The sequence below is a fragment of the Flavobacterium sp. genome, assembly GCF_043780635.1.
Classification (GTDB): domain Bacteria; phylum Bacteroidota; class Bacteroidia; order Flavobacteriales; family Flavobacteriaceae; genus Flavobacterium.
The window spans coordinates 1-51,549 of record NZ_JAYWCK010000012.1 but is presented as its reverse complement, the minus strand read 5'-3'; the positions used below and the strand labels follow the sequence as shown (position 1 = coordinate 51,549).

Annotated in this window: 45 protein-coding genes and 1 pseudogene; 13 read left to right on the top strand and 33 right to left on the bottom strand. The window is 34.4% G+C overall.

Annotation, left to right across the window (positions count from 1 at the left end):
• Window positions 1-213: 213 nt before the first annotated feature.
• From ACH2BV_RS00890 to ACH2BV_RS00865, 6 genes are all read right to left on the bottom strand, one after another.
• Window positions 214-606 (bottom strand): hypothetical protein, encoded by a 393-nt coding sequence (locus ACH2BV_RS00890; RefSeq protein WP_395048589.1) that lies wholly within the window; start codon window positions 604-606, stop codon window positions 214-216.
• Between the two features lie 120 nt (window positions 607-726).
• Entirely contained in the window at window positions 727-1,197 is a 471-nt protein-coding gene (locus tag ACH2BV_RS00885) for a hypothetical protein (protein ID WP_395048587.1), read from the bottom strand.
• 129 nt (window positions 1,198-1,326) lie between these two features.
• Window positions 1,327-2,049, bottom strand: a complete 723-nt coding sequence (locus ACH2BV_RS00880; protein WP_395048585.1) for a hypothetical protein — start codon at window positions 2,047-2,049, stop codon at window positions 1,327-1,329.
• A gap of 288 nt (window positions 2,050-2,337) precedes the next feature.
• Window positions 2,338-3,567: a replication initiation factor domain-containing protein gene (locus ACH2BV_RS00875; protein ID WP_395048583.1), complete on the bottom strand. Its 1,230-nt coding sequence runs from the start codon at window positions 3,565-3,567 to the stop codon at window positions 2,338-2,340.
• A gap of 272 nt (window positions 3,568-3,839) precedes the next feature.
• Window positions 3,840-4,145, bottom strand: a complete 306-nt coding sequence (locus ACH2BV_RS00870; protein ID WP_395048582.1) for a hypothetical protein — start codon at window positions 4,143-4,145, stop codon at window positions 3,840-3,842.
• A gap of 513 nt (window positions 4,146-4,658) precedes the next feature.
• Window positions 4,659-5,165 (bottom strand): DUF2911 domain-containing protein, encoded by a 507-nt coding sequence (locus ACH2BV_RS00865; RefSeq protein WP_395048580.1) that lies wholly within the window; start codon window positions 5,163-5,165, stop codon window positions 4,659-4,661.
• A gap of 178 nt (window positions 5,166-5,343) precedes the next feature.
• On the opposite strand from ACH2BV_RS00865, the gene ACH2BV_RS00860 reads away from it, so the two are divergent.
• Together ACH2BV_RS00860 and ACH2BV_RS00855 are read left to right on the top strand one after the other, a co-directional pair.
• On the top strand, window positions 5,344-7,260 hold the full coding sequence (locus ACH2BV_RS00860) for a DUF294 nucleotidyltransferase-like domain-containing protein (RefSeq protein ID WP_395048579.1): 1,917 nt from the start codon (window positions 5,344-5,346) through the stop codon (window positions 7,258-7,260).
• A gap of 2 nt (window positions 7,261-7,262) precedes the next feature.
• A complete protein-coding gene (locus tag ACH2BV_RS00855) occupies window positions 7,263-7,859 on the top strand; it encodes a PolC-type DNA polymerase III (RefSeq protein WP_395048577.1) in 597 nt (198 codons plus the stop codon).
• Here ACH2BV_RS00855 and ACH2BV_RS00850 read toward each other — a convergent pair.
• The 12 genes from ACH2BV_RS00850 to ACH2BV_RS00795 all read right to left on the bottom strand — a co-directional run bounded on the left by ACH2BV_RS00850 (window position 7,856) and on the right by ACH2BV_RS00795 (window position 20,367).
• Window positions 7,856-8,353 (bottom strand): 4'-phosphopantetheinyl transferase superfamily protein, encoded by a 498-nt coding sequence (locus ACH2BV_RS00850; protein WP_395048576.1) that lies wholly within the window; start codon window positions 8,351-8,353, stop codon window positions 7,856-7,858. The genes ACH2BV_RS00855 and ACH2BV_RS00850 overlap by 4 nt on opposite strands.
• Complete coding sequence (locus ACH2BV_RS00845; protein WP_395048575.1) at window positions 8,350-8,604, bottom strand: acyl carrier protein; 255 nt, start codon at window positions 8,602-8,604, stop codon at window positions 8,350-8,352. The genes ACH2BV_RS00850 and ACH2BV_RS00845 overlap by 4 nt, the downstream gene beginning before the upstream one ends.
• Before the next feature lie 12 nt (window positions 8,605-8,616).
• Window positions 8,617-9,891, bottom strand: a complete 1,275-nt coding sequence (locus ACH2BV_RS00840) for a beta-ketoacyl-[acyl-carrier-protein] synthase family protein (protein WP_395048574.1) — start codon at window positions 9,889-9,891, stop codon at window positions 8,617-8,619.
• On the bottom strand, window positions 9,892-10,326 hold the full coding sequence (locus ACH2BV_RS00835; protein ID WP_395048572.1) for a 3-hydroxyacyl-ACP dehydratase FabZ family protein: 435 nt from the start codon (window positions 10,324-10,326) through the stop codon (window positions 9,892-9,894). It abuts the gene before it with no gap.
• A 33-nt stretch (window positions 10,327-10,359) separates the two neighbouring features.
• Entirely contained in the window at window positions 10,360-11,412 is a 1,053-nt protein-coding gene (locus ACH2BV_RS00830) for a type III polyketide synthase (protein ID WP_395048571.1), read from the bottom strand.
• Between the two features lie 49 nt (window positions 11,413-11,461).
• Complete coding sequence (locus tag ACH2BV_RS00825; RefSeq protein WP_395048569.1) at window positions 11,462-12,208, bottom strand: methyltransferase domain-containing protein; 747 nt, start codon at window positions 12,206-12,208, stop codon at window positions 11,462-11,464.
• Window positions 12,209-13,342, bottom strand: coding sequence for an NAD(P)/FAD-dependent oxidoreductase (locus ACH2BV_RS00820; protein WP_395048568.1), 1,134 nt, complete (start codon window positions 13,340-13,342; stop codon window positions 12,209-12,211).
• Window positions 13,343-13,628: 286 nt separating this feature from the next.
• A complete protein-coding gene (gene ilvC, locus ACH2BV_RS00815) occupies window positions 13,629-15,098 on the bottom strand; it encodes a ketol-acid reductoisomerase (RefSeq protein ID WP_395048567.1) in 1,470 nt (489 codons plus the stop codon).
• A gap of 106 nt (window positions 15,099-15,204) precedes the next feature.
• Window positions 15,205-15,726 carry an acetolactate synthase small subunit gene (gene ilvN / locus ACH2BV_RS00810; RefSeq protein WP_395048565.1) on the bottom strand — a complete coding sequence of 174 codons (522 nt, stop codon included), beginning with the start codon at window positions 15,724-15,726 and terminating at the stop codon, window positions 15,205-15,207.
• Window positions 15,727-15,730: 4 nt separating this feature from the next.
• Entirely contained in the window at window positions 15,731-17,428 is a 1,698-nt protein-coding gene (ilvB, locus tag ACH2BV_RS00805) for a biosynthetic-type acetolactate synthase large subunit (RefSeq protein ID WP_395048563.1), read from the bottom strand.
• Between the two features lie 53 nt (window positions 17,429-17,481).
• Window positions 17,482-19,155 (bottom strand): dihydroxy-acid dehydratase, encoded by a 1,674-nt coding sequence (gene ilvD / locus ACH2BV_RS00800; RefSeq protein ID WP_395048562.1) that lies wholly within the window; start codon window positions 19,153-19,155, stop codon window positions 17,482-17,484.
• A gap of 36 nt (window positions 19,156-19,191) precedes the next feature.
• Window positions 19,192-20,367, bottom strand: coding sequence for a 2-isopropylmalate synthase (locus ACH2BV_RS00795; protein WP_395048561.1), 1,176 nt, complete (start codon window positions 20,365-20,367; stop codon window positions 19,192-19,194).
• Between the two features lie 153 nt (window positions 20,368-20,520).
• Here ACH2BV_RS00795 and ACH2BV_RS00790 point away from each other — a divergent pair, with 153 nt between their 5' ends.
• Window positions 20,521-22,065: a hypothetical protein gene (locus ACH2BV_RS00790; RefSeq protein WP_395048559.1), complete on the top strand. Its 1,545-nt coding sequence runs from the start codon at window positions 20,521-20,523 to the stop codon at window positions 22,063-22,065.
• 119 nt (window positions 22,066-22,184) lie between these two features.
• Here ACH2BV_RS00790 and ACH2BV_RS00785 read toward each other — a convergent pair whose 3' ends face one another.
• Complete coding sequence (locus ACH2BV_RS00785; protein ID WP_395048558.1) at window positions 22,185-22,475, bottom strand: putative quinol monooxygenase; 291 nt, start codon at window positions 22,473-22,475, stop codon at window positions 22,185-22,187.
• Window positions 22,476-22,566: 91 nt separating this feature from the next.
• A pseudogene (locus ACH2BV_RS00780) lies at window positions 22,567-22,678 on the bottom strand (NADPH quinone reductase MdaB); the annotation flags it as partial.
• Window positions 22,679-22,981: 303 nt separating this feature from the next.
• Here ACH2BV_RS00780 and ACH2BV_RS00775 point away from each other — a divergent pair.
• Window positions 22,982-23,617: a nitroreductase family protein gene (locus ACH2BV_RS00775; protein ID WP_395048557.1), complete on the top strand. Its 636-nt coding sequence runs from the start codon at window positions 22,982-22,984 to the stop codon at window positions 23,615-23,617.
• A 217-nt stretch (window positions 23,618-23,834) separates the two neighbouring features.
• On the opposite strand, the gene ACH2BV_RS00770 is transcribed toward ACH2BV_RS00775, so the two are convergent.
• The 5 genes from ACH2BV_RS00770 to ACH2BV_RS00750 form a co-directional block, all read right to left on the bottom strand.
• Window positions 23,835-25,811 (bottom strand): thiamine pyrophosphate-dependent enzyme, encoded by a 1,977-nt coding sequence (locus tag ACH2BV_RS00770; protein ID WP_395048556.1) that lies wholly within the window; start codon window positions 25,809-25,811, stop codon window positions 23,835-23,837.
• A gap of 173 nt (window positions 25,812-25,984) precedes the next feature.
• Window positions 25,985-27,004, bottom strand: a complete 1,020-nt coding sequence (gene hypE, locus ACH2BV_RS00765; protein ID WP_395048555.1) for a hydrogenase expression/formation protein HypE — start codon at window positions 27,002-27,004, stop codon at window positions 25,985-25,987.
• A 100-nt stretch (window positions 27,005-27,104) separates the two neighbouring features.
• Window positions 27,105-27,341 (bottom strand): HypC/HybG/HupF family hydrogenase formation chaperone, encoded by a 237-nt coding sequence (locus ACH2BV_RS00760; RefSeq protein ID WP_395048553.1) that lies wholly within the window; start codon window positions 27,339-27,341, stop codon window positions 27,105-27,107.
• Window positions 27,342-27,344: 3 nt separating this feature from the next.
• Window positions 27,345-28,181 carry a hydrogenase nickel incorporation protein HypB gene (gene hypB, locus ACH2BV_RS00755; RefSeq protein WP_395048551.1) on the bottom strand — a complete coding sequence of 279 codons (837 nt, stop codon included), beginning with the start codon at window positions 28,179-28,181 and terminating at the stop codon, window positions 27,345-27,347.
• Window positions 28,182-28,193: 12 nt separating this feature from the next.
• Window positions 28,194-28,547, bottom strand: coding sequence for a hydrogenase maturation nickel metallochaperone HypA (locus ACH2BV_RS00750; RefSeq protein WP_395048550.1), 354 nt, complete (start codon window positions 28,545-28,547; stop codon window positions 28,194-28,196).
• A 149-nt stretch (window positions 28,548-28,696) separates the two neighbouring features.
• Here ACH2BV_RS00750 and ACH2BV_RS00745 point away from each other — a divergent pair, with 149 nt between their 5' ends.
• The 8 genes from ACH2BV_RS00745 (at window position 28,697) to ACH2BV_RS00710 (ending at window position 37,786) form a co-directional block, all read left to right on the top strand.
• Window positions 28,697-29,818 carry a hydrogenase small subunit gene (locus ACH2BV_RS00745; protein WP_395048549.1) on the top strand — a complete coding sequence of 374 codons (1,122 nt, stop codon included), beginning with the start codon at window positions 28,697-28,699 and terminating at the stop codon, window positions 29,816-29,818.
• A gap of 21 nt (window positions 29,819-29,839) precedes the next feature.
• On the top strand, window positions 29,840-31,576 hold the full coding sequence (locus ACH2BV_RS00740) for a nickel-dependent hydrogenase large subunit (RefSeq protein WP_395048547.1): 1,737 nt from the start codon (window positions 29,840-29,842) through the stop codon (window positions 31,574-31,576).
• Window positions 31,577-31,599: 23 nt separating this feature from the next.
• A complete protein-coding gene (gene cybH, locus ACH2BV_RS00735) occupies window positions 31,600-32,331 on the top strand; it encodes a Ni/Fe-hydrogenase, b-type cytochrome subunit (RefSeq protein ID WP_395048545.1) in 732 nt (243 codons plus the stop codon).
• Window positions 32,332-32,395: 64 nt separating this feature from the next.
• Window positions 32,396-32,926, top strand: coding sequence for a hydrogenase maturation protease (locus ACH2BV_RS00730; protein WP_395048544.1), 531 nt, complete (start codon window positions 32,396-32,398; stop codon window positions 32,924-32,926).
• On the top strand, window positions 32,916-35,198 hold the full coding sequence (hypF, locus tag ACH2BV_RS00725) for a carbamoyltransferase HypF (RefSeq protein ID WP_395048542.1): 2,283 nt from the start codon (window positions 32,916-32,918) through the stop codon (window positions 35,196-35,198). Before ACH2BV_RS00730 ends, hypF begins: the two co-directional genes overlap by 11 nt.
• Window positions 35,199-35,216: 18 nt before the next feature.
• On the top strand, window positions 35,217-35,843 hold the full coding sequence (locus tag ACH2BV_RS00720; RefSeq protein WP_395048540.1) for an FKBP-type peptidyl-prolyl cis-trans isomerase: 627 nt from the start codon (window positions 35,217-35,219) through the stop codon (window positions 35,841-35,843).
• Window positions 35,844-35,992: 149 nt separating this feature from the next.
• Window positions 35,993-37,072, top strand: coding sequence for a hydrogenase formation protein HypD (hypD, locus tag ACH2BV_RS00715; protein WP_395048538.1), 1,080 nt, complete (start codon window positions 35,993-35,995; stop codon window positions 37,070-37,072).
• 3 nt (window positions 37,073-37,075) lie between these two features.
• Entirely contained in the window at window positions 37,076-37,786 is a 711-nt protein-coding gene (locus ACH2BV_RS00710) for a hypothetical protein (RefSeq protein WP_395048536.1), read from the top strand.
• A 3-nt stretch (window positions 37,787-37,789) separates the two neighbouring features.
• On the opposite strand, the gene ACH2BV_RS00705 is transcribed toward ACH2BV_RS00710, so the two are convergent.
• From ACH2BV_RS00705 to ACH2BV_RS00680, 6 genes are all read right to left on the bottom strand, one after another.
• The gene (locus ACH2BV_RS00705; protein WP_395048535.1) at window positions 37,790-38,341 is read right to left on the bottom strand and encodes a DNA polymerase ligase N-terminal domain-containing protein; all 552 of its coding nucleotides are present in this window, start codon (window positions 38,339-38,341) and stop codon (window positions 37,790-37,792) included.
• A 143-nt stretch (window positions 38,342-38,484) separates the two neighbouring features.
• Window positions 38,485-38,670, bottom strand: coding sequence for a DUF2892 domain-containing protein (locus tag ACH2BV_RS00700; protein WP_395048534.1), 186 nt, complete (start codon window positions 38,668-38,670; stop codon window positions 38,485-38,487).
• 23 nt (window positions 38,671-38,693) lie between these two features.
• Window positions 38,694-38,999, bottom strand: a complete 306-nt coding sequence (locus ACH2BV_RS00695; protein WP_395048533.1) for a hypothetical protein — start codon at window positions 38,997-38,999, stop codon at window positions 38,694-38,696.
• Between the two features lie 2 nt (window positions 39,000-39,001).
• Window positions 39,002-42,244, bottom strand: a complete 3,243-nt coding sequence (locus ACH2BV_RS00690) for an efflux RND transporter permease subunit (RefSeq protein WP_395048531.1) — start codon at window positions 42,242-42,244, stop codon at window positions 39,002-39,004.
• Between the two features lie 89 nt (window positions 42,245-42,333).
• Window positions 42,334-43,413: an efflux RND transporter periplasmic adaptor subunit gene (locus ACH2BV_RS00685; protein ID WP_395048530.1), complete on the bottom strand. Its 1,080-nt coding sequence runs from the start codon at window positions 43,411-43,413 to the stop codon at window positions 42,334-42,336.
• 69 nt (window positions 43,414-43,482) lie between these two features.
• Window positions 43,483-44,796, bottom strand: a complete 1,314-nt coding sequence (locus tag ACH2BV_RS00680; protein WP_395048529.1) for a TolC family protein — start codon at window positions 44,794-44,796, stop codon at window positions 43,483-43,485.
• Window positions 44,797-44,960: 164 nt separating this feature from the next.
• On the opposite strand from ACH2BV_RS00680, the gene ACH2BV_RS00675 reads away from it, so the two are divergent.
• On the top strand, window positions 44,961-49,082 hold the full coding sequence (locus ACH2BV_RS00675) for a PAS domain S-box protein (RefSeq protein ID WP_395048527.1): 4,122 nt from the start codon (window positions 44,961-44,963) through the stop codon (window positions 49,080-49,082).
• Between the two features lie 191 nt (window positions 49,083-49,273).
• On the opposite strand, the gene ACH2BV_RS00670 is transcribed toward ACH2BV_RS00675, so the two are convergent.
• Both ACH2BV_RS00670 and ACH2BV_RS00665 read right to left on the bottom strand, forming a co-directional pair.
• Window positions 49,274-50,206: a YihY/virulence factor BrkB family protein gene (locus tag ACH2BV_RS00670; protein WP_395048525.1), complete on the bottom strand. Its 933-nt coding sequence runs from the start codon at window positions 50,204-50,206 to the stop codon at window positions 49,274-49,276.
• 262 nt (window positions 50,207-50,468) lie between these two features.
• Window positions 50,469-51,212, bottom strand: coding sequence for a TIGR00730 family Rossman fold protein (locus ACH2BV_RS00665; RefSeq protein WP_395048523.1), 744 nt, complete (start codon window positions 51,210-51,212; stop codon window positions 50,469-50,471).
• Window positions 51,213-51,549: the final 337 nt, after the last annotated feature.

The window sequence follows — 51,549 nt, the reverse complement described above, 5'->3', positions numbered from 1 at the left end:
CTTCGATACCTTTGATAATAGCCATCACAACGGCAGAATACTTAACAATGACACCGATAATACTAATAATGCCTTTTAATTTGTTCATTTTTACAGTTTTTTAGATTCTATTTCCTTTTGCTTTTCTGCCAAATGAGCAAACAACATATCGGCCAATTCGTGAACAATTAAGGGAAGAAATTTTAATACAAATTTTAACATCTTTTCTAAGTTTTAGTTATTAATGTAGGTACCAGCGTAACCGCCATTTTTTGCTTTTGGATTTACAACCATTGCCAAGGCATCAACTACAACTTTTCCCGTTTTGTGTTCCATTGTTCCCCAATGAAATGCACAAACACCAGTTTTCGTGTTGGTCAATGTTACAGCTATTGAACCCAACCATCCTTTATCTGATAATTTGCTTTTAGCTGTTGTTATACATCTTATAGCAATTAATTCTCCTTTTGACAATCTCCAACCTGATGTTAAAGTTTGTTCAACTCCCGCATTTGGACCTGTTTTGGGAAAATAACGGGTAGTTTTTGCACCTGAATGCTTAACAGTCTTTTGTTGACTATTATTATTGTTTTGGTAATCATTACCTTTTTGTTTTGAATATGACATTAGTGAAATAGATTTTTAATATTAATAATTAAATACGTGATTTTTTTTAAAATAAGTATCAAACTATCTACTAAGAATATTATTAAATAAATCCAATTTCGATAGTTTGAACCTTTGTTTTTATCGTCTTGCACGTCCTTTTGAGGTGGATTTTTTAGAGTACATTCTCCAACCAATAAAGCCAAGAATAGCAACACCGCCAATAATTATCCACGTTTTATATTTTATCCAACTTGCTTTCAACCAAACGGAAAAAACAAAATTGTTTAATGCTCCAACGTTGTCTTGAGCAAGTGGACTATTTGCGATTGCATTTGTAACTTTCGCCTTTTGCTTTGCTCCTGAAACAGCCAAATAATCGTTAACAGTGGCAGGCATTTCGAAAGTATCAAAAGCCTGTTCTGTACTAACATAAGGGGTTGCAGTTGGCAAAGCTTGTGCCTTTTGTGCTTTGCTTGGAGGTGCTTTTGTGGTTGCGATTCTTACCGCATCCTGTCCAATTCCTACATAATTTCCCGTAACTGCATTCATAACATTTTTAAGGCTAACTACACGTTTAACCTTAGAAGCTATAGTTTTAAAAATACTCATATTATTTCTTTTTTGTAAGTTCTTTCAAAATTTTTGCCTGTTCAAACGGGTTGCCCGTAGCCATAGCAATAACATTTTTTAAGGTAGTAAGCGACTTCACTTTTTTACCAATTTTGCTTAAAATGCCCATTACTCGACATTTTTAACCGTTCTTACAACGAAATTCACAATTACACCCTGAGACTTGTTTATTTCGATGAAGTTAACGTGTGCCAAAGGCAAAGCCAAACGACCAGTTAATACTTGTGCTACTGTTCCATCATTTTTCACGTATTGGATTGGGTCAACATCTACGCTTAACGCTCTAAGTTCGAACGGCAAGAATTTAACAACTTGTCCGTTTTCGAAAGAATAAGATATGTCGCTAACAGTGTCATCCATTGTCATAATGGCAAGGTCGAAACCTTTTACATCAACTTTTTTGGTAACCTCCTCGGCTGCAACACTTTTTTGCTCAAAATGAAATAAATCATTGGTAGAAACAGCGTGCTCCACTCCATAGACTTCATAAGCGTGTGGCGCTCTCAAGTCGTCTAATTGAATTTTAATACTTTCTTTTTCTGCAAGAAAAATAGACCCCTCCAAAGCTAATTCACATACGGCGATTGTTCCGAAATCTGCATTAGATTGTATTGCTTCGCCTCCATAAGTGGATGACAAAATCAAATCTTTTAAATTTACTTTGTTTGCAAGAATCACATTCGAACCGTTAGCACGCTCTATGTAAATTGATGCCTTTTCGTTAAGTAAATCCCCTAAATCGCCGTCAAAGCAAATTATTAAACTACCGATTGACTTTGTTACTGTCAATTCCTGACTTTTTAAAACACCTGTTAATGTAACAATTTTCATTTTTTGTATTTTTTAATTAATAATAATATCGAGTACAAAGGTTTGTGAGAATTGAAAAGTGGTGTTTCTAGTTTTTTCTATAAGTTTCTATTTTTTGTCGTTTTTTTCGCTTTTAAGACAATAAACCATATACTATTAAGTCTTGAATTGTTAGATATTTTCGGGTTAACGCGAGACTATCTAAAATAGTCTGATATTCTTTTCGAGCAGTCGGATAACTGACCTCTAAAATGTGCTTTAATTGTGTTTTGTTTACTTTTTGGCTTGTATTAGTTTTTTTGGCAGTTATCATAATATTTCAGGAATTGATTTGTATTGTGTAAAAATTACATCCATAAATAAATTACAGTGCTCTTGAAAAAGTTCACGATAAAAATATTTTTGAATCTTTTCTTTTTGCCTAAATTCGTGTAGATAGAAATTCATTTTGTTTAAAAACCAAACTTTTAACTTTTTATCAGTTGTAAAATCTGTATCCTCCAAAAGAAGATTTAAAGCAATGACATAACTTATATCTTGTTCGTTCGCGTAATACTCTCTAAAGAGTGACTTCGCCAATCGCTTCTTAATTGTAGTCGAAGAAATGAAACCTTTTTTAAGTTTCTTAATTATTGTTACTTGATTAGTTACTTGATTGCGCATACTATCAAAATCAAATAATTCAATTTTCTTTTCTTTATTAATTTGACTTTTACCCGTGTTTTCGTGAAGTTCAAAAAAACCTTTTGTCGCTATTTTAAGAAGTTCAAACAACGTCGATTTATTAAAAATACCCCAAGTCATATCTTGTTGTATTTCGTCGGATGTTTGGGAAATTTCTTTTAAGTGCCTGAAAAAAGCTGAATTTAATTGGTATTCGAACCTCCAAACATTTTCATTTTTAATACCATTATTCGTAAAAAAGTCATTGATATATGGCTTTTCCGTGAGTTGTAAAGACAACGTTTTATTATACACACGAATAATTTTATCAGATGTACGTTTTCCAATTTGAAAGCCATTAAGAATGCTTTTCCCCTTAAAAGTTTCAAAATAGGATTGTAAATTTTTTGGACGACCAGAAATAAGATAAGAGCCATTAATAATATTATCATAAATGTTCCTGTAATTGTGGTTTTTATCGTTTTTATCAATACAAATATCAAGTCTATTAATAGCCTTGAATAAATAATTTGTTTGGTCGCAGAACTCAGATATAAGATTTTTTAAATCTTGGTGCGATAAAGTATAAAACAAATGATTTTCAAACTGTAGTTGAGCAAAATTAACGTCAAGAATAGCAGACCTAGGGGAGTGCTGTAACGTTCCAATTTTTTCATTTTCAAAATATAAATCCGAACGAGAAGAGAAAATTTTTGTACCATAATCATAATGTACTAGTTTGAAATTTGAATTTTCAGGAAAATCGCAAAAAGGGTTTCCATCGAGGTTAATAATTAAATAGTCAATATTTATTAGCATGTTATCTTTTGTAGGTTTGAAATTCTTTTTTTTGTGGCGTTCTTTGTAGGTTATCATTTATTTATGAAAAATAGGTTTAGAAATATATGAATTGAATTGATTGACGAAATATTGAGGAATGCTAATAACATTCACACAATACCGCATATAAAGCACTGGAAAGATTTTAACGAAGTTTTTAAATGGTTTCATATTAAAGAGTGAGTTAGTTGCCGTTATACCCTACGGCAATTTTGTTTTAAGAAATTAACAGCTGAATTGTCCCCACTGAACTGAAATTTACTGCAGTAGAAAAGACATTGTAATTCTTTCTTTGTGACGCTTCATAATTATTTAAAAATTTCAGAATAAGATGGTAAATCAGCAACATCAAAAGGCGCAGGAATTAAAGAGAGTTGAGTTTCCAAATTCTTTAAATCACGTTTTGCCCATTCAATTTGCGTTAAAATGATGCTTTTGATAGAAAAATCAATATTATTAATATCAGAAAGTAACATTTGATATTGGTATATTAAATTTTCTGTAGAAACAGTTTCTAAAGGAAATTTGATAAACTCCTGAATATCATTTTTGAAAAAGATTAAATCTTTATACTTATATTCACGTTGTGCCATTAATTCGGAAATAGTAGCCATAATTAAGCGGTTAAAAGGTTATGTTTTAAAAGTTTGAGAAGTAAAGACTTACAAGAGGTTTCAAGCGGATTGCAATAAAAAATGTATTCATGTATTAATCTGTTTTGGGTAACAAGAAAAAAATCCTTTTTTATTTCAATTGTAACACCTAATTTTGACCCAAGCACTTTAATATGAAGAATCTTAAAATTTGTGTGCTCGGTTTTACAAAAAGGACGAATAAGTTTTAAAAATTTTTTTGGCTTAAAAGAAGAATGTTTTAAATTCTCTACCAAATGAAGAAGAAGTACATAATTTTCTAAAGGGGTTCTTTGTATCGACATAATAAAATTGTTAATGATTCGACTACAAAGATGAACTATAATTTATATTATGTAAAATAGAATTTTCAAGTATTCAATTGCCTTCTAAGATACTATATAGCCATTTTTATTACATATCCTGACCTCATACTTATTTAAATAAAAAAGCATTACCAATATTGATAATGCTTTATAAAAAGAATTTATAATTCTATTTGATAGAAATTGGAATATTCCATTTTTCCCAAATTAAAACAACACTATCATTATTTATTTTATAAGTTAAACTTTCAGTACTTGACTCTGAAATGTTTTGTTTTACAGTAACTCTTAACTGATCGTCTTTTTCTTTATATTTATAAGCTCCCCATTGTTTAGCTTCTTTATTAAAAATAATGATGGATTCTTTTTCATTTGGAATCACAAAAAAAGAATATTTTCCTGCAGGTAATTTTGAATTTTCAATGGTTAAATCCTTATCGGTTTCAAAAGTTGTCGCTTCATTAGCTCCAGCGCGCCAAACTTTATTAAAAGGAACCAGTTCTCCCCAAATTTTTCTTCCTTTTACAGACGGACTGCAATAATTGATGGTAATAGTAGCACCATTAATTTTGCCAGTAGCTACTGCTGCCGGGCTTGCCGGTTTATCTTGTGCATTAACGAAAGTTACCGTTAATAATACAATGAATAACAAATAAATTTTATTTTGTAATCCCATGATTTAAAATGTTTTAGTTTGAATCATAAATTTATAATATCTTAATTAAATTTCTAATTATATTTTATTTTTTTAAGAAAAAATTAAGAAATTTATAAATTAATCGTTTTACTCAATTAATGGCAGTATTTTAATTTATTAATTCATTATTTTTACATACGACTATACTAATTATTATATGAACACAATTGCAGAACACATTGCTGATTTCTTAAAGAAATATCCACCATTTGATAATTTATCTTTTCAGGAACTATCTGAGATTGCTACAAGTATTCGTGTGGTAAATCTAGAAAAACACAAAACCTTGTTCCAAATAAACGATGTTTTACACGATAGTTTTTATGTTGTTGCTTCTGGAGTTATTAATTTATCTGTTATTGCTGATGCTGAGGAAACATTATTGAACAAATGTGTTGCTGGTGATATTTTTGGTTTGCGTCCATTTTTCGCCAAAAATAATTATATGATGACGGCAAAAGCTCGTGAAGAAAGTATTATTTATGCTATTCCCATAGCCACTTTCCGCCCATTTGTAGCCAATAATTCGGAAGTTTTAGACTTTCTTTTGCATAGTTTCGCTACAAATACAAGTAATCCAAACGATATGGAAAATATCGGCGGAAAACTAATTTCTGATAATGTCTATTATTCTAATCAACAATCTGAAATGCAGTATTTTCAGTTGTTATCCTATAATATTTCTCCCCTAAAAGTTGCCATAACAAGTATGGTTCAGGAAGTAGCACAGCAAATGACGGATACCATGACTAATGGAGCCATTGTTTCTAAAGACAATTATCCTATTGGAATCATTACAAATACTGATATGTGCTCAAAAATTGCAACAGGGCGATTCCCGATCACGACAACTGTGGATAGAATTATGTCATCACCGGTTGTAACCGTAGTAGAAAATATTTCTTTGGCTGAAGCCCAATTGTTAATGTTGAAAAATAATGTAACTCATTTGTGTGTAACTAAAGATGGTTCTGATAAATCAGACATTAAAGGGATTATTTCTGAACACGATTTGATTGTGGCTCAAGCCAATAACCCTGGGGTTTTGATAAAAGAAATTAAACGATCTCAATCACCTAAAGATTTAAAATCAATTCGGGATCGATTGACAAATCTTATTCAAAAATCAATTCAAAAGAATGTTTCAATTTCTAATATTAGTAATATTGCAAGTGAAATTAATCTGGCCATCATAAAAAGATCAGTCGAATTATCTATCTTAGATTTAGGCTCTCCTCCTGCTCGTTTTGCTTGGCTAAGCATTGGTAGCCAAGGAAGAAAAGAACAATTGCTCCTTACAGATCAGGACAGTATTTTAGTTTTTGAAGACGTAACAGCAGATAAATACAGAGATGTAAAAGATTATTTCCTGAAATTAGGAAAAAGAACTACTGCTATTCTGGAAAAAGTGGGTTATGAATTCTGTCCAAATGGGCATATGGCAAGTAACATGCTTTGGTGTAAGTCATTGACTGACTGGACTAAACAATATAATAACTGGATGAATACTCCAGGTGAAAATAGTAACGAAATAAGCAGTATTTTCTTTGATTTCGAAATTGCTTTTGGCGAACAAAAAATTGAAGAATCAATTGAAAATGTCATTTTTAATAACGTTAAAAATAATGCTTTATTCTTCGATTTTCTTGGTAATGATGCTTTAAGAAAAAACGCACCATTAAGCTTTTTTAAGAAATTTATAGTAGAAGAAATAGGTGCTAACAAAGATAAATTCGACATTAAGACACGTGCATTAATGCCGCTGATCGATGGAGCTCGTTTATTCAGCTTAAGCTATAATTTAAAAGGTGTCAATAATACTTTTATGAGATTCAAACAATTAGCAATTGTAGACCCTAGAAATGCCGAAATTTATCTGAATTGTTCCGAAGCTTTTTTGACTTTATCAAGAATCAGAACTTTAGAAGGTTTAAAGAACGATAATTCTGGGCAATTTGTAAACTTGCAGGAATTGTCAAAAGTAGACAAAGAAAATTTAAAGAATGCATTGGCTCCAATGAGAGAATTGGAGGAATTAATAAAAAACAAGTTTCAACTTACCCAATTCTCATAATAATGTTAGACTGGATTAAAAATATCAAAAAGGAATATCCTGAATTTTGGAAAAATTATCTTTCTAAATTTGATAAAAAATCAAATCGATTTGTTGTACTATGTACCGAAACTACTGGTTTAAACCCAGAAAAAGACGTGATTTTATCAATTGGTTCTTTCTCTGTAATCAACAATAGTATTCTTATTGGAGATAGTTTTGAAGCTTATTTTGCTCAGTATAAATTCTTTCACGACAACGGGATTTCAAACGAATTTACCGTAGAAAGTAAAATGAAAAAACTTGGTGAATCTGAGGGAATTCAAGCCTTTATAGAGTTTATTGGGAATTCAGTATTGGTAGGACATCACATCGATTTTGATGTAGAAATGATTAATGCAGCTTTAGAAAGATTAGGTTGTGGAAGATTGAAAAATGAAGCCTTGGATATTGATATTATGCATCGAAAACTGCTGGATATTAATAACAAACAATTTTCGCTTGAAGAATTATCTGAGATTTACAAAATTCCTAAAAGTGACAGAAATTCATCTTCAGAAGATGCTTATAAAATAGCCTTGCTTTTCCTTAAACTAAAATCTAGGCTTGGGCTAAATTAAACAGAAATAATTTGCTCAAATCTCCCGTGGTGGCTAATAGATACTGGTTTAGAGCCGAAAGTTTCATTTTCGAAATAGCTTGGTATCCCATTATTTTTTTTAATATTATTTCGATTTTCCAATGTTTTAATTTTATCAAAATCTTTACTATTCTCAACTGCAATTGTATTGATAAATTGAGAAGTAACTTCTGTTTTTGTATAATAAACACTTTCCTTTATTACTACTTTTCCAAAGGCAATTCCATTTATTATTTCCAAATAAAAACATTCTAATTGCAAAGGATAATAACCCCGAATTTGCGTTTGCCGATTGTAAATTTTATATGCAGCTTCCTTCATACTCCATAAATTCCAGACCATAACTTCTGAATTCTCCGCATTAGAAATCTGTAATTGCTCGTTTTTGGTAAAGATTTTATCTAAAAATCCTTTTCTTTTCCAATTGCTTTCTTTTTGGGCTAAAGCCAAATCTACAATATCGTTTCCTATCATTTTTCGGATAACTTGGTTTCAATAATCTCCATTGCTGATTTAACATCAATCATTCGTTCCATCGATTGATTATCGATTATGATGTTGAATTCCTCTTCAATATCTAATATTACATCTACTAAATTTGCTGAATTTATTTGTAAATCAGTGATAAAATCAGTGTTTTCGGTAAGAGTATCAAAGGCTTCCTGATTTTTGATATACGGTTTTACGATTACCTTTAACTTCTCAATTAATTCGGGTTTGTTCATATTTTAAATCTTTTAATTTTTATATTTCTTAAATACCACACATCCATTCACATCTCCAAAACCAAAGCTTGCTTTTGCAATAATAGTCAATTCTTTTTCAATTAATTGCTGTGGAATTCGGGTTGCATCAATAATGGCGGTGATTTCAGGATGCAAATCTTCACAATTGATATTCGGAAAAACAAACCCCTGATGCAATTGCAACACCGAAGCAACACTTTCAATGCTTCCTGCGCCTGACAAACAATGGCCAACCATTGATTTCAATGAATTAATGTAAGGAAAATCTACTCCACTCCTATTTAAAGCCTGACTCCAATTTTGTACTTCTAAACTATCTTTTGAAGTAGCAGTCAGATGTCCATTAATAGCATCAATTTCATTAGGATGAATTCCCGCATTTTTCAAAGCGTCTTTAATACATTTTTGCACGGCAACAGGATTTGGAGCCGTCATTGTCCCTTGACCACGCTGGCCTCCTGAATTCAAATTACCACCAAGAACTTCCGCATATATTTTTGCTCCTCGAGCCAAAGCCGTTTCCAAATCTTCCAAAACCAATGCTCCTGCCCCACTTCCCGGAACAAAACCAGAAGCACTCACTGACATTGGTCTTGACCCTTGTTCTGGCGTTTGGTTATGTTTAAAAGTGCATACTTTCATTGCGTCAAATCCACCCCAAATATAAGGACCGGAATCGCTAGTACTTCCCGCCAAAATACGTTTTGCCTGACCCGATTTAATGCGTTCAAAAGCCATCAAAATAGCTTCTGTTCCCGTTGTACAAGCGGATGAATTGGTTGTCACTTGATTTCCCAATCCTAATTTCCCACCCAAATAAGCGCTCACACCACTATTCATTGTCTGTGCCACGGCTGTACTTCCTAATCTTCGGGTTTGCAAGTCGTCAATTTTATAGATGCTTTCTCTAAATTTATCAATTCCGGAAGTTCCGGTTCCAAAAAAAGTTCCACTATCCCAATCCGGTTCATCGTTGATTTCTAATGATAATCCCGCATCCTTCCATGCATCAATTCCTGCAATTACTCCATACAAAATACCGGTTGAATTGAAATTTCGAAGTTCCAATTCAGTAAAATAGCGCAATGATAATTCGGTAGAAACATCCGGTTTTCCTGCAATTTGACAAGAGAATTGCAATCGTTCTAATTCTTGATCATGTTTTATGCCTGATATTCCATTTTTGATGGCATTGGTAAACGCATCAAGCCCTACTCCATTTGGTGCAACAACTCCAAGGCCAGTTATGACAACTCTTTTTTGCATCTATTTAGAATTTATAATTCCTGCAATTGTACCTGAGCAAACTTCTTCTTCCTTCTGATTTATCATCTTGACTTTGCATTTTAACTTACCAAATCTAAAATATATTTTCTCTGAAATTACCGTCACTTTTTCATTAGGATAGACAGGTTTTAAATATTCTATATCTGTTGATGTTAATAAAATTGCAGTATTTATATTAAATGTATCATTTAGCAAATTAATTCCCAAGCACACTAAGCCAATTTGCGCCATTACTTCCGTAAGAATAACTCCTGGCGTGATGGGATTATCCTTGAAGTGGCCTTTGTAAAAATCCAGATTTTCATCAAAAGTATAGGTGCCTTCTACTCCATTCTCATCGATATGAAGCAATTCATCCACGAACAAAAATGGTTTGGAATACGGTAATTTTGATATTATTTCTTCTTTGGTCATATTCTTCGTAATTCCACTTTAAGGGTTAGGTGCTTAAAATTGCAATAATACCTTTTGAGCTGAAAATCCCGGACCAAAACTCAGCATCAATCCTTTTGCTCCTTTTTTGGGTTTACTATCCATTATCCGTTCTAAAACGTATAAAACAGTGGCACTGGACATATTTCCATACAATCGCAATACTTCTTTGGTGTCATCTATATTTTTTCCTAAATCTGAAAATAAACTTTCTACGGTTTGAACAATCTTTTTTCCACCTGGATGAAAAATCAGATGGTCTAAATCTTCTGTTATTAGATTATTCTTCTCCAAAAAAGGATTAATAATATCCGGAAAATGGGAAGAAATAGTTACCGGAACATCAATATCCAAAATCATTTGCAGGCCTGAATTCGTCAGTTTGAAACCCATTAAATGTTCTGCATCGTAGAAATGATACATTTCTTCATCCAAGATTTCCGGACCGTCATCATCATTATGGGAAGAAAGCAGCACACAAGCGGCTCCGTCACCGAAAATCGCGGCACTGACAATGTTAGCCATCGAAAAATCATCCAATTGAAACGTTGCTGTTGGACTTTCGACCGCAATTACCGCCGCACGTTTCCCAGGATTGGCCTTTAAGAAGTTTTTTGCATAAATAATTCCTGAAATCCCTGCAGCACAGCCCATTTCAGTTACGGGAAGCCGAACAATATCCTGACGTAATTTCAGTTTGTTAATCAGATATGCATCCAATGAAGGAATCATTATTCCAGTGCAGCTTACTGTAATGATATAATCTATATCTTCTGGTTTCCAATTGGCTTTTTCTAGGGCTTTTTCCAAGACTTTCGAACCTAAATCAATGACCTCACGGACGTATATATCATTTCTTTCTTCGAAAGAAGTATTAGTAAAAACTTCGACTGGATCCATAATGGAATAGCGTTTGTCAACAGCCGCTCCTTCAAAAATTTTCTTAACTTTTCTTATGAAACGAGAATCTTGTCCTACGAGCCAAGCATCAAGAAAGGGAATAATTTCCTCCGTTGTTCTGTAATATTTAGGTAATTGTTTGGAAACACATTTAATTTTTACACTCATATTTTTTTTGACTTTCAGATAATAGACGGATAGATAATAGATTTAAACTTTATAAATCTTTTCTCTTTATTTCTTTAATCTCTTTGTCTTTTTTTATAATCCATTGGTAACGGAAAGCCCATTTCCATTGAATTTTATAGTTGGTTAAATTTAATTTTTCTGAAAAATGTACAAATTCTTCCTTTTTAAAACCTCTTAAAATGGAAACTAATCCATCTTCTCTTGACATTGCATTCAATTGAAATGCAAAACATAAACCTTGAAATAATCGATAAGCCAATACATTTCTATGCAAATCATTAATCACAATACCAATTCTTGAATTCGTATTACAAATAGTCATTAATCGTATGATTTCATCGTCTTTAAAATGATGTAATGTCAATGTACATAGCACTATGTCATATTTTAATTCTTCGAAAGGCTGACTAAAAATATCTTCGCAACGATAGCTTATATTTGAATAATTCTCGCTTAATTTTCTTGCGTGGTTGATGGTAAAAGCATTAGCATCAATTCCTATTAACTGAAAATTTAGATTGTGTTTCAACCCAAAATTGGCCAAAGTTCGCAACATATCTCCATTGCCACAACCCACGTCCACAATCGTAATTTCTGTTGTTTTGGATATTTTCCCGATCAAATCCTGAACACCGCGTAAAGTTAGCTGGTTTCCACCCAGGAGTTGGTTTATTTTGGCTATTTTATCCAAAGCATCACGAAGGATTTCGCCTTCCATAGCAAAATCATCCATTATTTCCGGATCTTCAGATCTATATTTAGTATTTACCAGCATTTAAGATTTCAAAATTATTGGTTTCCCGTGCGTTTTTTTAATGATTTTAGGTAATAGAAACGGAAATATAGCCAATAATTGCATAAGAAGTGAAGCTAATTTTTCTTTCTGCAGGATTTTAGCCAAAAATCGACCTGTTGAGAGACGACTTTTGAAATTTTTATTCCACTCTTGTGTGTATCTTTCTTCCAACTCTTTTTGAGAATGTATCTTATTGTCCAAAAAATCTATAATCAATTCAGAAGCAATTTTAGCACTATGAATAGCCATCGCCATTCCGTTACCACACAAAGGATGAATCAATCCTGCCGTGTCGCCAATCATCAGAATATGGTTTTCGACTGTGTTTTTTTTCTCAAAAGAAATTTGGCTTATCGTCAAAGGCTTTTCAAAAAGTAACACGCAGTTTTCAAAAACAGCTTTCAAATGAGGATTTTTATAAACTACTTTTGATTGAAATTCTTCTATATTCTTATATTGTTTGAAAGTTTCATAATCGGCAAGATAACAGATATTTATGATGTTATTTTCTACTTTGGAAACACCACAATAACCTCCTTTAAAATTATGTAGGCCAACCAGATTACTAGGGAAATTTCCTGAATAATGTGACTTAACGGCCAACCAAGGTGATTTTTTTTGAATAAAATCGCGATTTAACTTTTGGTCAATATTTGAACGTTTTCCGAAAGCGCCAAGAACAATTTTTGATTTCAATTCTAAAGCATCGGAAGTTGAAATGCTAAATTCATTTTTGGTAAAATGAATATCGATTACTGTACCCTTAATAATTTGGCAACCACTTGCTATTGCTTTTTGGCAAAGATAATTATCCAATTCATAGCGACTTATTCCAAATCCTCCCAATGGTAAATGGGCAGAAATAATTTTTCCTTTTGCAGTAGAAAACTCCATTTTGGAAATAATGGATGGTTTTAAATCAGAAATATGTAATCCTAATGATTCAAAATAAGGCAAAACTTCATTTGAAATGTATTCTCCACAAACTTTGTGTTTTGGAAATTCATTTTTCTCAATCAAGGTAACTTTCAACCCAGATTTCGACAAATGAATGGCACTGGTCAAACCAGCCAATCCTCCACCGATAATTAAAACATCAAAACTTGTTTCCATAGGATTGCTAATTTAGTAATTTACTTAGCATTTTTTTTAAACTTTATCATTTCTTTATATGTTTTTGAAACTTATTATGGCATAAAAAAAGGCAAAATAGAATTTCTACTTTGCCCATATATTTTTTATTAATTTAGGGATTACCTCACTTAACTTTCTATCTCGTCAAGGAGTTAAGTGAATGTAAATTGACTATTTGCACTAATTTCTTTAATAAGTTTTTACTAATTCAAAATATTATGAAATAAAGATGTTTGCCAAAATCCCTGCACACATAAAGTGTGTATTATCCAATTTTTTTCATTGCTGTCATAGATTCTCGCAACCACGCTCCTACTTCTTCTATAGGATGTTGACGAATTTCATTGTTTACCGCAATTAATACTGCATTTTCAACACCATTTGTTTTTGAAAATGGTTTTCCAATTACATTAGTATCAACTGTTTTCATAAAATCAGTCAACAATGGTTTGCAAGCGTGATCAAACAAATAACAACCGTATTCTGCAGTGTCAGAAATGATTCGGTTCATTTCATATAATTTCTTTCTGGCTACAGTATTTGCAATCAAAGGCAATTCGTGCAATGATTCATAGTAAGCTGATTCTTCAATGATTCCTGATTGTGTCATGGTTTCAAATGCTAATTCTACACCAGCTTTCACCATTGCAATCATCAAAACTCCGTTATCAAAATACTCTTGCTCAGAAATATGAGCAGCAGTTGGCGCTGTTTTCTCGAAATTCGTTTCGGCAGTGGCAGCTCTCCAAGTCAATAGATTGACATCATCGTTTGCCCAGTCAATCATCATGTTTTTTGAAAATTCGCCAGAAATAATGTCATCCATATGTTTTTGGAATAACGGACGCATTATGTCTTTTAATTCTTCGGCAAGTTCGAAAGCTTCAATTTTTGAAGGATTGTTCAAACGATCCATCATATTTGTAATTCCACCGTGTTTCAAGGCTTCGGTAATAGTTTCCCAACCGTATTGAATTAATTTTGAAGCATAAGCTGGTTCAATACCTTTTTCGACCATTTTGTCAAAACACAAGATAGAACCTGTTTGCAACATTCCGCAAAGGATAGTTTGTTCTCCCATTAAATCCGATTTTACTTCGGCTACGAAAGAAGAGTTCAAAACTCCTGCTTTGTGACCTCCAGTAGCAACTGCATAAGCTTTTGCTTGAGCAAAACCTTCACCGTTTGGATCATTTTCTGGGTGAACTGCGATTAATGTTGGAACACCAAAACCTCTTTTATATTCTTCACGAACTTCAGATCCTGGACATTTTGGAGCACACATAATAACAGTAATGTCTTTACGAATTTGCATTCCTTCTTCCACGATGTTGAAACCGTGAGAATAAGCTAAAGTTGATCCCTTTTTCATCAAAGGCATAATAGCCGCAACAACAGCGGTGTGTTGTTTGTCTGGCGTAAGGTTACAAACCAAATCAGCCGTTGGGATTAATTCCTCATAAGTTCCCACTTTGAAACCATTGTCTGCAGCGTTCATAAAAGAAGCTCTTTTTTGTGCAATAGCTTCAGCACGCAAAGCATAAGAAATATCTAAGCCAGAATCTCTCATATTCAAACCTTGGTTCAATCCTTGAGCTCCGCAACCTACGATAACTACTTTTTTTGCTTTAAGGGCTGCTATTCCATCTGCAAATTCGGACTGATCCATAAATTCGCAAACGCCTAATTGTTCTAATTGTAATCTAAGTGGTAATGAATTGAAATAATTTGCCATTTTTTTGTGTTTAATAATTGTAAAAAATTTATAATTTAATAATTGAAATAGAAGCTCTTCTATAAGTTCATTGTGACAACTGCAAACTGCGACTGAACACTGAATACTATTTTAGTTCTTCCAATAAAGTTGTTATTTCCATTTTTTCTTTAGAAACGGATATTCTTCCGGAGCGCACAAACTGCATAATTCCGAAAGGCTTTAATTTTTTGTATAATTCTTCTATTTCAGAACGTTTTCCTGATTTTGAAATTACGAAAAAGTCTCTTGAAACAGTAACAATTTCCGAGTGGCTTTCTTTGATGATGTTTTGTATTTGTCTTTCGTCAAATAACAAACTGGACTCAATTTTAAAAATAGCACTTTCAAGGAAAATGGTTTCTTCGTCAATATGATAGAAAGCCTTGATAACTTCAATTTGTTTTTCGATTTGGCCTACAATGTTTTTAACCCATTTTTCAGTGGTGTTAACCACAATTATAAATCGAGAAACATTTTCGATTTCTGATTCGGATACATTTAGACTTAATATATTGATGTGGCGTTTCAAGAATATTCCTGATATTCTGTTGAGTAAACCAACGTTGTTTTCTGAATAAACAGAAATGGTGAACATTTTATTTTCCATAATATTAACTTAATCTGATATCTGCAACCGAAGCTCCTGTTGGAATCATTGGGAATACATTGTTTTCTTTTTCGACCATAACTTCTAGGAAATAGGAATCTTTTGAAGCCAACATTTCAGAAACAGCGTCATTCAATTCTTCTCTTTTGGTTATTTTTTTTGATTTTATATGATACCCTTCTGCAATTGCAACAAAGTTTGGATTGGTCATTACAGTTGAAGCATATCTGCTGTCAAAAAACAGTTCTTGCCATTGGCGAACCATCCCTAAAAACTCATTGTTGAGTACCACGATTTTCACCGGAACTTTGGTTTGAAAAATGGTTCCTAACTCTTGAATGGTCATTTGAAAACCACCATCTCCAATGATAGCAACGACTTCACGATTTGGCATTCCCATTTTAGCTCCAATAGCCGCTGGCAATGCAAATCCCATTGTCCCTAATCCTCCGGAAGTAATGTTACTTTTGGTTGAATTGAATTTAGCATAGCGACAGGCAAACATTTGGTGTTGACCAACATCAGAAACGATAATGGCATCTCCATTTGAATGTTTATTAATCATTTCTATAGTTTCGCCCATAGAAATTCCGCCATTTTTTGATGGAGTTAACTCTTCTTTAATAACCGTATCAAATTCGATTTTATATTTTTCCTTGAATTCGTTGAGCCAAGATTCGTGAGTTTTGCTTTCGATAAGGGGAATCAATGCTTGTAAAGATTCTTTAACATCTGCCAAAACTGCAATATTAGTTTTTACATTTTTATCAATTTCAGAAGGGTCAATTTCGAAATGAATTACTTTAGCTTGTTTGGCATAAGTGGCCAAATTTCCAGTAACACGATCGTCAAAACGCATTCCCAGAGCAATCAAAACATCACATTCATTAGTAAGTACATTTGGACCGTAATTCCCGTGCATACCTAACATTCCTACATTCAAAGGGTGGTCTGTTGGCAATGCAGAAAGGCCTAAAATAGTCCAAGCTGCAGGAATTCCTGATTTTTCGACCAATGCTTTTAGTTCAGCTTCGGCTTGGCCAAGGATAATTCCTTGTCCAAAAATGATGTAGGGTTTTTTAGCATTATTAATTAAATCTGCTGCTTCCTTTACTTTCTCAAGATTTAAAGTTGGTTTTGGATTATAACTTCTAATTCCCGTACATTTTTTATAATTAAATTCCAGTTCTTCAAACTGTGCATTTTTTGTAATGTCAATTAAAACTGGACCTGGACGCCCTGATTTTGCAATATAAAAAGCTCTGGCGATGATTTCCGGAATTTCAGAGGCTTCAGTAATTTGATAATTCCATTTGGTTACCGGAGTTGAAATTCCGATAATATCAGTTTCCTGAAAAGCATCTGAACCCAATAAATGTTTTCCCACTTGGCCAGTGATACAAACCATTGGAGTGGAATCGATTTGGGCATCGGCAATCCCAGTTACTAGATTTGTTGCTCCGGGACCTGAAGTCGCGATAGCAACACCCACTTTTCCAGTAGCTCTTGCATACCCTTGAGCGGCATGAGTTGCACCTTGTTCGTGTCGCACCAATACGTGATGCAATTCGTCCTTAAATTTATATAATTCGTCATAAACCGGCATTATGGCACCACCGGGATATCCATAAACCAAGTCTACTCCTTCTTCTAGTAAACATCTAATAACGGCTTCTGCGCCTGATATTTTATTATTTTTCATTTTTTGTTTTTTAAGCTAATGTCAATTTTGCTTTTATAATTGATTTATGAAACTTATTTATCGGTTACACATCCTGTTGATGCGCTTGAAACGGATCTTGCATATTTTAGCAAAACTCCTTTTGTTGCTTTTAATGGGGGTTGAACCCAAGCTGCTTTTCTTTTGGCAAATTCTTCATCAGAAATTTTTAGATTGATGGTGTTTTTAACTGCATCAATTGTAATCAAATCTCCGTTTTCGACGAGAGCAATTCCACCACCATCATAGGCTTCCGGTGTAATGTGACCTACCACAAAACCATGTGATCCACCTGAAAAACGGCCATCTGTTATTAATGCTACTTTATCACCTAATCCAGCTCCCATAATGGCTGATGTAGGTTTTAGCATTTCTGGCATTCCAGGCCCGCCTTTTGGACCACAATACCTAATGACGACTACATCACCTAGTTTTATTAAACCTTTTTCTAATCCCGGTATTACAGTAAATTCACTTTCAAAAACGACTGCAGTTCCTTCAAAATATTCACCTTCTTTTCCGCTTATTTTGGCAACACAACCTTCTGATGCTAAATTTCCGTATAGAACTTGAATATTTCCAGAAGATTTTAATGCATTTTTAATATCATGAACAATCTCTTGACCTTCATATAAATCTGGCACCGATTCTAAATTTTCGGCAATCGTTTTCCCTGTTACAGTCAAACAATCTCCGTAGATGTAGCCTTCTTTTAATAAATATTTCATTAATGCAGGAATTCCACCAACTGCATGCAAATCTTCCATCATGAATTTTCCACTAGGTTTTAAATCGGCCAAAACTGGAGTTTTATCACTAATAGCTTGAAAATCATCCAATGTAATTTCAATGTCAACTGAATGTGCCATCGCAATTAAGTGCATAACAGCATTGGTTGAACCTGCTAAAACGGCTACAATTGTAATAGCGTTTTCAAAAGCCTTACGAGTCATGATATCAGTTGGCTTAATATCTTTTTCCAATAATATTCTAATGGCTTTTCCGGCATCTTCACATTCTTGAAGTTTATCTTGACTTACTGCAGGATTTGATGAGCTATATGGTAAACTCATTCCTAATGCTTCAATTGCAGAAGCCATTGTATTAGCAGTGTACATTCCGCCGCAAGCACCTGGCCCTGGGCAAGAATTTTTGATAACTCCTTTAAAATCTTCGTCAGAAATAGTTTTGTTGAATTTTTTTCCCAAGGCTTCAAAAGCAGATACTATATTAAGATGTTCTCCTTTCCATCTTCCTGAGTTTATTGTTCCACCATAAACCATAATCGATGGGCGATTAACTCTTCCCATTGCGATTAAAGCTCCCGGCATATTTTTATCACAACCCGGAATGGCGATCAAACCGTCATACCATTGTGCTCCCATAACGGTTTCGATAGAATCAGCAATTACATCACGGGAAACTAATGAAAAACGCATTCCTTCGGTTCCGTTTGAAATTCCGTCGCTTACGCCAATTGTATTGAAAATCAATCCCACTAAATCGGCATTCCAAACTCCTTTTTTAACATCTTTTGCCAAATCATTCAAATGCATATTACAAGTATTGCCTTCATAACCCATACTTACAATTCCAACTTGTGCTTTGTTCAAATCTTCTTCAGTCAAACCAATGCCATACAACATTGCTTGCGCAGCAGGTTGTGTTACATCTTGTGTTATGGTTTTACTGTATTTATTTAATTCCATTATATGTTTTTTCTAATTTTATTTAATTTTTTAATATCAGCTTCTAATTAAATCACCTTCGATTTTACAAGCTTCAATAATTTGATGAATATCATCATCCAATACTTCTTTTTTAATATCTGCAAATTTTAAGAACTCTACATATACAATGTCTAATTGTATTTTTGTCAATTCGTAACCTACTTTTTTAGCTCTGTAAGCCAATGCTGCTCTTCCGCTTCTGGCAGTAAGAATAATGGAAGATTCAGTGACACCAACTTCCAAAGGATCCATAATTTCGTATGTTTCTCTATTTTTTATAATACCATCCTGATGAATACCTGAACTGTGTGAGAAGGCATTGGCACCAACAATAGCTTTATTGGGTTGCACTATCATTCCCATACTTTCAGAAACCAATCGGCTCATTTCATTCAATTGACGTGAATTGATATTGGTATCTAAATTCAAATAAGGATGTTGCTTTAAGACCATTACCACTTCTTCAAGTGCCGTGTTTCCTGCTCTTTCACCAATTCCGTTTATGGTACATTCTATTTGTCTTGCTCCATTTATAACTCCGGAAATTGAATTGGCAGTAGCCATTCCTAAATCATTATGGCAATGACATGAGAGGATTACGTTTTCAATCCCTTTTACGTTTTCTTTTAGGTATTTAATTTTTTCACCATATTCGTGAGGCAAACAATAACCAGTTGTATCTGGAATATTAAGTACCGTAGCACCTGATTTTATTACTTCTTCACAGACTCGTGCCAAGAAATCATTATCAGTTCTTCCAGCATCTTCAGCATAAAATTCTACATCTTCAACATATGATTTTGCATAAGAAACAGCGTATTTTGCTCTGGCAATAATATCTTCTCTGGTGGTATTAAGTTTGTGAATTATATGTGATTCTGAAGTTCCAATTCCAGTATGAATACGAGGCTTTTTTGCATATTTTAATGCAGCAGCAGCAACATCAATATCATTTTTTATAGCTCTTGTAAGTCCACAAACAGTAGCATTTTTTATAATCTTGCTTATTTCTGAAACAGATAAAAAATCTCCGGGACTTGAAACAGGAAAACCGGCTTCGATAATATCAACTCCCATTTCGTCAAGACGGGCTGCAATTACTAGTTTTTGCTTGGTATCTAATTTACATCCTGGGACCTGTTCTCCGTCTCTTAAAGTGGTATCAAAAATTTGGACTTTCTCTCTATTCATTTTAAAATATTTAATGTAATTTCACATCTTTGAACAAAAATAGATTTCATTACATTAATATAAAATTCATTTTTAGGAATTATACTGTTTATAAGGCAAGTAATAACTATATAAACAACTAATAAACAACAAGTTACATTACTATATTTTACAATGGCTAACCATCAAAAAGATTCTTTATTTGTATTGATAAAATCACTTTCTAAGTCTGAAAAAAGACAATTTAAGATTTTTGCCAGTCGGCTTGAAACAAGTTCCAATACAAAGTTTATCGAATTGTTCAATATTTTAGACAAATCGGAAGCCTACGACGAGAAAATTATCCTGAAAAGTGGCATCATCAAGAAAGTGCAATTATCCAATCTTAAATCCTATTTATACAAACAAATTTTAGTAAGTATTAGGCTGAATATTCCCAGCCAAAACATTCGCTATCAATTACGGGAACAAATCGATTTTGCAGCTATATTATACAACAAAGGTTTATACAAGCAAAGTTTGAAAATCTTAGATAAAACCAAGCAAATCGCTTTAGAAAATGACGAGAAATATATGGCGTATGAAATTGTGGAATTCGAAAAACTAATCGAATCGCAATATATTACTCGCAGTATGCAAGGTCGCGCCGACGAACTGGTCATTCAAGCCAAAGAACTCAATTATAAAAATACCATTTCAAGCAAATTGTCAAATTTATCCTTGCAATTGTATGGTATTATGCTGAAAACAGGCTATGTAAAAGGCGATGAAGAATACAAATACATTGACGATTATTTCAAAAAACACATCTCCAAATTCGACGAGAAAAAGTTTGGCTTTCGGGAGAAATATTGGTATTATAATGCCTATCTGTGGCGCAGTTTCTTAGTTCAGGACTTTTTGTCTTGCTATAAATATTCGCACAAATGGGTCACACTTTTCTATGATAACGAAAATATGATTTTCCTGAATCCCGTGTTTTTCCTCAAAGGAAATCACTATCTTTTGGAGTCATTATTTATGCTAAAATACAAGTCCAATTTCAAAAGATATTTAGAGCTGCTGGAAGAAACCATCAGCGATCCGCGCTTTCCGGTGAATGATAATATTGCTTCTTTATCGTTCCTTTATTTATACAACAACAAACTCAATTATCACATTCTCGAAGGCTCTTTCGAGGAAAGTGAATACCTGATTCCTGAAGTTTTAGACAAAATAAAAATTCACTCTGAGCATCTGGACGAACACCACGAAATGTTGTTTTACTATAAAATTGCCTGTATATATTTTGGCAACGAAAAATACAACGAATGTGTGTTTTACCTCGAAAAAATTATCAATAACAAAAACCTTTACGTTCGGGAAGATTTGGCCTGTTTCGCCCGATTGTTGTGCTTGATTGCACATTACGAATCAGGCAAGGATTTCAACTTAGAAAATCAGTTGGTTAGCACCTATAAATTTCTAATAAAAATGAACGATTTACACGAAGTGCAAAAGGAAATAATTCGCTTTTTGAAAAAATTAAGCACCATTTATCCAAGCGACATCAAAAAAGAGTTCATCAAAGTAAAAGAACGATTTGTCGAACTGGAAAAAAACACTTACGAAAAAAGAGCTTTCCTCTATCTCGATATCATTTCCTGGCTCGAAAGTAAAATCGAAAACCGAAAAATTAGTGATATTATTAAGGAGAAAGCTAAGTTGAATAATAGGTAAGATTGATAAATAAAATGAAGTTTAAAATTTTTTGTTCTTAAATTCCGCATACAATTCTTTGTTCTTCATCAAATATAGGACATAAAAAAGAATAATCTATCATTTCTGAAAACCATTTATTACCCTAATTTCTCCGTCTTATAAAGAATTGGTGTTTGTAGTAAAAGTGGTTTCGAAATTTCAAAAAAAGACTGAATGTAAGACTGCTGATTATGATTATCCAATCCGTTTTGATTTTTCCAAATCTCATGAAAAATAAAGGTATTGGGTTCTTCTTTGCTCTGATGCAAATCATATTGGATGCAAGCTGCTTCTTTTTTGGAATTTTGAACTATATCCAGTAAAAGAGATTTCAATTTCTCTATATTTTCCGATTTACTTTTTATGATTACCGTTAGATTTATTGCCATAATTAATTTAAAAAAGTTGTGTTGAATGTTTTTGGTGCACTTCGTAAAAACTATGTTAGTTAAAAAATTCTCCAGGCAAAGTAAAAGTTTATTTTAGTACATTCCAAGAGGTCGTCAGCATATTTTTTTTCGTGAAGCATTCCACCCGTACCATAATTAATAATTGGATTTTCTGAAGATCTTCCTTCACTTTTATAAATACCTTATACAAGTTTTTCATCGCTCCCATAAATTCTTTAGAGTCTTATTCTAAGCCAACAAATAATAGCTAAAAAAAATAAGTCAAAAAAACTTTATTCTAAAAGAGATGCGAAGTCGAGTAATAGTTTATTTTATCGGCACCTTAAAGTTTAAAAGGGTGTACTTTTGTATAGTTATTAGACCATTAAAAAAATTACAAACATTACATTCATAGAAAAATACTTCAGATTTGTTCTTATCCAAGAACCACAAGAGAAAACATCGAAGTAAATTAACTGTTTCAAATAATTAAAAAATAAAATAATATGTCATTAATTAAAGATTTAAACTGGAGACACGCGGTCAAAGCATTTGATCCGACCAAAAAAGTAAGTCAGGAAAACATCGATAAAATCATTGAAGCCACAAGGTTGGCTCCTACTTCATCGGGCTTACAACCTTTTAAAGTAATTGTGGTCAAAAATCAGGAAATCAAAGACAAATTAGCTGCCGGAGCATTAAATCCGGATTGTATGCGAGAGTGTTCTCATGTTATCATATTCGCTGCTTGGAACAGATATACTGCCGAAAGAATTGATTCTGTTTATGATTTTACCTCTGACGAAAGAGGATTACCAAGAGGAAGATTCGAAAGCTATACCGATAAGTTAAAATCCATTTACCTTCCCGAGCCTGCCGAAACTAACTTTGCACACACAGCAAGACAGACCTATATTGCTTTAGGACTTGCAATGGCACAGGCAGCAGAGCTAAAAGTAGATACTTGTCCTGTAGAAGGCTTCGACAAAAAAGTAGTGGATGATGTTTTGGAACTGAAAAAATACGGACTGAAAAGTGTTTCCTTGGTTTATGTAGGTGTCTCCGACCCACAGAGAGACTGGATTGCTCCTATGAAAAAGGTAAGAGTAGCCAAAAAAATTTTTGTGATAGAGTTCAACTAATTAATGGATTATCAAATAGCACTCCAAAAAACAGGTTTCATAATTAACTCTTTAGCTGTTATGAAACCTGTTTTAATTTTTTAAATTTTTTATTTCTTTTACCTCTCAAACTCGAAATTGTTCTTCCGGTTTCCAACTGATTCTCTAAGGGTGTGCATAAAAAAAGCCATAACAATCGCTATAGCTCCTTTATAATATATAATTTAAGGTAGTAATTCTAATAATTCAATAACTCCAGCAATTCTTTTTCAAACCTTCCTTTCGGCAAATACTGATCTTCCAAAGCTTTGGTAAACGGAATAGGACTGTCTAAGCTGGCAGCACGCTTCACTGGTGCATCTAAGTATTTAAAGCAATTTTCCATTAGCAAAGCCGAAATATCGCTGGCAATACCACCAAATAAAGAATCTTCCTGATAAATAATCGCTTTACCTGTTTTCTTAACAGAAGCATAAATAGCTTCAGTATCCAAAGGTTGCAAGGTTCTTAAATCCAATAAATCTGCAGATATTTCAGGGTTTTTAGCCAAAGTTTCTAATGCCCAATGCACTGCAGCACCAAAAGCGATAATAGTTACCTGATTTCCCTCTTTCAATAAAGTTGCTTTTCCTAAGGGAATCGTGTAATAATCGGTGGGTACATCTTGGTAAACGCTGCGATACAATTGTTTGTGCTCAAAAAACAAAACCGGATTGGGGTCGTTGATGGATTCATTCAACAATCCTTTGGCATCATAAGGAAATGCGGGATAAACAACTTTTAGCCCTGGAGTTTTGGTAAACCAAGCTTCGTTGGTCTGCGAATGAAAAGGTCCCGCTTGTGAGCCACCACCGCAAGGCATCCGGACTACAACATCGGCTTTTTCCTGCCAACGGTAATGCGTTTTTGCCAATAAATTGACTATTGGGTTAAAACCAGTCGAAACGAAATCAGCAAACTGCATTTCGACAATCGCTTTATATCCGTTGATGGACAATCCCATTCCTGCCGAAACAACGGCACTTTCACAGATTGGCGTGTTGCGAACGCGTTCTTTACCAAATTGTGTCACAAATCCATCCGTTATTTTGAAAGCACCACCATATTCGGCAATATCCTGACCCATTATAACCAAGTTATCATAACGCTCCATCGATTGTCTTAAACTGCTGGAAATCGCATCTATAAAACGAATATTTTTTATTTCATCAGAAGGTTTAACTTCTTGATATTGATGTGTTTTGTAAACATCATTTAATTCTTCATTGTAAGTGGCTTCAATCTCGGGTTCGGCATTGGCAAGAGCCAAGCTTTCGTCAATATCCGCCTTGATTTCGCGGCGTAAAGCGGTATCAAAGTCTTCTGAAAGAATTCCCTTTTCCGATAAAAATTTTCTGTAATTCTCCACCGGATCTTTAATGGCCCAAGTATCCATTAACGCTGAAGGAACATATTTGGTACCACTCGCCTCTTCGTGCCCACGCATTCTGAAGGTTTTGAATTCCAATAGAACAGGACGGGGATTTACCTTCATTGAGGCTTTCAATTCTGATAATTTGTTATAGACATCCAGAATGTTATTTCCGTCAATAATATGGCTTTCCATTCCGTAACCAATGCCTTTATCGGCTAAATTCTCGCAACGGAATTGTTCGTCTGTTGGTGTCGAAAGTCCATAACCATTGTTTTCGATGATGAACATCACGGGCAATTCCCATACGGCGGCAATATTCAAGGCTTCGTGAAAATCACCTTCGCTTGTAGCACCTTCACCAGTGAAAACGGCAGTTATTTTTCCGTTATGCTGCAGTTTGTTGGCTAATGCAATTCCGTCGGCAATACCCAATTGCGGACCCAAATGCGAAATCATCCCAATAATTTTGTATTGCTGTGTTCCAAAATGAAAACTGCGGTCACGTCCTTTGGTAAACCCATTGGCTTTGCCTTGCCATTGCGAGAATAATCGATACAAAGGAATATCTCTTCCTGTGAAAACACCCAAGTTTCGATGCATTGGTAAAATATATTCATCATTATCCAAAACTGCTGTAACTCCTACAGAAATGGCTTCCTGACCAATTCCGGAAAACCATTTAGATACTTTTCCTTGTCGGATAAGAATCAACATTTTTTCTTCGATTAATCGTGGTTTTACCAATCTCTTGTATAAATCTAATAGTTGATCGTTGGTAAGATTTTTTCTGTCGAAATTCATTGAAGTAGCTTTTTTAATGTGGTTCAAAAGTATAAAAAAATAACAGTTTAGCCTTTAATTGTTATATTTTTTTATTGGATTTAGAATTAGGTGATATAAAAAAGATGAAATTGTGTTTAAAACAATCTCATCTTTTATTTATAAAACTAGTAACTTTTTAAATATGTAATCGTTTAACAAATTCTAGGCAATTGTTCACCAATCAACGGACTTACAACTCTTTTTCCGCCAAAAGCACTTTCCAGAATGATTTTCGCTTTCGGATCATCTGTGATTTTGCCAATGATGGAAGGATTTTGACCTAAGGATTTTAAAATTTCCATAATCTCATTCTCCACTGATTTGGAAACGATACAGGCAAAAACACCTTCATTAGCAACGTATAAAGGATCTAAACCAAGAATTTCACAAGCGCTTTTAACCTGAGTATCCACAAGAATTTTTTCGTCTTCCAGAAGTATTCCAAGATTACTTTCAGTCGTGATTTCGTGCAAAACTGAAGCCAATCCACCACGTGTGGCATCTCTCAGGAAATGAATATCGTCGCCACAAGTATCCATTAATTTTTCTACTATAAAATTAAGGTTGTTGGTATCGCTGAGGATTTCGCTTTCAAATTGTAAACCTTCTCTTTCTGACATAATGGCCATTCCGTGAGAAGCGATAGGCATATTGACAATTATGGAATCTCCCGTTAGAATTCGGCTTATTTTGATGTTAGCTTTTTCGTGTAAAACTCCAACACCGGATGTATTGATATAGATCTTGTCGCCTTTTCCTTTTTCAACTACTTTGGTATCACCGGTAACGATAAAAACACCCGCTTTATCTGCAGTTGCTCGAATAGATTTGATGATTTCAGTAAATTCTTCGATTCCAAATCCTTCTTCAATAATAAATGCCAAAGAAAGATATTTGGGTATGGCGCCACACATTGACAAATCATTTACGGTTCCGTTTACAGCTAATTCACCAATGTTTCCTCCTTTAAAGAAAATGGGATGAATGACATAACTATCGGTAGAAAAGGCTAATTTTCCTTGAATATCAAGAAAAGCACCATCGTGTCTCACATTGAGAATGGGGTTGTTTAAGTGCTTAAATATAACTTCATTCAAAAGCTTTGTGGTATGCTCCCCTCCGCTTCCGTGATGCAGGTTTATTTTCTCTTTATTATCGCTTTTATTTGGCATTAATTATATTTTAGAATGAATTAGGGTCTTATCAATTTTTCGAATAGTACTTTCAAAAATAGCTGCAGTCTGCAACCTGCAATCTGCAATCTGAAACCTGCTATATTCCTTCTCCCATTTGTTTCAATACGGTCATCGTTGCTTTAGCCTCTTCTTCATTTATTATTCCAATGGCGGCTCCAACGTGGACCAATAAATAATCACCGATTTTGGCTTCCGGAACTAATGCTAAATTAACTTCTTTAATGACTCCTTCAAACGATACACTTCCAATTCTGAAAGTTTCATCCAATTCGGTTACTATTTTTTCTAATTTTCCAGGTATGGCTAAACACATAGCTTATGATTTTAATGATTTTTTTAAAAAAGTATACCAAGCTTCCATTCCTTGGCCAGTATAAGCGGAAACTTCAAAAAACTCAAGATTGGGATTCACCTTTTTGGCATAATCCTTCAGCTTCTCGATATCGAATTTAAGGTAAGGCAACAAGTCAATTTTATTAATGATACAAACTTGCGAACCGTAAAACATATCGGGATATTTTATGGGTTTATCTTCGCCTTCAGTGATAGAAATTATGACAACTCTACTATTTTCACCCAAATCAAACATCGATGGGCAAACTAAATTCCCCACATTTTCTATCATCATTAATGAACCGTCTTTTGGCGAAAGTTCTTTAACTGCTTTTGCAATCATTTCACTATCAAGATGACATCCTTTACCGGTATTGATTTGAATGACGGGAACATGGAGCGCCGCAATCCTGTCAGCATCATTGGTGGTTTGCTGATCACCTTCGATTACGTTAAATGAAATTTTGCTTTTCAAATCAGCAATGGTACGTTCCAGTAATGATGTTTTTCCGGAACCCGGAGAACTCACTAAATTGATGGCAAAGATATTCTTGGCTTCAAAATAGCCTTTATTTCTCTCAGCCAATAAATCGTTTTTATGCAAAATTTCTCTTTCCAAATCAATTTCTCTGAATTGGTGGGGACTATGCTCATGATCGTCATCGTGATGGTGGTGTTCATGACCGTGATCATGACTATGGGAATGTTCATGCTGTTCGTGCCCGTGACTATGCACATGAGAATGTTGAACAGTAGTACCATCCACTTTTGTGATCCGAACTTCGTTATCATCGGAACTGCATCCGCAAGTTACACACATAATATAGTAGGATTAGTTTATTATTAATTTCTTTATTTTTAACTCTTTACCCGAAATAATTTTTTTAAACGGGCTATTACATTTTGTACAAGGATCATAAATTTTTTCTAATTTATATTCTGTGTCACATTCTGCACAAATAGCAATACCCTCAGGTTCAAATATAGTGATTTTTGAATCTTCTAAAACGGTGTTTTTTGCTGCTAATTCCCAAACAAAATGTAAAGATTGAATTTCTACACCAGAAAGTTTTCCTATTTCTAAAATAATTTCTGTCACTTTTTCACCTATAGAAATATCTACCTCATTTTCAGTGGTTTTAATAATTGAAGTGGCGATGGAGAGTTCATGCATAATCAAATTCAATTAATTAGTAATTATTGTGTAATTCACAAATAGACTATTAAAAATTGTAATAAAATATGATAAATATCATTTTTTAATTATGATATATCTAATATTTTTGATACTTATTATAATTTTTAAGAATTTTTAATCTTTTCAAACAACACATTATGGAACAAAAGGTCAAAACAAATGAAACTTATTACGAAAGTATCGTTAGACAAGGATACAATCGAAGAGATTTTCTAAAATTTGTTGCGTTTATTGGAGCCTATATGGGTGTAGAATCCTCTACATTAGGGCAAATCGCAAAGTCATTGTCAACAAAACCGCGATTGCCGGTTATTTGGGAACACTTTCAGGAATGTACCTGTTGTAGCGAATCTTTTATTCGTTCTGATCACCCTATTGTTGCAGATATTATTTTAGATAAAATTTCTCTTGATTACACCTTAACTTTAATGGCAGCTTCCGGACATCAGGCCGAAGCGGCTAAGAAAGCCACAATGGAGAAATATAAAGGAGAATACATCCTTTGTGTGGAAGGTTCTGTTCCAATGGGAGATGATGGAAATTATTGCTGTATTGCAGGTAGAAGCGCAATCGATATATTAAAGGAATCTGCTGCTGGTGCTAAAGCCATAATTGCTTGGGGAAGTTGCGCAACTACAGGTTGTGTTCAGGCTGCAAAACCAAATCCAACTGGAGCCGTTCCAATTCAGGATATAATAAAAGATAAACCTATAATAAATGTTCCTGGCTGTCCTCCTATTGGTGAAGTTATGGCTGGAATAATTGTTCACGTTGTCGCTTTCGAAAGACTTCCCGAATTGGATGATGCAGGAAGACCTAAAGCATTCTATTCAAAACGAGTACATGACAGCTGTTACAGAAGACCTTATTTTGATGCAGGATTATTTGTCGAAAACTTCGATGATGAAAACGCTAAAAAAGGATATTGTCTTTATAAAGTAGGATGTAAAGGACCTACTACTTACAATGCTTGTGGAAATATTAAATGGAACGGAGGCGTTAGTTACCCAATTCAATCAGGACACGGCTGCTTAGGCTGCGCCGCAAAAGGGTTCTGGGATGCTGGTAGTTTCTATTCTAGAGACTTAGCAATAGGCGCAGGAATAGAAAGTGATGCCGATACTTTAGGAAAAGTAGCTCTTGGAGCTGTAGGTGTTGGAGTTGTTGCTCATGCTGCTCTCTCTAATGTTTCCAAAAGAAAAGAATTAGACAGAAGAATTGCAGAAGGAGAAAAAGTGGAAGCAAAAATTAAAGATTAATAAACCAAAAAATAAATCAAAATGGCAGAAAGAATCGTAGTTGACCCAATTACAAGAATTGAAGGGCATTTAAGAGCAGAAGTAGAAATTTCGGATGGAACTATTAAAGAAGCTTTTTTGTCCTCAACAATGGTAAGAGGTCTAGAAAATATCGTTAAAGGAAGAAATCCTAAGGATGTTTGGGCTTTTGTTCAAAGAACTTGTGGTGTTTGCACCACAGTACACGCCACAGCATCAGTTAGAACTGTTGAAGATGCATTAGGAATCAAAGTTCCGCCTAATGCTGAAATGGTTAGAAACATTATGACAGGGGCATTATATATTCATGACCATGTGATTCACTTTTATCATCTTCACGCATTTGATTGGGTCGATGTTGTAAGTGGATTGAGTGCTGACCCTGTGAAAACTTCACAATTAGCCCAAAGTATTTCAAATTGGCCAAAAAGTTCTCCAGGCTATTTTTCAGATTTGCAAAAAAGACTGAAAAAATTTGTGGAAAGTGGTCAGTTGGGAATTTTCGCCAATGGCTATTGGGGTCACCCGGCAATGAAATTGCCACCTGAAGCCAATTTAATGGCAACTGCACATTATCTTGAAGCATTAGAATGGCAAAAAGAAGTGGTAAAAATTCATGCAATCTTTGGTGGAAAAAATCCACACCCTAATTATTTAGTTGGGGGAATGGCTTGTTCCATCAATCTTGATGACGCCAGCGGATTGAATGCAGAAAGATTAGCATTGGTTCAAAAACTGTTGATCCAAGGAAAACAATTTGTAGAACAAGTTTATATTCCGGATGTATTAGCAATTGCAGGCTTCTATAAAGATTGGGGAGCAATTGGTGGTTTCCATAATTTTATGAGTTTTGGAGATTTCCCAATGCAAGGGTATAACAATACAGACAATAGTACTTTTAAATTCCCATCAGGAGTAATTTTAAACAAGGATTTATCTAAAGTTCATAATCTGGATTTAAGAGAATTAAAAACAGTAGAAGAATACGTAAATAATTCCTGGTATGATTATTCCGGTGACGGAAACGCGGGTAAACATCCTTGGAGCGGAGAAACTAATATTAATTATACGGGGCCAAAACCTCCTTATACGCATCTGGATGTGGATAAAAAATACAGCTATATCAAAACTCCAAGATGGAAAGGTCAGGCAATGGAAGTGGGTCCTTTAGCAAGAACATTAATTGGTTATGCTTCGGGAAGACCTGAATACAAAGAAATTGTTGATGCTACCCTTTCTAAATTACAAGTTCCTGCAGCTGCACTTTTCTCTACTTTAGGAAGAACTGCCGCAAGAGCATTGGAAACTCAGTTAGTAGCCAGTTGGAATTTGGAATTCTTTGATACCCTTATTAATAATATCAAAAATGGGGATACAAGAATGGCAAATATGGACAAATGGGAAACATCATCTTGGCCTTCAGAAGCTAAAGGTGTTGGACTAGTTGAAGCTCCTCGTGGTGCATTAAGCCATTGGATCGTGATAAAAGATGGTAAAACCGAAAATTATCAACAAGTCGTTCCTTCAACATGGAATGCTTCTCCTAGAGATCCAAAAGGTCAAAGATCGCCATATGAAAGTGCTTTATTAAACACTCCTGTGGCTGATTCCGAATTACCTTTAGAAATCATTAGAACAATTCACTCATTCGACCCTTGTATTGCTTGTGCAGTGCATTTGTATGATGAGAGTGGCAACATCATTAACCAAGTGAATGACATCTCTGTTTGCAATGTATAATGTAACCCTTAAATAAATTTTTTATGGCAACACAAGATTATAGAAGAGCCTATATATGGCAATTGCCGGTTAGGATATTTCATTGGGCCAATGCATTAGCAATAATAACTTTAATTATTACCGGACTTTTGATATCGCATCCGCCAGGAATTATGTCCTCAGGCGAGGCCTCTACCCAGTTTTGGTTTGGATACATTCGTAAAATTCATTTTATGAGCGCTTATGTGATGGTAGCTATCTTAATTATGAGAGTATATTGGTCATTCAAGGGTAATAAATATTCAAGTTGGAAGGTGTTTTTTCCTTTTGATAAAGAAGGATTAGCAAGTGTTTGGCATACCCTTAAACACGACATTTTTCTTCAAAACGAAAAAGAATACGACTATAAAAAAAGCATTTTCGTTGGACACAATGACATAGCAGCTGTTTCGTATCTTGTTATGTTTATTCTGGCATTGGTTATGATATTTACTGGATTTGGATTGTATTCAGATAATGCAACTTGGTTTCTTCCAAAAATGTTTGGCTGGGTACCTGAATTTCTTGGTGGAGATATGTATACAAGAGTAATTCACCACGTTTCAATGTGGGGATTCATACTGTTTTCTTTAGTGCATGTCTATCTCGTATTTTTCCATGATTGGCTGGAAGGTCGAGGCGAATCATCAGCAATGGTTAGCGGCTATAAATTTGTAAGAGCCGAAAGAGCTAAGAATACACAAAAGAAAGAAGCGGTGAAAGTAAAAGAAGGATAATTTAAAAATTCCCTGAGACCATCAGGGAATTTTTTTACAACACTAATGGGATAAAAATACAACTATGAAAGAAGAAATATTTCCACACGTATCCGACAGTTTTCATAATAATGGAAACGATATTTTAATATTGGGAATTGGAAACTACTTAATGGGAGACGAAGGTGTTGGTGTCCATTTTGTGAACAATGTTGACGAATCTGAATTTCCAAAAAACATCACCTTTATGGATGGTGGAACAGGCGGATTCTTGCTTATTCCCTATTTGGAGAGCCATCGCGTGGCTATAATTGTCGATGCAACAATGGACGGTAAAGAAGCCGGAACTGTGTCACTTTTGAAACCAAAATTTTCAAATGATTTCCCTTTATCATTGAGCGGACATAACTTTGGATTAAAAGATATGGTCGAAATTCTAACTATGTTTGAAAGAATGCCGGACATATACCTTTACACCGTTTCCATTGACAATATGGATCCGATGGTTACCGTTTTATCACCTAAAGTACAAGCATCATTAACCGCCGTAAAAGCCAAAATTCTAGGTCTAATAGAAGAATTAAAAACCAAAAATAATATTTTAATTGAATCCTAAGATTTTAGAAATAACCATTTCTGGAAGGGTTCAAGGTGTTGGATTCAGACCGTTTATATACAATTTAGCTAAAAAATACAATATTAAAGGGTTTGTAACCAATAATGAAATAGGTATTTTAATCAATGCAGTGGCCGAGGAAAGCATTCTTGATGCTTTTTATAATCAGATATTCATTCAAAAACCGCAAAGCGCTGAGATTACATCCTCACAAAAAAACAGTATTGCTTCAACAGAAATATTTGATGATTTCTCTATAAGACCCACTACTCCTAACCTACTCATTGATATTCCGTTGACTCCCGATTTTGCAATTTGCGAAAGCTGTTCAACTGAAATTCTGGATGTAGAAAATCCAAGATATTATTATCCTTTCACCACTTGCACACAATGTGGCCCACGTTATACCATTACCAAAAAATTTCCTTTCGAAAGAATAAATAACAGCATTGATGAATTCACTATGTGCGGTAATTGTTCAAAGGAATACACGAACAATGATAACATTCGGTTTCACTCCCAAACAAATTCGTGTCCAAATTGTGGAATTACTTTAAAATTCACCGACAATTTAGGAACAATTTTATCCCAATCGAATAGAGAAATATTCAAGATTATTGGCAAAAAATTAGCGTTAGGAAATATAATTGCACTAAAAAATACGGCAGGTTACATGTTAATTTGTGATGCTACTAATGAAGTAGCCATAAAAGAATTAAGACTAAGAAAAAAAAGACCAACAAAACCTTTTGCAGTTTTGTTTAAAGACACTAAAAGCATAAGTAATTATTTAAATATAAATGATTTAGAGGAAAATTTATTAAATTCAACGGAAGCTCCAATAGTAATTATTCCAATAAAAAATGCATTGGATTTAGCCGTAAACCAAATTGCTCCTAACCTTGAAACTATCGGAGCGATGATTCCAAACTCTGGAACATTAAAATTGGTAATGGAAAATTTCGATAAGCCAATTATCGCTACAAGTGCTAATTTTCATGGATCACCAATCTGCCGTTCCGAGAAAATAGCTAAAAAAACTTTAAAAGTAATCGCCGATTATTTTCTGCACAATTCTTTGAATATCCTTCATCCTCAGGATGATTCCGTAATGAAATTCACTGAAAAACATTCAAAAAAAATAATATTGAGACGTTCTCGCGGGTTTGCTCCTAATTTATTGGAATTTAAAACCCCAGAATGCAATGAAAAAATACTCTGTTTTGGTAGCGATTTAAAAAACACAATCACTATTTTACCGAACAGCAATTGCTATGTCAGCGAATACATTGGCGATCTGGCAAATTATGACACCTATTTAAGATTTGAAAAAACAATCGAAAACTACACCCGAATATTCAGTTTTGAACCAGAAATAGTATTATTCGATGCACATCCTAAATATGTGAGTTCAAGATTAGCGGAAAGTTTCGTTCATCAGGAAAATAATATTCATTATCAAAAAATTCAGCACCACAAAGCGCATTTTGCGGCAATTCTTGGCGAAAAAAATCTCTGGAAATCAGAAGATAAAATCCTTGGAATTATTTGGGACGGAATAGGTTTTGGAGAGGATGAGCAAATTTGGGGAGGAGAATTTTTCGAATATTACAATAAAACCATCAATAGAATTGGTCATTTGGATTATTATCCTTGGGTTCTTGGCGATAAAATGTCTAAAAACCCTAAGATTTCGGCTTTGTCCATCAGTGATTCCAATCCATATTTTAGAGACTATTTTGATGATAACGAGTGGAATATTTATTGTAAAGCCATTCAAAATCCAAGCATAAAAACATCCTCAATGGGCAGATTTTTTGATGCAATTGGGTTTGTCCTGGGATTTCACCAACCTATTTCCTTTGAAGGTGAAGCTGCCATTTATTTGGGAAAAATAGCGCAAAAACAGTATTCCACTTCTAAAAAAGCACGAATTGATTATCTGAAAAATACAGAATTAATCAATAATTGTATTCCAACAAAACTACTTTTCGACCAAATAATTTCAGCAAAAACCAATGGAATTCCTCTGGGCGAAATTGCCCTGAATTTCCATTATACACTAATTAAATGCATCGAAAAGATTGCTGTAAACAATAAAATTCATACTTTAGCATTCAGCGGAGGCGTGTTTCAGAATTCATTACTTGTCGATTTGATTATTGAATTATTATCAAACGATTTTGAAGTACATCTTCACGAAAATCTATCGCCAAACGACGAAAATATTTCTTTCGGACAATTGAATTATTATCTAAATATAAAAGACTAACATAATTATCATCCAAAAATGAATATAAACGAACTATTAGGAACCATAGGAAAAACAGATGAATCTGATAAAATATCTTATTCTGCAGGAGTAATTATGGCGCAAAGCCTTAAAGATATTGGGTTTGATGAAATTAAATATGATGATTACGTCGAAGGAATGAAATCGGTTTTTAATGATTCCTATCCTAAGATTACGCAAAAAAGAGCAATTGATATTTTTCAAAACTATGTGGCACTGCTTCAGGAAGATCTGAAAGATAAAAACGCCGAATTTGGTAAAAAATTCTTGGAGGAAAACGCCAAAAAGGAAGGAATCATTTCACTCGAAAGTGGTTTGCAATATGAAATTCTTGAAGTTGGTTATGGAGAAATTCCTACCATTAATGACGCCGTGAAAGTTATTTACGAAGGCTCGTTATTGAATAAAGATGTTTTTGATTCTACAAAAGATAGCGGATCTATTGACTTGCAAGTTGCACAAACTATATTAGGTTGGCAAGAAGCATTACAAATGATGCCCGTTGGTTCTCGTTGGAAGTTATACATTCCGCATCATTTAGCGTACGGAGAATTTGGTGCACAGCCAATGATTCAGCCTAATGCAACACTTATTTTTATAATAGAATTGATGGAAATAGTTTAAAAAATATATGTCCGTTATTAATACCAAAAAGAAAAATTAGCCACAGATTTAACGGATTTTTACTGGTTAACACGGATTAAGAAATTAATTTTTATTTTCTGTGAAAATCTGTGGTAAAAAAAACCGGAATATCATAAAATAAAATTTCTATGAAATACTTAACCGAATACAGAAATCCAGAACTCGTAAAACATTATTTATCTGAGATAAGTAAAATAATTACGAAACCTTGGAACATAATGGAAATTTGTGGCGGTCAAACCCATTCTTTGGTAAAAAATGGTTTATTGGATTTGCTTCCAAAAGAAGTGAGAATGATTCACGGTCCAGGTTGCCCGGTTTGCGTTACCCCTATTTCATTGATTGATAAGGCAATAGAATTGTTGAAACAAGGCGTTATTGTTTGTTCTTTTGGTGATATGATTCGGGTTCCGGGTTCAACAAAAAGCTTGCTTCAAGCCAAAGCTGATGGTGGTGATTTAAGAATTCTATATTCACCACTCGAAGCCGTCAATATTGCTGCAGCAAACCCGGATAAAGAAGTGGTTTTCTTTGCTGTTGGTTTTGAAACTACAGCTCCAAGCAATGCCCTTTCTGTTATTCACGCTGATAAATTGGTTTTAAATAATTATTCTATTTTGGTTTCTCACGTTTTGGTTCCTCCTGCAATGGAGGCTATTTTATCGGACGAATTTTGTACAATCGATGCCTTTTTGGCCGCAGGTCACGTATGCACGATTATGGGATTGGACGAATATTATCCTATTGCTGAGAAATATAAAATTCCATTAGTTGTTACAGGATTTGAGCCTGCTGATTTGGTTCAGGGAATTTACCATGCAGTGCTGCAATTAGAAAACGGGCAGTATTTTGTGGACAATCAATACAAGCGGATGGTAAAACCCGAAGGAAATCTAAAGGCCAAAGAAGTCATTTATGATGTTTTCGAAATTGGAGAACAAGAATGGCGTGGCATTGGAAAAATCCCGAAAAGTGGCTTCGTCATGACCGAAAAATATAAAAAATACGACGCCAATAAAAAGTTTTCTATTGAAGTTTCTCATAGCGAAAAAGATAAAAACTGCATCGCAGGAGAAATCCTGAAAGGTATTAAAAAACCACACGAATGCCCTGAATTTGGTAAAAATTGCAAACCATCAAATCCTCTTGGCGCGCCAATGGTTTCTTCTGAAGGTGCTTGTGCAGCTTATTATCACTATTCCGTTTAGAATATGATTGGATTCATTATAACGGCCTATGCGGGTCTGGAACACGCTTTTGAAGCAGATCATTTATTGGCAGTCAATAGCTTGGTAACCAATAGAAACAACCTAAAAGAATCCGTGAAAGACGGCATATATTGGGGAATTGGTCACACGCTGACCATTTTCGTGGTAGCGGTTTTGATGATAGGTTTTAAAGTTGCTGTGAGTGAATCTGTTTTCAATTATCTGGAAGCTGCGGTTGGATTAATGTTGGTTTTTTTAGGAATCTATCGTCTGACTAAATTGTTCAAAAAAAATACCCACACCCATACTTATTCACATAGACATACGCTTTCCAATTCGGGTTCATTTAGCCATTTACATTCCCATACCTATTCACACGCACACATAGTTACAACTTCTAATCACACCCATCCCAATAAATCAAATAGTTTTAATGCTGCTTTTGGAGTGGGTTTGGTTCACGGTTTGGCAGGAAGCGGGGCATTAGTGGTCTTGGTACTTTCGCAAATGAAAACCACATTGGAAGGATTGTTTTATATCTTAATTTTTGGTATTGGTTCGATTATGGGAATGTTTATGGCTTCGGGATTGTTTAGTCTTCCTTATGGAAAATCTATTTTGAAATCTCAAAAACTACAAATCGGTTTGATCATTGTTTCTTCATTACTTTGTATCTTATATGGTGGAAAAGTGATTTATGAGAATATGTACTAACTTTTATATAGACAAGTCAGAAATAACCGATTTGTTATCTTTTAGAATATTAGTTGAAGTCGCAAACTCATCCTTCTTTTTCATCAAAAGCCAAGCATTTTTTTGAGGAATTTTTAATCGCACCAATGTGAATTCGCCTTTCAATTTCTTACCATTAAGGACAAAACTAAGAAGACCCTTTTTTAAATCTGATTTAAATTTAGTTTCAACTCCATTATCATCATCATTCAAAGTGTAGGTTCCAGTATCCCAAACGATAACCGTTCCTGCTCCATAATTTCCTTCTGGAATAGAGCCTTCAAAATCTTTGTAAGCAAAAGGATGATCTTCTACCAAAATGGCAAGCCTTTTTTCTTCAGAATTCATAGATGGCCCTTTTGGAATCGCCCAACTTTTCAAAACGCCATCCATTTCTAAACGAAAATCGTAATGTAAATGGGAAGCAGCGTGCTTTTGTACTACAAAAATCAGTTCATTTTTCGACTTTTCTATCTCACCTTTGGGTTCTGTGGTTGAATCAAAATCTCGTTTTTGATTGTATTTACTTAAATCCATAGCTAATAAGGATTACAATTAAACTAAACTAAAGTTATGATTTTAAAATTAATTTCCTGTAAGAAACCAAGATAGTTTTAAATACAAAAACGAGAATGCCTTTGAGACATCCTCTTTTTGTGAACTGTGTCAGGATATTTTATTTAATCCTTCAATCCTAATTTCGTCAAAATAGTCTCCAACAAACACCATTTTGTAATCCCGGATTGAATTAAATTAACGCCTATAAAAGCAGTAAACCACAACCAATTTTGATGTACATAAATCGCCAATAGTAAACTGGTTAAGATAAATGAACCCACTATAATTCTAAAGACTTTGTTTTTCATATTTTTTGTTTTAGTTTAATTTTTTAATTGGACTTTTCGATATTCAACATTGCCAAATGAATATGCGATGCCGTTTTTTGTTTTTCATTGAATTCAGCAACAAAATCAAATACTTTATCCACATTTTCTTTTTCTACAAAAGCATAGAATAACACCGATTCATTTTCTTGCATATTCGTGGCAAACCAATTGGTTTCTATGGCATCTTCTGAATTGTCTTTAAATCCTTTTACATCTTTATAAGAGAATGATTTAACTTTAGATTTCTTAAGTATCAGTTTAATATCATTTTCGAATTCTTTTACTGCGGTAATGAGTAATAGTTTCATTTTTAATTGGTATTAGGTTCTTTTTCTTGAGTTGTATCTGAATCGATTTCAGTAGTGGTTTCCCATTTTTTCCTTTCGGTGATGTAATAAATAACTGGTACTACAAGCAAGGTTAATACGGTAGAAACAATGGCTCCGAAAACTAACGATATCGCCAATCCTTGAAAAATTGGATCAAACAAAATGATGGAAGCTCCAATAACTACTGCTCCTGTTGTCAATAAAATAGGCGTGGTTCGTACTGCTCCTGCTTCGATAATGGCTTGTTTGATCGGAACCCCCTCGTTAAGTCGGATTTCGATAAAGTCAATCAGCAAAACCGAGTTCCTTACCATAACTCCTGCCAAAGCAATCATTCCGATAAATGAAGTGGCTGTAAAAAACGCGCTCAACAACCAATGCCCAAACACAATTCCTATCAAAGATAATGGAATCGCAAGCATCATTACCATCGGAGTTTTGAAATTTTGAAACCAACCCACAATCAGGATATAAATGATGACAATCACCACCATAAAAGCTACACCCAAATCACGGAAAACTTCCAATGTGATTTGCCATTCTCCATCCCATTTTACAGTGAAATCACTTTCATCTGAAGGTTGTTCCATATAGAGTTCGTTGACTTTGTAGCCTTTTGGAACTTTCATTTTGGCTAGCTTCTCATTCATTCCCAAAATGGCATACACAGGACTTTCTAATGCTCCAGCCATATCAGCCGTTACATAAACCACGCGTTTTTGATCTTTTCGATAAATGGTTTTTTGTAATGTATCACGAACCACCTTAACCAAATCACTCACTGGAATCATATTCCCTTGACTTCCCTTGATTTTAAGGTTTTGAATGTCCTGTAAACTCGTTTTGTCTTTATCGTCAAGCGAAAGTACGATGCCTACATTGTCATAAGAGTTCTCGTCGTACAAGTTAGAAACTGGATATTCTTTCAGCAAATAAGTCAAATTGCCAACCACTTGCTGGGGAGCAATTCGGTTCAGCATCGCTTTTTCTTTATCAACTTCCAGTTTGTATTCCACTTGATTGTCTTCAACAGTCCAATCAATATCAACAATATCCGAAGTGTTTTTCAAAATATCCTTTACCTGATTCGCTACTTTTATCTGGTCTTTATAATTAGGCCCATAGATTTCGGCAACCAAAGTGGACAAAACGGGTGGTCCTGGCGGAACTTCAATTATTTTCACATTTGCAGCATATTTCTTGGCAATCTTCTGAATCTCGGGACGCATTGCTTTGGCGATATCATGACTTTGCAACTTTCTGTCGTCTTTGTGCAACAAATTCACCTGAATATCAGCCATATTACTACCACCACGTAAATCATAATGACGAACTAATCCGTTGAAGGTAATTGGTGCCGAAGTACCAATATAATTTTGGTAATCTACCACTTCGGGCTTGGTCGATAGATACTGTGCAATTTCCTTGGTCACTGCTGCTGTTCGTTCTAGTGTCGTTCCTTCGGGCATATCAATTACCACCTGGAATTCGTTTTTGTTGTCAAAAGGCAGCATTTTTACTACAACCGATTTGGTAAAAAACATAGTTACCGAACCAATTAATAAAACAACTGTTACGAGTAATAGAATTCTTCTTTTCGAACTGCTGTCCAATAAAGGTCTTTCCAGTTTGTTGTATATTTTATATACCCAACTGGTTTCCATTCCTTCTTCGTGTTTGTGTTGCTGTTCGTCTTTTTCTTGAAGTAAATGATAACCCAAATAAGGCGTTACGGTCAAGGCTACAAACAAGGACAAGATCATTGCAATTGAAGCCCCAATTGGCATTGGACTCATATAAGGCCCCATCATTCCGGATACAAAAGCCATTGGCAATATCGCCGCAATGACGGTAAATGTTGCTAAAATCGTTGGATTTCCCACTTCATTTATCGCATATATGGCTGCTTGTTTGAACGGCAGTCGCTTCATCTTGAAATGGCGATGCATATTTTCGGCAATGATAATACTGTCGTCGACCACAATTCCCACCACGAAAACCAAGGCGAAAAGTGTGATTCTGTTCAGTGTATATCCTAACAAATAATAAGCAAATAAAGTCAAGGCAAATGTCAACGGAACAGAGAAAAACACGACTAATCCGCCTCTCCAACCCATTGCTAAAATAACTAAAAAGGTTACCGCAATAATAGCAATTCCCAAATGCAACAGTAACTCCCCCACTTTATCCGAAGCCGTTTCTCCATAGTTTCTGGTCACTTCAACGTGAACATCAGCTGGGATTAAATTCTTCTTCAATTGTTCGACTTTAGCAATGATTTTCTCCGAAATTTTCATCGCATCAGCACCTTTTACTTTTCCAATAGAAATGGTGACGGCAGGATATTCCGATTGATCTTTTTTGAATTTTTCATTGGATTTTCCATATCCAAAAGAAACATAACTTTTGGCTGTAGAAGGTCCATCTTTAACCGTAGCTACTTGTTTTAAATAAACAGGCATATTCTTGTTCACGCCTACAACCAAGCTTTCTACATCTTCCGCACTCGAAAGAAATTTCCCTGTGGTAACTAGATATTCTTGGTCATTATTTACAAAACTTCCCGATTGCGAACTGCCGTTATTGGCTTGAATCATTCCCATAATTCCCAAAGCATCGACGCCATTTTCGGCCATTTTATCTTTGTCTAATACTACTTTTAGTTCTCGGTTTCGACCTCCAATTTCTCTGGTTATGGCAACATCTTTTACTTTCTCTACTTCCGATGTCACTTCCTCGGCAATCTGGCGCAACTGGAAATCATCCATTTTTTCACTCCAAAGCATGATTCCAAGCATTGGCACATCGTCAATAGAACGTGTTTTTACCATTGGTTTATAAACCCCTTTAGGAAACATATCCTCGTGTTTTGCCAATTCGTCATACAATTTCACGTACGAACGCTCCACGTCCTGACCAACATAAAACTGTACAATCAATAGTGCCTGACCGTTCATCGCCATCGTATGCACGTGCTCTACTCCTTTGATGTTCGAAATAATTTTCTCTAACGGCTTCGCCACACGACTTTCTACTTCCGTGGGACTTGCTCCGGGATAACCCACCATTACGTCGGCCATTGGAACATTAATTTGCGGTTCTTCTTCCCTCGGAATCAGAAACGAACTGTACACACCAATAATCATCAAACCAACCATCAACAAAATGGTCAATTTCGAATTGATGAAAAAATGGGCTATTTTACCTGAAATACCTTCTTGCATATTTTTTTTGTTTAAAGTTTAAAGTTTCAGGTTGTTGCCCAAAACCGAACACTATTTCTTAATTACTGATTCCTTCGCCTGCAACCTGATTACTGAACACTAACCAAAGCTCCGTTATACAACTTTCCTTCAGCCGAAATGATATATTGCTCATTAGCTGATAATCCGGATAAAACTTCTACTTGATTGCCAAATGTTTTCCCAGTTCGCAACCATCTTAAAATAGCGATATTTTTTTCTCCAATCGTGTACACTCCGGTTAATTGACCTTGTTTCACCAAAGCACTTTCCGGAACTAAAACCCTGTCATTTTGAACCGTTTGATTTTTGTTTGCGACTGGAAATTGCACATTGACAAACATTCCGGATAATACAGTAGCATCTGTTTTGTCTAAATTTACTTTTACCAAATATTGTCCGCCGGTATTCGTTGCTGATGAACTCACTTCACTAACCTTTCCAGTTAAAGTTACGTTTGACGATTTCACCAAAACTTTCACGGCCATTCCTTTTTTAATGGCATTAATATCATTTTCTGAAACCATTGCGGTAACTTGCAATCTTGATGCGCCTTCCACACTTACCAATGGCATTCCCGGATTCGCCATATCACCTTCTTTTACGAAAGTATTGGTTACCGTTCCCGAAAATGGTGCCGTGATATTCGAATACGAAAACTGCGCCATCACTTCGTTTCGCATTTGTTTGGCTCCTTCTAATCCGGCTTTTGCCATTTCATAACGAGCAGTCATATCGTCCAGTTCTTTTTGTGATGCAGATTGTTGTTTAAATAAATTCACAAAACGATCATAATCTTTTTTGGCATTGTTGTAACCCGCAGTCGCTTGCAAAATACTGGCATCCACTTGTGCTTTTTTGGCTAGTAAATCGGTGTTGTTGATGCTGACCAACAATTGCCCTGCTCCTACTTTTTGTCCCACTTTTACGTGAATTTTGGTCACATAGCCCATCATTCTTGTGCTGAGATTGGCACTGTTCTCTGCTTCAATTTTCCCACTGGCAGTTATAAATCCGCCATCGGTATTTTCAGAAACTCCGCTAACTTTCACTACTATTGCTGGCTCTGTCTTAATTTGTTCTTTCTTGTCTCCTCCACAAGAAGTCAAAAAAACTGCGGAAATGGAAATGATTGCTATTATTTTTTTCATAATTTATTCGTTTTTGTTATTACTTACCTTACAGGTTTTAAATACCTGTCAGGTATAATTTGTTAGTTATTATTTAGTTAAAAACTGTAAATATTCCTGCGTAAAATCATACTCGAAAACCGCTTGCAGCAATTCCAGTTCTTTCTGGAACATTTGCGTTTCTGCTTGCAATAAATCGGTTGTTTTTTCGAGTCCTTGTGTGAACCGATTACTTCTGATTCTATAGGCCTCTTTCGATTGTTCCAAGGCTAATTTTTCTAAATTCACTTTGTTTTCGGCATCTTTCAATTGGCGATTCGTTTTGTTGAGTTCCAATTGGCTTTGAGATTTGTATTGTTGGTTTTCAAATTCCGCTTTTTGATAATCAGCTTTGGCTTTTTCCATTTTCCCGATAGACTTGTAACCGTCAAAAACTTTCCAGGACAATTGCGCTCCCACCAAATAACCTTGTGCATTGGTTCCAAAGAGCGTGTCGTCATACATTTCATAACTTCCAAAAGCATTCAAAGTAGGCAAGAAATTCATTTTGCTCGATTGCAACATTTTGGCGTAAGCTTCAGCCGATTTATCCATTGCCAGAATGTCTTTTCGATTGCCCGAAAGTGTTGTATTATTGCTTGAAATAGTGATGGTATTGTCCAACTCTTCCAAGGATTTATAAACTTTATTAGTATTATCTTCATTCAAAAGAAAAGCCAAATAATCAGAAGCATTTTGTACATTGCTTTTGGCATATTGCAATTGGTTTTTGATTTCGTTGACACGAACCTGCACCGACAATAAATCGGTTTTTTGAAGGATTCCTTGTTTGAAATTGTTTTCTACCAATTTCAAATTGGCATCAGCCGTAGTGCTTGCTTTTTCCAACACTTTTACGGCTTTGTACGATAATTGCAATTGCATAAAGGATTTGTTGACTTCCAAAGCCAAGCATTCTCCTGTGCGTTCGGTTTGCAATTGAAACGCTTCCATTTTGGACTTGGCAGCCTGTCTTCCATAAAATCCATCTAAATTGATAAGCGGTTGCAAAACCTCAATTTTAGTGGCGTAATTTTGGGTTGCAGAAGGATTATTCAACAATGCAGGATTAAAATCTGAAGCCGTTAAGACCTCCTGATTCAATTTAGAACCAAAAGCCATCAACGGATTTGTGGTCGAAATAGCAGTATGCGAAGCCGAAATGCTGGGCAAGAACAACGCATTGGATTGTCGATAATCAGCTTGTGCCGATTTGAAGGCCTGATTGGCAATCTTGATTTGCAAATTTTTATCGGAAGCTTTTAACCAAATATCCTTTTTGGAAATGGTCAGAGTATCCTGCGCAAAACCTAAAGTTGAAATGGAAATTGCTCCAACTAATAGAAGTAAATTGATGTTCCTCATAATTATTTTATCTGATTATGGGGCAAAGATATAGTCGGGAATAAAGATGTTCAGTAACAAGTGTTACATTGGGTAAAGAGATTTGTTATAATTGTTTATTAAATTTCTAAATACCTAAATTAAAATAATTACATTTAAAAAATATATTAAGTGATTCCATAGTTATGAATAACAAAGTCCCAACATATGAAGAATTACTTGAAAACATCAAAAATCAAGAGTTAATAATTGCTCAATTAGTTGAAAAAGAAGAATCATTATCTAAATTCAAATTTTTCATCGAAGAGTCTAGTGATTTGGTATGCGTTGTTGGAATTGATGCTTTTTTTAAAGAGATAAATCCTGCTTTTGTTGAAGTCTTGGGATATTCAAAAGACGAATTGCTTAGCAATTCTTTAATTCCTCTTTTGCATCCTGATGATCTTGAAAAATCGTTAACAGAGATTGAAAAACTATCTACCGGAGTACCTTCAGTAAATTACGAAAATAGATTTCTGAAAAAAAACGGAGAATTTGTTACCATTCAATGGACGGCAAACAGTATCACTTCTGAAAATATTTTCGCGATTGGAAGAGATGTTTCAGAAATAAGAAGCATCCAGGAAAAATTAATTAGAAGTGAAAGTCTCTTAAATGATGCCCAAAAAAATGCAAAAATGGGCACTTGGGAATTTAATTTTAAAACTAAAGAAATACATTGGTCCAATGAATTGTATGCTATATTTGAAATTAAGAAAAAGAAAAATCAGGATTTATTTCAAGAATATTTAAAAAATTACTCCATAGAAGACAAAGCCTTATTTCAAGAAAAAATAGCGCAATTAATAATTGATAAAAAACCTTTTGAAATCGAACAAATTGCTACTTTTTTCAATAAAAAAATAAAGTGGTTCAATCAAACAGTTTTTCCTTTATTGGATAATAGTGGGAATGCATATGGAATTAGGGGCAACACTCAAGATGTCAGCTTAAAAAAACAAATTGAAATTGCCCTCAAAGACAAAGAAAAAGCAGAACTCAATTATAAATTAAAAGGGATTGAAGAAGAAAGCAATGCCAAGTTTAAGAATTATATTGAAAATGCACCTGATGGCGTTTTTGTCTTGGATAAAAAAGGAAATTACTTGGATGTAAACCCTGCAGCGACACTATTGACGGGTTATTCTAAAGAGGAACTATTAACGATGAAGTTTGGTGATTTGTCTTCCGCTGATTCTGTATCAGAGTACTTTAAAGAATTTCGAAATCTTTTAGTTCACGGGCTAGCAAAAAAAGAAATTAAGGCGATTCATAAATCAGGAGAAATCAGATGGTGGTCAGTGGAAGCTGTAAAACTTTCTGAAAACAGGTTTTTAGGTTTTACAAAGGACATCACCGAAAGAATTTTATCAGAAAAAAAACTCATCAAAGCAAATCGACTTTATTTGTTTATCAGCCAGATAAACCAGATGATTGTTCGTGCCCATAATCAAGAAACGCTATTCAGGGAGGCTTGCACAATTGCGGTAAATCTGGGGAAGTTTAAATTGGCATGGATTGGAATCATTGATAAAAATACTGAAAATATTATTCCTGTGATGATGGCAGGTGAAGACAAAGAGTATCTTGCGATTATTAAAAAAATTTCAATCAACAATAATGCACCTGGAGGCAGAGGTCCGGGGGGCACGGCGATTAGGGAAAACCGATATGTTATATGCAATGATATTGAAAACGATTTAATGATGCTCCCTTGGAGAAAAGAAGCATTAGAAAGAGAATATTTATCCATAATGGTATTACCCATAAGAAAATTCGGGAAATTAATTGGAGTTTTTTCTTTCTATTCAGATGAAAAAAACTTTTTTGATTCCGAAGAAATTGCATTATTGGAAGAAGCAACAGATGATATCGCTTTTGCATTAGAGAATTTTGAAAAAGAATCATTGCGAAAAAAAGCAGAAGATTCAGTTTTCGAAAGCGAAAAACGGTATCACACACTTTCTGAAGTATCTCCAGTTGGAATTTTTCGTACAGATATAAATGGACTTACAACATATGTTAATCCCCGTTGGTGCGAAATTTCCGGCTTATCTTTTCAAGAAGCTTTAGGCAATGGTTGGTTAAACGCGGTACATAATGACGATAAAAAATTATTGTTTAATGGATGGCAAACAGCAACTAATAATCAAGAAATCTCTATATCAGAATATCGTTTTGTTCGCCCGGACGGTTCAATTTCATGGGTTATTGGACAAGCGATTCCTGAAAAAAATGCAAGAAATGAGGTTGTTGGATATATCGGTTCTACTACTGATATTACTGAACGTATGCTGGCTGAAAAAGAATTCAGGAAAATACACCAAAAAATGGAAGCCATTCTTGATGCAATTCCTGATTTACTTTTTGAAGTTGGAATTGACGGACGGATTTATAATTATCATTCCCGTCGGGCTGACTTGTTAGCGATGCATGCGAACTCATTCCTGGATAAAACATTTTTTGAAATATTACCTCCTGATGTTGCGAATTCATTTCTGTCTGCAATACATGAAGCAAATGAAAACGGGTTCTCGAACGGACAGCAATATTCATTAAAATCACAGGATGGTCAGACATATTGGTTTGAACTTTCAATAGCTCCCATGAAGCAGATTATTGGTCACGATTTGCATTTTATTTGTCTTTCTCGAGATATTACCTTAGCAAAGCTATCAGATTACGCTCTAAAGATTAGTGAAGAAAGATATAGTGGATTAATGAATAATCTCGATGCTGGTATAGTAGTTCATTCCTTTGACACTTCAATTATTACGAATAACCAAAAAGCATCGGAATTGTTAGGATTGAGTGATAGCCAGATGAAAGGTAAAACTGCTAATAGTCCATCTTGGAAGTTTATGAATGAAAATAATTTGCCTTTGCCAATTGAAGAATATCCAGTAAATGAAATAGTAAAGACTAAACAATCTCTTAAAAACAAAATACTTGGCATAAATCGACCTGGAAACTTGGGCATTGTTTGGCTTTTGGTCAATGGTTTTCCAGAAATGGATTCCAATGGCGAAATATTTGAAATTGTAATTAGCTTCATTGACATCACCGAGCGAAAGTTGATGGAAACGGAATTAATAAAAGCCAAAGAAGTAGCTGAATCAGCCAATAAAGCCAAGACTGATTTCTTGGCTAATATGAGTCATGAGATAAGGACACCTTTGAATGGAATAATTGGTTTTACCCATTTATTGATGGAATCAAATCTAAAAAAGAATCAGACACAATATATGTCTACCGTCAATGAATCAGCCAATTTATTGATGCATATCGTCAATGATGTCTTAGATTTTTCTAAAATAGAATCCGGAAAGTTAGAATTAAATATTGAGGTAATAAATCTATATAAACTGATCAATCATGTTATTGATTTATTTAAACATCAATCCGATAAGAAAAAAATAGAGTTAACATTAAACTTGAATAAAAATGTACCTCACTATATTTTTGCTGATTATGTGCGGTTAAAACAAATATTAGTTAATCTCATGAGTAATGCTGTAAAATTTACAGATTTTGGAGAAATTCAATTAGATATCAATGAAATTGAGGGCTTAGATAAAAAATGGTCAACCATAATGTTTTCCGTAAAAGATTCTGGTATAGGAATAAAAGAAGCAAACAATGAAAAAATATTCAAATCGTTTATGCAGGAAGACAATTCCACAAATCGAAAATTTGGAGGAACAGGTTTAGGATTGGCAATCTCAAATAAACTTTTAGGTTTAATGGACAGTAAATTGGAATTAATAAGCCAATATGGAGAGGGTAGTAATTTTTTCTTTACCCTTAAATTTAGAAAATCAAAACCAATAAAAAAAATAGAATCAATTAATGCAACAACATTAAAAGATAAATTAATTTCTAAAATTACCCTTAAAGACAAAAGAATTTTAATTGTTGAAGACAATAAAATCAACATGCTTTTGACAAAAAAACTGGTTAATGCAATAATTTCTAATTGTACTATTTACGAAGCCAATGATGGGAATGAGGCCATAGAAAAATATATAAAGAAACAACCCGATCTTATCTTTATGGATATTCAAATGCCTAACAAAAATGGTTATGAAGCCGTTGAGGAAATTAGAAAAATTAAAAATTCGGATAAAATTCCAATAATTGCATTGACGGCAGGGATAATGATTGGCGACAAAGAAAAATGTTTTGCAGCAGGAATGAATGATTATCTGCCAAAACCACTTATTCAAATTGATTTAGAACAAATGCTTAATAAATGGTTGAATGTCTGATTTTCAATTTTTTTTAAATTAAAGGTGAAGTTCTCCAAACTACCATCTGTCTTTGCAAACTATCTTCTCGAACCCAACCATTTTTATGCAGTATTTCTGAATATAGGGTGCTAAATCCAAAGTTCTTCAATGTATTCCTTAAAAACATCGGATTGCTTTGCGAAGTCACGAAACTTCACACTCCAAAAAAATCAATTCTTTTTTGAGGGTAAAGGCGGGAGCTCAATTACTTCCACATTAATGGCAACAGCATAATCATTTGGAATGATTTTACTCCCATGAGCATTGGCATATACTTTTGTAAATTCGGCTCCAAAATATAAGATTATGGCCGAATAATAAACCCAAATCAAAATAATTATTATGGAACCAGCTGCCCCATATACTGTCGCAACGGTTGAACTTCCTAAATAAAACCCGATGGCAAATTTGCCAATCATGAAGAAAAAAGAAGTAAAACTGGATCCAATCAAGGCATCTTTCCAGGCGATATGACCGTCAGGAAGCGTTTTAAAAATAATAGAAAACAAGACGGTCGTGGTGGCAAACAGGATTAAAATATTGAGTACATAAAACACATAAATGGTTGAATCTGGAAAATAAATAAGCAGACGTGCGTTAATAATATCCATAATGGTGTTGACCATCAAACTAACCAATAACAAAAACCCAACCGAAGCGATCATAGAAAATGACATCAATCGGTTTTTAATAAATTTCATAAATCCCTTGTCGGGTTTCGCCTTTAAACCCCATATATAATTGATGGAACTTTGAATTTCGGCAAAAACTCCCGAAGCCCCAATAAGTAACATAACTCCTCCAAATATGGCAGTAAATGCAGTATTTTCGGCCAATTCAATATTCTTGATGGTTTCCTGAATTTGGATGGCGGCTTCATTACCTACCATTCCGTTTATCTGACCAAAAAACTTTCCCGTAACCGCTTCTCGTCCAAAGAAAACACTAAAGATGGACATAATTATAATTAACAATGGAGGCAGTGAAAATATGGTATAATACGACAGTGACGCACTTAGTTTTATGGCATTGTCATTATCAAATTCCTGATAGGTCTTCTTCAGTAAATTCCAACTAATCAAGGCTACTTCTTTGTGTCTCATTATTTATAATTATTGTTGGCTAAATCATTCCAAAAAAAATACTGGAATTCATTTCTTTGGACAAAGCTAGGCTTATTGCGCTAAATTGATGCACAGGGATCCAAACAAAATGATAATTATAATGGAATACTTGGTTTGATGCCAATATAAAAGCAGAAATACTTATTAAAATATATAATTCAATCATTATAACAGTCCTAATTTGCTTCTCAAGTATTGGTGCAGGGTGCTTTGTGGTCGTAATTAGCGTTGCAAGGCATCCTCATCTCCTACTCTCTCCAAACCACCATTTTGCTTTGTAAACTTTCTTCTTCAAACCAAACTTTTTGATAGCAGTTTTCTTGATATGGGCTACCAATTCATCAACAGAATCGGTCACAAATAAAAGTTCCATATCTTCCCAGCTGATTGTTTCGTGTTTTGCCATCATTTCAATGTGTTCACACAAATCTTTATGATATTCCTTATCAAAAATCACCACGGGAAAACCGGCAATCATTTTATTTTGAATCAATGTCAAGGCTTCAAACAATTCGTCTAAAGTGCCCATTCCTCCTGGCATTACAATAAAACCGAAGGAATATTTCACGAGAATCACTTTCCGAACAAAAAAATGGGGAATATAAATCCATTTGTGAAGATAGGGATTGGGTTTTTGCTCCACGGGAAGCACAATATTACAACCCACAGAATAACCGCCTGCTTCATAAGCGCCTTTGTTGGCAGCTTCCATAATCCCGGGACCGCCGCCCGTCATCACGGTAAAACCCAATTTTGCCATTGCCGTACCTATTCTCTCGGCATCCTGATAATGATCCATTTCAGGACCAAAACGGGCCGAACCAAAAACGGTGACACAAGGTCCTATAAAGTGCATTTTACGAAAAGCCTTTAGGAAACTAAAGAAGACTTTAAACACAAAAACCAATTCCCTAAATCGGGAAAGCGGTCCTTGAAAAAATCGGTATTCGTCTTTTGAAAGTCTGTAGTGTGGCGTCTTTTTCATAGCAACTATAAAGTTACTAAATAGTTCAGTTATATTTTAAAACTGCAACTCAATATAATGGGATTTTTTGTCCTAATTCTTGAAATTAAAATTGTAGGATTAATTGTAGGTGGAATAAAAAGGGTATATTTGGGAATCCATAATGGTTTTTTGTAAAAGGCATTTATATGCGTTGAATGCTATTTAAAAAACTGAATAATAAAACATTAAACTAAAATGAAAATGAAAAAAATTATATTATTTAACCCGTTGGGTGCAATTATTTAAAGTAAAATAAATTGAATAAATATTGGTCAAGATACTGAAATTCAGTATCTTGAAGTCGCTAAACCGCCAA

What these genes read in the sequence shown, in the direction of transcription:
- ACH2BV_RS00890 (WP_395048589.1), bottom strand. Translation starts at nt 606, where the DNA reads ATGTCATATTCAAAACAAAAAGGTAATGATTACCAAAACAATAATAAT.
- ACH2BV_RS00885 (WP_395048587.1), bottom strand. Translation starts at nt 1,197, where the DNA reads ATGAGTATTTTTAAAACTATAGCTTCTAAGGTTAAACGTGTAGTTAGC.
- ACH2BV_RS00880 (WP_395048585.1), bottom strand. Translation starts at nt 2,049, where the DNA reads ATGAAAATTGTTACATTAACAGGTGTTTTAAAAAGTCAGGAATTGACA.
- ACH2BV_RS00875 (WP_395048583.1), bottom strand. Translation starts at nt 3,567, where the DNA reads ATGATAACCTACAAAGAACGCCACAAAAAAAAGAATTTCAAACCTACA.
- ACH2BV_RS00870 (WP_395048582.1), bottom strand. Translation starts at nt 4,145, where the DNA reads ATGGCTACTATTTCCGAATTAATGGCACAACGTGAATATAAGTATAAA.
- ACH2BV_RS00865 (WP_395048580.1), bottom strand. Translation starts at nt 5,165, where the DNA reads ATGGGATTACAAAATAAAATTTATTTGTTATTCATTGTATTATTAACG.
- ACH2BV_RS00860 (WP_395048579.1), top strand. Translation starts at nt 5,344, where the DNA reads ATGAACACAATTGCAGAACACATTGCTGATTTCTTAAAGAAATATCCA.
- ACH2BV_RS00855 (WP_395048577.1), top strand. Translation starts at nt 7,263, where the DNA reads ATGTTAGACTGGATTAAAAATATCAAAAAGGAATATCCTGAATTTTGG.
- ACH2BV_RS00850 (WP_395048576.1), bottom strand. Translation starts at nt 8,353, where the DNA reads ATGATAGGAAACGATATTGTAGATTTGGCTTTAGCCCAAAAAGAAAGC.
- ACH2BV_RS00845 (WP_395048575.1), bottom strand. Translation starts at nt 8,604, where the DNA reads ATGAACAAACCCGAATTAATTGAGAAGTTAAAGGTAATCGTAAAACCG.
- ACH2BV_RS00840 (WP_395048574.1), bottom strand. Translation starts at nt 9,891, where the DNA reads ATGCAAAAAAGAGTTGTCATAACTGGCCTTGGAGTTGTTGCACCAAAT.
- ACH2BV_RS00835 (WP_395048572.1), bottom strand. Translation starts at nt 10,326, where the DNA reads ATGACCAAAGAAGAAATAATATCAAAATTACCGTATTCCAAACCATTT.
- ACH2BV_RS00830 (WP_395048571.1), bottom strand. Translation starts at nt 11,412, where the DNA reads ATGAGTGTAAAAATTAAATGTGTTTCCAAACAATTACCTAAATATTAC.
- ACH2BV_RS00825 (WP_395048569.1), bottom strand. Translation starts at nt 12,208, where the DNA reads ATGCTGGTAAATACTAAATATAGATCTGAAGATCCGGAAATAATGGAT.
- ACH2BV_RS00820 (WP_395048568.1), bottom strand. Translation starts at nt 13,342, where the DNA reads ATGGAAACAAGTTTTGATGTTTTAATTATCGGTGGAGGATTGGCTGGT.
- ilvC (WP_395048567.1), bottom strand. Translation starts at nt 15,098, where the DNA reads ATGGCAAATTATTTCAATTCATTACCACTTAGATTACAATTAGAACAA.
- ilvN (WP_395048565.1), bottom strand. Translation starts at nt 15,726, where the DNA reads ATGGAAAATAAAATGTTCACCATTTCTGTTTATTCAGAAAACAACGTT.
- ilvB (WP_395048563.1), bottom strand. Translation starts at nt 17,428, where the DNA reads ATGAAAAATAATAAAATATCAGGCGCAGAAGCCGTTATTAGATGTTTA.
- ilvD (WP_395048562.1), bottom strand. Translation starts at nt 19,155, where the DNA reads ATGGAATTAAATAAATACAGTAAAACCATAACACAAGATGTAACACAA.
- ACH2BV_RS00795 (WP_395048561.1), bottom strand. Translation starts at nt 20,367, where the DNA reads ATGAATAGAGAGAAAGTCCAAATTTTTGATACCACTTTAAGAGACGGA.
- ACH2BV_RS00790 (WP_395048559.1), top strand. Translation starts at nt 20,521, where the DNA reads ATGGCTAACCATCAAAAAGATTCTTTATTTGTATTGATAAAATCACTT.
- ACH2BV_RS00785 (WP_395048558.1), bottom strand. Translation starts at nt 22,475, where the DNA reads ATGGCAATAAATCTAACGGTAATCATAAAAAGTAAATCGGAAAATATA.
- ACH2BV_RS00775 (WP_395048557.1), top strand. Translation starts at nt 22,982, where the DNA reads ATGTCATTAATTAAAGATTTAAACTGGAGACACGCGGTCAAAGCATTT.
- ACH2BV_RS00770 (WP_395048556.1), bottom strand. Translation starts at nt 25,811, where the DNA reads ATGAATTTCGACAGAAAAAATCTTACCAACGATCAACTATTAGATTTA.
- hypE (WP_395048555.1), bottom strand. Translation starts at nt 27,004, where the DNA reads ATGCCAAATAAAAGCGATAATAAAGAGAAAATAAACCTGCATCACGGA.
- ACH2BV_RS00760 (WP_395048553.1), bottom strand. Translation starts at nt 27,341, where the DNA reads ATGTGTTTAGCCATACCTGGAAAATTAGAAAAAATAGTAACCGAATTG.
- hypB (WP_395048551.1), bottom strand. Translation starts at nt 28,181, where the DNA reads ATGTGTGTAACTTGCGGATGCAGTTCCGATGATAACGAAGTTCGGATC.
- ACH2BV_RS00745 (WP_395048549.1), top strand. Translation starts at nt 28,697, where the DNA reads ATGGAACAAAAGGTCAAAACAAATGAAACTTATTACGAAAGTATCGTT.
- ACH2BV_RS00740 (WP_395048547.1), top strand. Translation starts at nt 29,840, where the DNA reads ATGGCAGAAAGAATCGTAGTTGACCCAATTACAAGAATTGAAGGGCAT.
- cybH (WP_395048545.1), top strand. Translation starts at nt 31,600, where the DNA reads ATGGCAACACAAGATTATAGAAGAGCCTATATATGGCAATTGCCGGTT.
- ACH2BV_RS00730 (WP_395048544.1), top strand. Translation starts at nt 32,396, where the DNA reads ATGAAAGAAGAAATATTTCCACACGTATCCGACAGTTTTCATAATAAT.
- ACH2BV_RS00720 (WP_395048540.1), top strand. Translation starts at nt 35,217, where the DNA reads ATGAATATAAACGAACTATTAGGAACCATAGGAAAAACAGATGAATCT.
- hypD (WP_395048538.1), top strand. Translation starts at nt 35,993, where the DNA reads ATGAAATACTTAACCGAATACAGAAATCCAGAACTCGTAAAACATTAT.
- ACH2BV_RS00710 (WP_395048536.1), top strand. Translation starts at nt 37,076, where the DNA reads ATGATTGGATTCATTATAACGGCCTATGCGGGTCTGGAACACGCTTTT.
- ACH2BV_RS00705 (WP_395048535.1), bottom strand. Translation starts at nt 38,341, where the DNA reads ATGGATTTAAGTAAATACAATCAAAAACGAGATTTTGATTCAACCACA.
- ACH2BV_RS00700 (WP_395048534.1), bottom strand. Translation starts at nt 38,670, where the DNA reads ATGAAAAACAAAGTCTTTAGAATTATAGTGGGTTCATTTATCTTAACC.
- ACH2BV_RS00695 (WP_395048533.1), bottom strand. Translation starts at nt 38,999, where the DNA reads ATGAAACTATTACTCATTACCGCAGTAAAAGAATTCGAAAATGATATT.
- ACH2BV_RS00690 (WP_395048531.1), bottom strand. Translation starts at nt 42,244, where the DNA reads ATGCAAGAAGGTATTTCAGGTAAAATAGCCCATTTTTTCATCAATTCG.
- ACH2BV_RS00685 (WP_395048530.1), bottom strand. Translation starts at nt 43,413, where the DNA reads ATGAAAAAAATAATAGCAATCATTTCCATTTCCGCAGTTTTTTTGACT.
- ACH2BV_RS00680 (WP_395048529.1), bottom strand. Translation starts at nt 44,796, where the DNA reads ATGAGGAACATCAATTTACTTCTATTAGTTGGAGCAATTTCCATTTCA.
- ACH2BV_RS00675 (WP_395048527.1), top strand. Translation starts at nt 44,961, where the DNA reads ATGAATAACAAAGTCCCAACATATGAAGAATTACTTGAAAACATCAAA.
- ACH2BV_RS00670 (WP_395048525.1), bottom strand. Translation starts at nt 50,206, where the DNA reads ATGAGACACAAAGAAGTAGCCTTGATTAGTTGGAATTTACTGAAGAAG.
- ACH2BV_RS00665 (WP_395048523.1), bottom strand. Translation starts at nt 51,212, where the DNA reads ATGAAAAAGACGCCACACTACAGACTTTCAAAAGACGAATACCGATTT.